This is a genomic window from Marinobacter sp. MIT932201 (assembly GCF_047123295.1).
In the GTDB taxonomy this organism is placed as follows: domain Bacteria; phylum Pseudomonadota; class Gammaproteobacteria; order Pseudomonadales; family Oleiphilaceae; genus Marinobacter; species Marinobacter salsuginis.
Genome location: NZ_CP138917.1, coordinates 980418 through 1036611 on the forward strand (window position 1 = coordinate 980418; position 56194 = coordinate 1036611).

Genomic DNA, 56194 nt, shown 5'->3' on the forward strand with positions numbered 1-56194 from the left:
GTCGACAAGGCTCCCGAGCAAATCATTCAGAAGTCTGTCAAAGGCATGCTTCCGAAAGGCCCGCTCGGTCGCGCCATGTTCAAGAAGCTGAAAATCTATGCCGGCGCTGAGCATCCTCACGCAGCCCAGCAGCCCAAAGAACTCGACATTTAACGGAAGGCGGATATGTCTGTAGCACAAAATTACGGTACTGGTCGCCGCAAGACATCCACGGCTCGGGTTTTTATCAAGCCGGGAAGCGGTAACATCTCTATCAATGGTCGCTCAATCGAAGATTTCTTCGGTCGTGACACCCTGCGCATGATCGTTCGTCAGCCGCTGGTTGTTGCCGAGTCTACCGATCGTTTTGATATCCAAATCACCGTGAAGGGTGGTGGTATCAGTGGTCAGGCCGGCGCAATTCGCCACGGTCTGACTCGCGCCCTGATGGATTACGACGAAACTCTGCGTCCGGCGCTGCGTAAAGCGGGTTATGTTACCCGTGACGCGCGTGAGGTCGAGCGTAAGAAAGTGGGTCTGCGCAAGGCGCGTAAGCGTCCTCAGTACTCCAAGCGTTAATTTCGCTGGAACAGATCCAGGAAAACCCGGCCCTTTTCGGTCGGGTTTTTTTATGTTCGGACGATTTGGCAGCAAATTGATCTGGAACAGTGATGAGGCGCCAGCGCCGGCTTTCCGACTTGTAAGGCCAAGGTAATTTCATTACCATTTGGGCGCTTATATTTTTGGGTTGTGAAGTCCTTTAAGATGCACATCGCCGGCGGTTTTGCGGGCTGTGACATCGCCTGATGGGAGAAAACCATAATGAGTAATGGCGACGTGAGCCAAGGCCGGCGCCGGTTTCTGATCGGTGCCACGTCTGTGGTGGGTGGAGTCGGCGTCGTCGGTGCGGCCGTTCCTTTCGTGGCATCCTGGAATCCCAGTGCCAAAGCGGAAGCAGCGGGTGCACCGGTAACCGTCAATGTCAGCAAGATTGAACCGGGTCAGCAGATTACGGTCGAGTGGCGAGGTAAGCCGGTCTGGATCATTCGCCGTACCGAAGAGATGCAGGCGAATATCGAGAAGCTCAACGACCGAGTGAAAGATCCTCAGTCAGAAGCGCCTCAGCAGCCACCGTATATTGATGGCATCCTGCGTTCCCTGAAGCCGGAGTTTGCCGTGCTTGTAGGGTTGTGTACCCATCTTGGCTGTGTTCCGTCCTACCGTCCGGAAGTTGCTCCGGCGGATCTCGGTGATGAGTGGCTGGGTGGTCTTTTCTGCCCGTGTCACGGTTCCCGATATGACATGGCCGGAAGGGTCTATGAGGCGCAGCCTGCTCCCCTGAACCTTGAGGTGCCGCCTTATCGTTTTGACGACGATTCGACCCTCACGATTGGTCTTGATCCGGAGGCAGCGTAATGCAAAAGCTGATTAACTGGGTAGACGAGCGTCTGCCAATCGTAGATGCCTGGAACAAGCATCTTGGAAAGTATTACGCGCCGAAGAACTTCAACGTGTGGTACTTCTTTGGTTCCCTTGCCATGCTGGTCCTCGTGAACCAGCTGGTTACCGGGATCTGGCTGACCATGAGCTACAACCCGTCCGGCGAAGGCGCGTTTGCGTCTGTCGAGTACATCATGCGTGATGTCGAGTGGGGCTGGTTGCTCCGTTATCTGCATTCTACCGGTGCTTCGGCATTCTTCGTTGTGGTCTATCTCCACATGTTCCGGGGGCTGATGTATGGCTCCTATCAGAAGCCGCGTGAACTCATCTGGATCTTCGGTATGTTGATCTACCTGATCCTGATGGCTGAGGCGTTCATGGGTTATCTGCTGCCCTGGGGCCAGATGTCCTACTGGGGTGCCCAGGTTATTGTAAACCTCTTCGGTGCTATTCCGGTCATCGGTGAAGATCTGTCACTGTGGATCCGTGGCGATTACCTGATTTCCGGCATTACCCTGAACCGCTTCTTTGCGTTGCATGTGGTAGCCCTGCCGATCGTTCTCCTTGGTCTGGTTGTGCTTCACATTCTGGCACTGCACGAAGTGGGCTCAAACAACCCTGACGGTATCGATATCAAGAAGAACAAGGACGAAAACGGTATTCCGAAAGATGGTATCCCGTTCCACCCTTATTACACTGTGCATGACCTTCTGGGCGTCGGTGTATTCTTCTTTATCTTCTTCATCGTCGTGTTCTTCTTCCCGGAAGGCGGCGGGCTGTTCATTGAAAAGCCGAACTTCGAGCCAGCTAACCCGCTCAAGACGCCCGATCACATCGCGCCGGTCTGGTACTTCACGCCTTTCTACGCAATGTTGCGTGCGGTAACGATTGACCTGTTCGGTCTGGATGCCAAGTTCTGGGGTGTTGTCGTGATGGGCGCAGCGATCGCCATTCTGTTTGTGCTGCCATGGCTCGACAAGAGCCCCGTACGCTCAATGCGGTACAAGGGCTGGCTGAGTCGCATTGCCCTGGCCATTTTCGCAGTCAGTTTCGTGGTGCTTGGCTATCTCGGCCTGGTACCGGCGACTGAAGGCCGCACCATGGTTGCCCAGGTTCTGACGGTGCTGTACTTCCTCTACTTCATCCTTATGCCGTTCTATACGCGTATGGAGAAAACCAAGCCAGTTCCAGAGAGGGTGACAGGATAATGAGAAAGCTGATTTTTGGTCTTTTCATCGCGGTCCTGCCGGCACTCGGGCTGGCAGCGGGTTCAACCGTGCCGCTGGACAGCTTCGAGTCAGATCACTCTGACAAAGCCTCTCTGCAGCGTGGTGCAGCTCTGTTTACCAACTACTGCATGGGTTGCCATTCCATGGAGTATGCCCGATACAAGCGCGTGGCTGATGATCTGGAGATTCCCGATGAGCTGTACGAGGAAAACCTGATCTTCACTGGCGCCAAGATTGGCGAGTTGATGAAGAACTCCATGAGCAAGGACATGGCTGCCGATTGGTTTGGTGCGCCGCCACCGGACCTCACGCTGGAAACGCGTTTGCGGGGCGAAGCGTGGGTGTATTCCTACCTGCGTGGCTTCTACAAGGATGAGTCCCGACCGCTGGGCGTGAACAACGTGGTGTTCCCGGCCGTGGGTATGCCTCACGTTCTGGTGGGGATGCAGGGGCTGTGTGCCGTTGAGCCCAACATCGGGACTCCGGCCAGCGTTGAGCCCTTGAGTGGCAACATCAACAACGCCGACGTATGCCCGGAGTACGCCATCGAAGGCAGCATGTCTGGACCGGAATTCGACCAGGCCATGTACGATCTGACCAACTTCATGTCTTACATGGGTGATCCGGTCAAGCTTGAGCGTGAGCGTCTGGGGATCTTTGTCCTGATCTTCGTGGCCATCTTCTTCGTGTTCGCCTACATGCTCAATCGTGAGTACTGGAAGGACGTACACTGAGAAATAGGGTATAATCCCATCCCCTGAGTTCCAGCGGGCATAACCGGCCCGCTGGATTTTTGCGTTTTTCAGGATCATTTCGGTTTGTTTACTCGTGAGGTAGTTCTATGGGCGTTGTGACCAAGCGGTCATCAATGACGTTTTTCTCGGATCCGGCCAGCCATTACAGTCACAGGGTGCGCATTGTTCTGGCAGAGAAGGGTGTTACCGTCGATATCGTTGATGTGGATCCGGACAATCCGCCGGCTGAGCTGGCCGACCTGAACCCGTACAACGCCCTGCCGACACTGGTGGATCGTGATCTGGTTCTTTATGAGCCCAACATCATGATGGAGTACCTGGACGAGCGGTTCCCGCACCCGCCCTTGTTGCCGGTGTATCCGGTTGCCCGTGCCAATAGCCGCCTGATGATTCATCGGATTCAGAAGGACTGGTGTGGCCTGGTGGACCAGATCCTGGCGCAGCCGAACGCCAAAGCGTCTGAAACGGCGCGCAAAGAGCTGAAAGAAAGCCTGTTGGCGACGGCGCCGCTGTTCGGGGAGATGCCGTTCTTCCTGTCTGAAGAGTTCACCATCGTGGACTGCTGTATTGCTCCGATCCTGTGGCGTCTTCCGGCCCTCGGTATCGAGCTGAACGAAAAGCAGGCCAAGCCACTGCAGAAGTACATGGAGAGCATCTTCAGCCGGGAAGGGTTCAAGGCAAGCCTGTCCGACCTGGAAGAAGACATTCGCAGCTGATTTGGTAACGTTCCGCTGGCCGGAGCAGGAGAGTGGCAGTGGCTGAGAGTAAAAACACTATGACGTCCAGCCGCCCGTACCTGGTACGAGCATTCAATGAATGGATTCTGGACAATGACTGCACTCCATACATCGTGGTGGATGCAGGCATTCAGGGTGTACAGGTGCCGACCGAGCATGTCGCCAATGGACAGATTGTTCTGAATATCAGTCCGGGAGCGGTCCGTGGTCTGGTTATCGGTAACGGTGCACTCGAGTTCAGTGCCCGTTTCGGTGGCGTCCCCATGCAGGTTTTCATTCCGCTGCAGGCGGTTATGGCAATCTACGCCAAGGAGAACGGTGAGGGCATGGTGTTCGGCAGTGAGCCAGGCTCTCCGGATCCGGATGGCACTTCCCGTGAGCGTGAGGGCGAGCAGTCTGCATCCGGGCAGGAGGATCGCCCTTCGGGCAGGCCAACCCTCAAAGTGGTGAAATAAACCGCACCCCGTAGTCTTGAAAAAGCCAGCTTATGCTGGCTTTTTTTATCCGCCAAAAATCTTGGCGTCGATCAGCCCGCAGAGGGCATTGATGATGAGGAGAAGTAACGGCGTTGCCTCTGTGGGGCTGAGGTTATTCAGCGCAATTTCGTGATCTTCCGGATGCAGGAGCGATGTTATGTCGGATTTCTCCCTGGCGCTAAGGACCACAACGCTCATCTCTCGGTCATGGGCGACCTGGATCGCCTGGATCAGGTTTGCCTTGTGGCCATCGTCCACGATTACGAAAAGAAGATCTCCGGGTTTGCCAATGGCCCTGACCTGGCGGGAAAAAGTGTCGTTGAAGCGATTATCCCGGCAGATCGCGGAATAGGTTGTCGCATCGGCGCCAAGATTGATGGCCGGTAGTGCAGGGCGGTCCTGGTCGAACCGGTTAAGAAGGGCGGTGCAGAAGTACTGGGCCAGAATATTGGCATTGCCGTTGGCGCAGGTAATGATTTTCCCATCCTGGAGCAGCGTTCCCACAAAGGCATTGGCAGCCTCTTCAATGTCGGGGCCAACGGTGCTGGCGGTCTGTGCGGTATGCTCCATATGGCTGGCGAACCACTGATTGATCTGGTGTTCGGTATCGGTCATTTTCAGTATCACTATCCTGCCAGAATTGCGTTCCTGATCCATTGTACCCGGTATTTTTTAACGGTACCCGGGCTGATGGCAACCACATCAATCCGCGAGACGCTGTTCCAGAGCCCATGGCGGTGCAAATAAAAGGAAACGGCACGGATCAGGCGTTTCTGTTTGGGGTAATTGATCGAACTTGCAGGGTCAACAAGACTGCCCGTCCCCCGATAACGGACCTCAAAGAACACGAGGGTCTCGCCATCCTGGCCGACGATGTCGATTTCGCCGCCGCGATTGTAGACATTGCGCTCTAGAATCCGGACGCCTCGACTAGCGAGGTATCGGGCTGCGACGCCTTCAAAATGGTTGCCCGTGGTTTTGGTGCCATCCATGGCAGCTGGTCTGCTCCTGTCGTGTTACTCGCTAATGGGGGCCGTTTCCTGGTTCGTGACTTCTGGCTCGCTCTCTTCGGTCACCGGGTCGGGGATGAGCTCAGGAACCCCATTGCGGAACTGCGCCCAGAGCTGTTCCCGGTGAATGCTGCCTTCGGCTGTCATGGTCAGGATTCCGGTCTGCCCGGAGATCGAGGCGCTTTCAACCTGTCTCAACAGGGGCAGGCGTTTGCTCAGGTGCCACGCATCGGCGCCCATGGCGAACAGGCGCCCGGGTTGGCCACGGGTACCGGAAAGGTTCTCTGTAGCCCGGGTTCGAAGTTCGTTGTCGTCTCCCAGCACCCAGGGAATGTCGGTGAAAATAACCCCGTTCAGGTCACGGTCCCGGGAGGGTGCGGGTGTGCCCTCGTAGATGATGGATGGCGAATAAACGGGCAGGTCACCACCGAAATAAAAGGCGAACAGAGGCTTGAACTGCCGCGCAACGGTGGGCTCTGCCACCATGACGATGGCGTCGGCGTCCTGCCGGCGCCTCGGCTCGAACTCGACATCCATGCCGATGGTCCGCTCAACCTGAATGGCCCTGTCCCGGGAAACGGTGATGCCCAGAAGGTCGGCCGTTACCGCCCGAAGATTGTCCTCCCGGTAGAAGCGCTCGATATCCAGTGCAACCCCTTCGTTGGAGGCCATTCGCTTCAATAACGCGGCCTCAACCCGATCGCCCCATTCGCCACCGGGGATAAGAACCAGAACCTGGCGCAGTTGTTCTGCGGCAAGTCGGTCGGCAATCTGTCGGGCCTCATCTTCGGCGGAAAGCCCGAATTGATACAGCCCGTCAGCAGGCCGGGTATCGGCTGGCAGATAGTTTAGCCCGAGCGCAGGCACCGGCAGCGTATTCATTGAGCCAAGCCCCGCAAGCGCTTCCTTTTCGAGGGGGCCGACAATCAGGTCGATATCCTGTTCGGACAGCTGCTTGTAAAGATCGGCGAACGCTGTGCCGGCGGTGTTGAAAATGCGAATGTCTGTTTCGCCCCGGTCGGCAGAGTCATCAAGGTAGTAGGCCGCCAGAAAGCCGTCCCGGATTGCCTTGCCTGCCGTTGCCAGCGGCCCCTCGAGGGGAAGGGCAAGTGCGATTTTTTCGGGGCGACTTTCGGCCAGCGTCGCGATCAGTCGCAATTCCGCAGGCAGAACCTGAGCGGCCGGATGACCCGGCCAATTGTTTTGCCAGTTGCGGATGATTCGTCCCTGCTCGTCAATGCCGGCGTCCGGTGTTCTGACAAGGCTGGCCAATTCCAGCCAGCCCTGGGCTTCATAGCCGATGGCCTCGGCAGACGCCGAGCTCAGGTCGCTCTCAGAGACCTGTTCCAACATGGACCAGATCCGGTTGTGAATCTGTTGCGCATCCGCCGTGTTATCCGTTTGCGCCAGCAGAATCAGGGTCATTGCCGCGGGTATGGGCTCGCCGGCGAGGCTGTATGTGTCCGTCTGCAGGTTGGCCGCCCGGGTGATCAGGTCAGCCGGGTAGTCGATAAAGGTAGAAGGAGCGAGTTCGCCGGCGATTGCTTTTGCCCAGGACTCATCCCCAAGGGCTGTGGCGCTCGCCATGGCCAGCAGCAGTTTTTGATTGCCAAGCCCGGAGGCGGGTTGCGCGAGCTGCCGACTTTGCAGTAGCGTTCTGGCCGCTTCGTGATTGCCCTGATCCTGGAACCTGCTGGCGATCCGAAGAAGATAGGCCTGTGCGGTTTCGGTGTTGTCCTCGTTGCTCGCCAGTTCCAGGGCCTGGTCGGCAGTTTGTGCAACGTGGGTTTCGAGGTTCACGGTGGCGCAACCAGCCGACAAAAGGGCGGCAGTAAATACGCTGGCCAGGGCTCGTTGATGAATGCGGATCTTTATCATGGCAGGCTCGACATACTCCGGATGATTGGGCTTGTAGCGCCAGATTAACGGTGGCAAGTTTAACAGCTCCGGGGTTAATTCACATGACGTAACTGTCACGGTCCCGGGCTCCCCATGAGAGAGGCAGAAGCTTTGAAAGATGAAGTTAGCGATTTCACATCGTCAGACAGCCGCAAGGGTGAATTGAAAGGAACGCTCTATGTTGTTGCCACACCCATCGGCAATCTCGACGATCTGTCTCCGCGGGCGGCCCGGACACTGGCCAGTGTGGATGTGGTGGCAGCAGAGGATACGCGCCACAGCGGGCGGTTGTTGAGCCATTTGGGTGTCCAGAAGCGCATGGTCGCGTTGCACGATCATAATGAAAAGGATCGCACCGCCGGGATCCTGACTGAGCTGCAGGCCGGACGTGATGTGGCTCTGATCTCCGATGCGGGTACGCCGCTGATTTCAGATCCCGGTTATGTGTTGGTGCGCGAGGCCCGGGCTGCAGGCCATCGAGTCAGCCCGATCCCCGGGCCCTGTGCTCTGGTGGCGGCATTGAGTGTCGCCGGTCTGCCGACGGATCGATTCCTGTACGTGGGATTTTTACCTGCAAAGCGCTCTGGCCGCAGGGCCAGTCTCGAGGTGCTGAGCAGTGAAGTGGCGACTCTGGTCTTCTATGAGTCGCCCCATCGGATTATGGAATCGGTACGCGATATTGCCGACGTGCTGGGGTCGGATCGTGAGATTGTGCTGGGTCGTGAAATAACCAAGACCTTCGAAACCTTCTACTCTGGCTCGGTGGCCGACGTTCTGGCTGAGTTGGAGCGGGACCCTCATGGAAACCGCGGTGAGTTCGTAGTGATGGTTCGCGGCGCAGCGGCTCAGGCCGGTAGTGAAGAGGCCGCTACCATGGATGTAGACCGTATGCTTCGTGTTTTGCTGGCGGAGCTGCCGGTCAAAAAGGTCGCCAAAATGGCTTCAGAGCTGACCGGGCTATCGAAAAACGAGCTTTATCAAAGGGCCTTGGCATTAAAGGATGGTTGAATTCAGGGGCAGTTTCTCTTGCAAGGCCATAGGTGCAGGAGTATTGTCTCGCCCGAGCTCGCCAGACAGTCGCCGCCGGTTTTCCGGGGGAGGAAAGTCCGGGCTCCACAGGGCAAGGTGCCAGGTAACGCCTGGGCGGCGCGAGCCGACGGAAAGTGCAACAGAAAGTATACCGCCTAAGTGCCTTCGGGCGCCGGTAAGGGTGAAATGGTGCGGTAAGAGCGCACCGCGTGGCTGGCAACAGTCCACGGCGATGGTAAACCCCACCTGGAGCAAGACCAAATAGGAATCCAATAGCGTGGCCCGCGCTGGATTCGGGTAGGTTGCTTGAGGCCTGTGGTGACGCAGGCCCTAGATGAATGACTGTCCAAGACAGAACCCGGCTTATCGGCGAGCTCGTTTTTTCCCTTCGTGTGACGTCTGTCATTCTCAGCAGGCGTTCTTTATAGCCAAAAAATCTTAAACCTCACTTGCAGTCTTCAGACTTTTTTGCAGGTATTTGATTTTACTTCTTTTCTTTTCCGTAATCTCACGATTTCATCGAATCCAGCCCTGTAACCTCTTGTCGTTAAAGGAAGTTTTCCAAGAGTGGCGCTGTTTGCGGCGCTTGCATTGTGTATTGCGTGTTTCTATAGTGTGCAGAAGTGGGAAAAAGTGGATTCTAGTGGTTTTTTGTGGATATCAGGCACCCAGAGACAGCGTAAATGAGCAATTTTCTTGGCAGTCATGCCATCAATATGGATGCGAAGGGTCGCCTGGCGATCCCCGCCAAGGTGCGCGAAGAGCTCGCGCAGGCCTGTGGTGGGCGCATTGTATTGACGGCAAACGCTGACGAGGAGCGGTGCCTGTTGCTTTATCCCGAGCCCGAATGGGAGGTTTTACGGCCCAAAATCGAGGCGCTTCCGAACATGAACAAAGCGGCCCGGCGTCTCCAGCGCCTGATCCTGGGTAACGCTGCGCCCATGGAGCTGGACTCTGCCGGCCGCATACTGATTCCGCCAACGCTGAGAAGCTATGCCCATCTGGAGAAGAAGCTGATGTTGATCGGGCAAGGCAAGAAACTTGAGCTCTGGAGCGAGGAGCGCTGGTTCGCCTGGCTGGATGAGTCCTCTGATGACGAAGAGATGCCGCCGGAGATGGAGGCGCTGTCCTTATGACCTCCGATCGCAATCAGGAGGCCGGGGCGGTGTACTCGCATCGCTCGGTACTCCTGGATTCGGCGGTCGACTATCTGGTTAACGACCCCGATGGCTATTACGTGGATGGCACCTTCGGACGGGGTGGCCACAGTCGCCTGATTCTGGGCCGTCTCGGAGAGTCGGGTCAGCTGCTTGGCATTGATAAGGATCCGGAAGCAATTCGCGCGGCGCGGGAGCTGGAAGCCCAGGATAGCCGCTTCCACTGTTTTCATGGTTCCTTTGCAGAGCTTGGCGCCGCGCTGGCCGGTCAGGGTTGGCAGACAGTCAATGGCGTTTTGCTGGATTTGGGCGTGTCATCGCCGCAGCTTGATGATGCCTCACGTGGCTTCAGTTTCATGCGGGATGGTCCGCTGGATATGCGCATGAACACCGAGCAATCGCCCAGTGCGGCGGAGTGGCTGGCAACGGCGGAAGAATCGGATATAGCGAATGTGATCTTCCGCTATGGCGAGGAACGGTTCTCCAGGCGCATTGCGCGGCTGCTGGTCGAGCGTCGGCAAGAGGCGCCGGTCGAGACTACTCGTCAGTTGGCGGAGCTGGTCAGCGAGGCTGTGCCCAAGAAAGAAAAGCACAAGCATCCGGCCACTCGGACGTTTCAGGCCATCCGGATTTTTATCAACCGGGAACTGGAGGATCTGGAAATCGGCCTTCAGTCTGCTGTTGACCACCTGGCACCCGGCGGGCGCCTGGTGGTGATCAGTTTTCATTCGCTGGAAGACCGGCTGGTCAAGCGATTCATGAGGGATCTGGCCCGGGGGCCGCAGCTGCCCAAGGGTGTTCCGGTAACCGCGGAACAGGAAGCGTCGGACTTCCGGCTTGTTGGCAAGGCCAGCAAGGCTGGCGCTGACGAAGTAAGTGACAACGTACGTGCCCGCAGCGCAGTCATGCGGGTTCTGGAACGCACAGATACCAGAAAAAACTCGCAGGGGAGCGCGTGACATGGGCGCGGTAGCCATTGAAGAGCCGGTAAAAACGGCAAAGCTGAACAAACAGATGGTCCGGGACGGCGTTGCAACTGCAGTCCGGATTTCAAGGCAGGTGTTTGCTGCGACGAAGCAAGGCAGAGTGCTGGTCTCGCTCGGGCTGGTTGCCGTGTTGCTGGCCTCCTCCATCGGCGTGGTGGTCAGTGCTCACGAGAACCGGGAGCTCTTTAATACCCTGTCCCAGCTTCAGTCCGAGCGCGATCGCTACCAGAGCGAGTGGAGCCAGTTGCTGCTGGAGCAAAGCGCACTGAGCGCCCACGGGCGAGTGGAGAAACTGGCGGCCGAGCGTTTCGGCATGGTGGTGCCGGGGCGTCAGGACATTGTTCTGGTACCGCTGATGTCGCCGGTTGCTGACCGATAGTCAACGAAAACAACAACGATTCAGGGTGATCGACGTGTCCGATCAGGGAAAGAAGACAACATGGGGGCAGCGTCTGGCGTCCGGGCTGGCAGCCTGGCGTTTTGGCTCCGTCGTGGGCGTCTTTCTCCTGGTCGTAGGTGTGCTTGGCTGGCGCCTGGTTGACCTTCATGTAGTCGACAACGAGTTTCTGCGCAAGCAGGGAGATGTCCGGACCATCCGGGTTGAGAGTATTGATGCCCATCGTGGTGTGATCACTGATCGTTACGACGAGCCGCTGGCCGTCAGCACTCCGGTGCAGACCATCTGGGCCAATCCTTCGGAGGCCGATCCCGCCGAGGCGCGACTGACTAACCTCGCGCGGCTTCTGGATATCAATGAGGCTTCCCTCCGGCAGCGTCTGGAAGAGTACTCCGGACGGGAGTTTATCTACCTGCGCCGAAAGGTTCAGCCGGATCTGGCCAGAAAGGTCCTGGATCTGGAGATTGATGGTGTCTACGCCCGCCAGGAGTACCGCCGATATTACCCTGCGGGCGAAGTGACCGCTCACGTTGTGGGCTTCACAGATATTGATGAGCGTGGCCAGGAAGGGATCGAACTTGCCTACAACCAGTGGTTGTCCGGCGAAACCGGCCGCAAGCGTGTTCTGAAAGACAACCGGGGTCGAGTCATCAAGGATCTGACCCTGATTCGCGATGCCAGTCCGGGCCAGAATCTCGCGCTCAGCATTGATCTGCGCCTCCAGTACCTGGCTTACCGGGAACTCAAGGCGGTGGTGGCGGCTCATAATGCCAGAGGGGGCACGCTGGTCATGCTCGACGTGGATACCGGTGAGGTCCTGGCAATGGTCAACCAGGGGTCCTACAACCCCAACGATCGCAGCCAGCTTGCCGCCGAGAATCTCCGGAACAAGGCCATTACCGATCTGTTCGAGCCCGGCTCAACCATGAAGCCGATTACCATGGCGGCCGCCCTGGAGTCCGGCACTTACTCGGTTAACAGCACCATTGATACCAATCCGGGCTTTCGCCGGTTTGGTCGTTTTACCATTCGGGACCACCGCAACTATGGCGTGATGGATATGGCCGAGATCATCGTCAAATCCAGCAACGTTGGAATCAGCCAGATTGCCACCGATCTTGGTGGTGATGTGATTCGCGATCTTTACGCCAGGCTTGGGCTTGGCCAGCCAACGGGTATCGGTTTTCCGGGCGAAGCGGTGGGGGTCTTGCCATCGCCGCCCAAGTGGCGTCCAGTGGAAGAAGCAACGCTGTCTTATGGTTATGGCATGAGTGTGAATGCTCTTCAGCTGGCCCAGGCCTATATGGTGATTGCCAACGGTGGTGTGCGGTATCCACTGAGCCTGGTTCGGCAGGATAAAAAGCCGGAGGGGCAACGGGTGCTGTCGGAGCAGGTAACCCATCAGGTTCGCGCTATGTTGCGCGAGGCAGTGTCGAGGGGAACGGGTAAACGTGCACAGCCGGGATTCTACTCGGCCGGCGGCAAGACCGGGACGGTTCATCTTGTTGGTGCCCAGGGATACGAAGACAGCCAGTACAAGGCGATTTTTGCCGGTATGGCGCCCATTGATAATCCAAGACTGGTTACGGTTGTGGCCGTTGATGCGCCGCAGTCCGGAGAGTACTACGGTGGCGAAGTGGCGGCGCCGGTATTCTCACGGGTAATGAGTGACGCACTGCGACTGTTGAATGTGAAGCCTGAACTGGAAGTGGGAGAGGCCGAAATCGGTCCTTCTGCTACCGGAGAGCGAGGGTAAGCCTATGTGCATCACATCTCTCAGCACGTTATTGCAAGGTATTGTGGCGGTTCCATCGGTCTTCGACGTGACCATTCACGGTCTGAAAACCGACAGCCGGGAAGTCGCCTCCGGCGATGCGTTTATAGCCCTTTCGGGTGCCAAAACGCCCGCTGATTTTTACGTGGACAAGGCGATCACCGCTGGCGCGACGGTCATCCTTTTGGAAACCGAACAGGCCGGCGAGTGCGCAGAGCACCACGGCGCCCTGATAGTGCCTGTTGCCGGCCTGCGCGGTTTGGTGGGTCGAATTGCAGATCGGTTCTTTGAGCACCCCTCCCAACGTCTTCGCCTGATCGGTGTAACCGGAACCAATGGCAAGACGTCGGTCTGCCAGTATGTGGCGCAGTTGCTCAGGGAAACTGGTACCCCGTGCGGCATCCTCGGCACTCTGGGCTACGGCATGCCTGGTTCGCTTCAACCAGCAACTCACACCACGCCGGATGCGGTTCAGGTCAATCGTGTCCTGTCCCGGATCGTGAAGCAGGAGGGTCGCGCTGCCGTGATGGAGGTGTCCTCCCACGCGCTGGATCAGGGTCGGGTGGACAACATCTCCATGACCGGGGCCGTGTTTACCAATCTCACCCGGGATCATCTCGACTATCACGGCTCCATGGAAGCCTATGGTGCGGCCAAGGCACGCCTCTTCGAACGAGAGGAGCTGCACTTTTCGGTGATCAACTTTGACGATCCTTTCGGTCGGCAGCTGTTTGAACAGCTTGAAGGCAAATGTGACCGGGTGCGCTATAGCCTCCACGAGGCCCAGACAGAGCTATGGTTGCGCGAGTTCCGGCCAACCGACGACGGTTTTGAAGCGGAAGTGGATGGCGAGTGGGGGCGGTTTGTTATCGCGGTTCCCCTGATGGGCAGCTTCAACGCAAGTAATGTCCTGGCGGCGATGGCGACAGTCCTCACGCTCGGGGTTCCGGTCGATCGTGTACAGCAGGCCGTCGGCCGACTCGCGCCGCCCCCTGGCAGGCTTGAGAGATTCGATGGTGCCAATGGGGTCAGAGTGGTGGTTGATTACGCCCACACTGCCGATGCCTTGGCCAATGCCCTGGCTGCACTGCGACCTCATGTGGACGGCGAACTGATTTGTGTTTTCGGTTGCGGCGGTGACCGTGATACCGGCAAACGTCCGGACATGGCCCGGGAAGCCGAGAAGCTGGCGGACCGTGTAGTGGTAACTGACGACAATCCCCGTAGTGAACATCCTGAAGCAATTGCGCGGGATATCCTTGCCGGATTCTCGGATTCAGCAAAGGTGACGGTCATTCATGACCGGGCCGAGGCCATCCAGTCGGCGATCCGTTCTGCTACTCCGAACGACCTCGTTTTGATCGCAGGAAAAGGGCATGAGGCCTACCAGGAAATCGCCGGCCAGAAATACCCATTCAGCGATGCTGAGCAGGTTCGCCACAACTTGAAACTCAACGGGGGTGTGGCATGATGCGCGCCTTTTCGCTGGCCGAAGCCAAGGGTTGGCTCGACGCCGAATGCGCCTCGGGCGACCTCGAGTCAGTGGCGTTCACTGGGGTTTCTACCGACACCCGTACCCTGGAACAAGGGCAGCTGTTCGTGGCGCTTTGCGGCGAAAACTTTGATGGCCACCGGTTCCTGCAACAGGCGTTGGCCAAGGGCGCGGTTGGGCTGGTAGTCGATACGCCTGACAACAGTGTCGACCTGCCCCAGTTAGTGGTAGACGACACGTTGGATGCCCTGGCCAGGCTTGCTTTGGGCAACCGCGGAGAAAGCAAAGCCAGCATTCTTGCCATCACCGGTAGCAGCGGCAAGACCACGGTCAAGGAGATGTGTGCCGCCATTCTCTCGCAGATGGGCAAGACGCTTTCCACAAAAGGCAACCTGAATAATCACATCGGTGTTCCGCTTACCCTGTTTGGTCTTTCGCCAGAGCATCAGTATGGCGTGATCGAGCTGGGTGCCAGCGGGCTGGGTGAAATTGCCCATACGGTTGCCCTTGCGAAGCCCCGCGTTGCCATCCTCACCAATGCGGGCGAGGCCCATCTGGAAGGGTTTGGCAGCTACGAGAATATTGTGCTGGCCAAGGGTGAAATCATTGATGGCGTGGCGGCAGACGGGCTGATGGTGCTGAACCGCGACGATCCGGCTTTCGAGCAGTGGCGAACGCGTGCTGGAGCCCGTCGTGTTGCCGGAGTGAGCCGTCTCGGTTCCGAAGCCGACTATCACGCGGTCCTCGTGAGCCAGGACGCTGGAACCAGAATCCTTCAGGTGAGCGGTCCGGACGGCTGGCAGTGCCGGGTCACCCTGGGACTTGAGGGTGACCACAACATTACCAATATGCTGCTTGCCATCGCAGCCACCCGCGAGCTGGGCGCCAGTGATCGGGCGATTGTCGAAGGGCTGGCCAGTGTTGCGCCGGTAAAGGGGCGGCTCCAGGTTCTGATGCTGTCACCGGAGCTGACGCTGATTGACGACAGTTACAACGCCAACCCGTCCTCCATGAAGGCCGCGCTTGGAGTTCTGGCCGGGCGCGAGGGTCGGAAAGTGGCTGTGCTTGGTGCCATGGCAGAGCTTGGCGCCGAGGCCAGGACCCTGCACCGTGAGGTTGGGGAATGCGCCCGGGAGCGCGGTATTGATCGACTGATTACCGTGGGGCCGGGTTGCGAGGGTTATGCCGACGGGTTTGGAGAGTCCACGGAACTTGGGCTGAGCCACGAGCAGGCTGTCGAATCGGCCATTGGGGACAAAAACACACCATTGACAGTGCTGGTCAAGGGTTCTCGCAGTTCCGCCATGGAGCGTGTGGTGGAGGGGATTAAAGAAAAGGTGAATAACTCATGCTGCTCTGGCTGACAGAGGTTCTATCACAGTATTTCTCGGCACTGACGGTGTTTCAGTATCTGACCCTGCGGGGAATTCTGGGCACACTCACGGCGCTGCTGATTTCGCTGATCATCGGCCCGGTGATGATCCGCAAGCTGAGCCAGTACCAGATTGGCCAGGCGGTGAGGGATGACGGTCCCCAGACCCACCTCAGCAAAGCCGGCACGCCGACCATGGGGGGCGCGCTGATCCTGGTGGCCATTGGCATCAGCACGCTGCTTTGGGCCGATCTTGGTAATCGCTATGTCTGGGTTACGCTCCTGGTGACGCTTCTGTTCGGCGCCATCGGCTGGGTTGATGACTATCGCAAGGTGGTGGAGCGCAATCCGAGAGGTCTGCCGGGTCGCTGGAAATACTTCTGGCAGTCGGTCATTGGTGCCACGGCGGCCGTGGTTCTGTTCTTCAGCTCGGCGTTGCCGCAGGAGACCTCTCTGTACGTGCCGTTCGTCAAACAGGTGTCCCTCACTCTTGGTCCGGTATTGTTCATCCTGCTGAGCTACTTCGTCATTGTCGGCAGCAGCAACGCGGTCAACCTGACTGACGGTCTGGACGGGCTGGCCATTATGCCAACGGTCATGGTCGCAGGCGCTCTCGGCATCTTCGCCTACCTGTCCGGGCACGCCCAGTTCGCCAACTACCTGCTGATCCCGCACCTTCCGGGCACCGGTGAGCTTATCGTTTTCTGTGGCGCCCTGGTCGGAGCCGGGCTTGGTTTCCTCTGGTTCAACACCTATCCGGCCCAGGTATTCATGGGTGATGTGGGCGCTCTCGCGCTTGGGGCAGCCCTGGGTGTGGTTGCGGTTATTGTTCGCCAGGAAATCGTCCTGTTCATCATGGGCGGTGTGTTCGTGATGGAGACCATATCGGTGATCCTGCAGGTTGCATCCTTCCGACTGACCGGTCGGCGGATCTTCCGCATGGCGCCGCTGCATCATCACTTCGAATTGAAAGGCTGGCCGGAGCCGAGGGTGATCGTCCGGTTCTGGGTGATCACCGTTGTTCTGGTCCTGATTGGCATTGCCAGTCTGAAACTGAGATAGGAAAGCACAGCAACTATGAGTGTCATTGTTTCGGATCGTCGCACACTGGTCGTAGGGCTCGGTAAAACCGGGCTTTCCTGCGTGCGCTATCTGTCCGAACAGGGACGGGACGTCACTGTGGCCGACAGCCGTGAGGCCCCTCCCGGTCTTGAGCAGCTGAGAGCAGGCTGGCCGGATGTTCCTGTGCACCTGGGGACCTTTGACAAAGAACTGTTTGCCGGCTTCAACGAGCTGGTGGTAAGCCCGGGCATCGCCATTTCGGAGCCTGCCATTGCCGCTGCTGCGGGCCAGGGCGCCAGAATCCGCGGCGACATTGATCTGTTTGCCGAGGCTGCCGATGCGCCCATTGTGGCCATTACCGGTTCCAATGGTAAAACCACCGTCACCACCCTGGTGGGTGAAATGGCAAAGGCCGCCGGCCGGAAGGTCGCTGTCGGCGGCAATATCGGCACCCCCGCGCTGGATCTACTGGGGCAGGGCGCCGATCTGTACGTACTCGAGCTGTCGAGTTTCCAGCTCGAGACTACGGACGAACTGAACGCCCTGGCGGCGACGGTACTGAACGTCAGCGACGATCACATGGATCGTTACCCGAACAAGATGGCTTATTTTCAGGCCAAACAGCGGATTTTCCGGGGCTGCAAGAACGCCGTTGTCAATCTGGACGATGCGCTGAGCACACCCATGGCGAGGGACAACCTCAGGTTCCTGTGTTTCGGCTTCCACCGGGTGAATCCCGAGACCTTCAGTACCCGGGACGATGACCAGGGTACCTGGATTACTTTTGGTTTCGACAACCTTGTGTTGGCCAGTGAACTGAAACTGATGGGGCATCACAATATAAGCAACGTGATGGCTGCGCTGGCACTGGGTCATGCCGCTGGTCTGCCCATGGATGTCATGCTGAAGGTTGCCCGGGAATTCCCGGGCCTGCCGCATCGATGCGAGTTTGTGCGCCGTGTGAACGATGTGGATTTCATCAACGATTCCAAGGGCACCAATGTCGGCGCCACGGTAGCCGCCATTGAAAGCCTTGCACCCGCCAATGGCAAAGTCGTGCTGATTGCCGGTGGTGATGGCAAAGGGGCCGATTTCACTGCGCTGGAAGCCCCCATTGCGCTCTATTGTCGGGCGGTGCTGGTGATTGGTCGTGATGCATCGGCGATCGCCGATGTGCTGGGAAGCGGCATTCCGGTTCATCGGATGGACAGCCTCGCCGAGGCGGTCTCTCGCTCCGCGGAGCTGGCGGTGCCCGGGGATCGGGTCCTGCTTTCGCCGGCCTGCGCGAGCTTTGATATGTTCCGTGATTATCTTGATCGCGGTGACCAGTTCCGATCTCTGGTGGAGGGCCTGTGATGCACGCAGATCTTTCCCTGCAGAACCGGAATCAATGGCTGGGCGAGGTCCAACCGCTGCCGATGCTGGTGATCAGTTCGGTCGCCTTGCTGGTGCTCGGGGTTGTCATGATTTCCTCGGCGTCCATGGATATGGCCGCTGAGACCATGGGCAACAGTTACCACTATGTGATTCGCCAGCTGATGTTTGCCGGTCTTGGCTGCCTGCTGGCGCTGGTCGCCGTGAACGTTCCGGTGGCATGGTGGGAGCGCAGTGGCTGGTTGCTCCTGGGCATCGGTCTGCTGGCCCTTGTTCTGGTGCTTACGCCGCTGGGGCGTACCGTTAACGGCTCCACTCGCTGGATTCCGTTTGGGCTGTTTAATGTCCAGGTTTCGGAAGTGGCGAAGCTCTGCCTGATTGCCTATCTGGCCGGCTACGTGGTCCGTCGCCGGGATGAATTGCTCAATACCTGGCCTGGCTTCCTCAAACCGCTGGTAGTTCTTGGTCTGGCATCGGTGCTGCTGGTTATTCAGCCGGATTTCGGTGCCACGGTGGTGCTGGTGACGGCCGCGGCGGGCATGATTTTCCTGAGCGGTGTGCGGCTTAGCCGGTTTGTACCTTTGATCGGTACGCTGGTGGTTTTGGGTGCCATTCTGATCGTTACCCAGCCCTATCGGCTGAAACGGGTTGTCAGTTACCTCGACCCCTGGAAAGACCAGTTCGACAGCGGATACCAGTTGACCCAGTCGCTGATTGCCTTCGGTCGGGGAGACTGGGGCGGTGTCGGCCTGGGCAATTCCATCCAGAAGCTGTTCTACCTGCCAGAGGCACACACCGACTTCATCTTTGCCATTATCGCGGAAGAGTTCGGACTCCTCGGATCGCTGCTGGTACTCAGCCTGTTCACCCTGCTGGTAGTGACCGGTTTTGTCATTGCCCGCCGGGCAGAGAAAGCGGATATGCCGTTCGGCGCCTGTTTTGCCTATGGTCTGACCCTGCTGATCGGCCTGCAGGCGGGCATCAATATGGCGGTCAGTACCGGCCTGTTGCCGACCAAGGGGCTGACCCTGCCGTTGGTCAGTTACGGCGGGTCCAGCCTGATGATCACCTGTATCTGCATTGGCATTCTGGCCCGGGTGGAAATGGAGCGTCTTGATCAGGAAAAACTGGCCCGGGAAAAGGCCGGTCCGAAGGCGCGGGGAGGTGCGGTGTATGACTGAGCAGCGCCGCTTCCTGATGATGGCCGGCGGCACCGGAGGCCATGTGTTCCCGGCCCTCGCAACGGCGAGGGCGCTTGAAGCCCGTGGTCACCAGGTGTACTGGCTCGGTGCCAGTGGTGGCATGGAACAGAGGCTGATCGGCGAAACCGATATTCCGCTGTCACTGATTCACATTTCCGGTTTGCGCGGCAAGGGCAAACTGGCCCTGGTGCTGGCCCCGTTCCGCCTGATGCGCGCACTCGGTGAGGCGTTCACCATCCTGCGCCGGATTCGCCCGGACTGTGTCGTCGGTATGGGAGGGTTTGTCACCGGGCCAGGTGGTGTGGCCGCCTGGTTGAACCGCACACCCCTGGTGATTCATGAACAGAACGCCATTGCAGGCATGACCAACCGGATTCTGGTGCGATTTGCAGAAACCGTACTGGAAGCGTTTCCCGGCAGCTTTGGGCCAAAAGTCGTTACCCGCTGTACCGGCAATCCGGTCCGGGAGGATCTCGCGAACCTGCCGGTACCCGAGCAGCGGATGGCAGGGCGGGAAGGTGCCCTCAGGTTGCTGGTGGTTGGTGGCAGCCTGGGCGCCCAGGTGTTCAACGAACAACTGCCCGAAGCCCTGGCCATGTTGCCGGAGGCCGATCGGCCGGTGGTTCGTCACCAATGTGGTGAGCGCCATGCAGATGCAGCCCGGCAGGCCTATGAGCAACACGGGGTTGAAGCCAGCGTGGAGCCGTTTATCAAGGATATGGCAGAGGCCTATCAATGGGCCGACCTGGTACTTTGCCGGGCCGGCGCACTCACGGTTTCCGAACTGTGTGCGGCCGGTATCGGCGCAGTACTGGTGCCATTTCCCCACGCGGTGGATGACCACCAGACGAAAAATGGCCAACAGATGGTGGCGGCGAAAGCAGCCATCCTCATCCCCCAATCAAAGATGACCCCGGCGGTGCTGGCGGAAACTCTGGGCGATCTGGCCCGGGATCGCAGCCGGGCAACAGATATGGCAAAGGCCGCTCGAACGCTGGCCCGCCCCGATGCAACGGAGAGAGTCGTGAATTACTGTCTGGAGGCCGCCAATGGCTGATGCAACCAATCCGCCCCTGGTCTATCAGGTGCCTGAAATGCGCCGGATCCGTCACATCCACTTCGTGGGGATTGGTGGTGCAGGGATGAGCGGCATCGCCGAGGTTCTCAAGAACCAGGGCTACGACGTTTCCGGCTCGGATCTGAAAGAAGGTGCGGTGACCGATCGCCTGAAAGCCATGGGCGTGGAAGTCCAGATCGGCCACCGGGAGGAAAACAGCGCCAGTGCCGATGTGGTTGTGGTTTCTTCGGCGGTATCCGCGGAAAACCCGGAAGTTGTGGCCGCACGCAGTCGTCGGGTGCCGATCGTACCCAGGGCAGAAATGCTGGCGGAAATCATGCGCTACCGTCATGGCATTGCCGTGGCTGGAACCCACGGCAAGACCACCACCACAAGCCTGATTGCATCCATTCTAGGCGAGGCGGGTCTGGACCCCACGTTTGTCATTGGCGGCAAGTTGAACAGCGCCGGTACCAACGCCCAGCTGGGCGGATCCCGTTATCTGGTGGCGGAAGCCGATGAGAGCGATGCCTCCTTCCTGCATTTGACGCCGGTGATTTCGGTGGTGACCAACATCGAAGCCGACCACATGGATACCTATGGCGGCGATGTTGAAAAACTGAAGCAGACCTTTGTGGATTTCCTGCACAACCTTCCTTTCTATGGCATCGCGGTGATGTGCGTAGACGATGGGTACGTTCAGGAAATCATTCCCCGGATTTCCCGGGCGATCATTACTTACGGCATTGACAACCCGGACGCGGACTACCGTGCCGAAGGCATCCACTCTGACGGTCTGCGCACCCACTTTGTGGTGAAGCGTCCGGCCGGGAGAAGTGATCTGACCGTCGAGCTGAAAATGCCGGGCCGACACAACGTACTGAACGCGCTGGCGGCCATTGCCGTGGCCACGGACGAAGGCGTTGACGATGACGCCATCTGCCGCGGGCTGGCTGGTTTTGCCGGTGTCGGGCGCCGGTTCCAGGTTTACGGCGATTACAAGACACCCAAGGGTACAGTAACGCTGGTAGACGATTACGGTCATCACCCCACGGAAGTGGAGGCAGTAATCCGCGCGGCACACGATGCCTGGCCGGACCGTCGCCTGGTCATGCTTTACCAGCCGCATCGGTTTACCCGGACACGAGACCTTTACGAAGACTTCGTTCGGGTCCTCTCCGAAGTGGACGCGTTGCTGTTGATGGACGTGTATTCCGCCGGCGAACCGGCGATTCCGGGTGCCGATGGTCGGGCCCTGTGTCGCAGTATTCGCCAGCGTGGGCAGGTGGAGCCGGTCTTCGTCGAGGATAACCGGGAGATCGAAGCCCTGTTGGCCAATGTTCTGAAGGATGGTGACCTGCTGATAACCCAGGGAGCAGGCGATATTGGCGGTGTGGCTTCGCGGCTGGCGGCCGCGGGAGTGATTGCGGGTGAGTGATATGCATCATAACGAAACGCAGGCCTATCAGGCAGATCCCGAGCTCGTAAGGGCCCTCGGACGAGTCGCTGTCTTCATGGGCGGCGATTCCGCAGAGCGGGAAGTGTCCCTGAAAAGCGGCAAGGCGGTACTGGCAGCACTGGTATCTGCGGGCGTGGATGCCTACGCGGAGGACGTTCAAGGCTGTCTTCTGAAAACGGTCGATAATCCGCAATTTGATCGTGTCTTTATTGCCCTGCATGGCAGGGGCGGCGAGGACGGTACCTTGCAGGCCATCCTTTCGCAGGCCGGGATTCCGTATACCGGCAGTGAGGTTCTGGCCTCCGCCCTGGCCATGGACAAGCTCAGAACGAAGTACGTCTTCGAAGGTTGCGGCCTGCCGACGCCGAAGTTCCGGACCATGACCAGCGTCGACCAGGCGGACCAGATTATCGGTGAATTGCGCGCGCCACTGAGCGTGAAGCCTTCCCGGGAAGGTTCCAGTATCGGTATCCGGAAGGTGCATACCGCCGCCGAGCTGGCAGATGCGTACGAAGCTGCGGCCGCGCTGGACAGCCTTGTGCTGGTGGAGGAATGGATCGAGGGGCCCGAGTTCACCGTCAGTCTGTTGCAGGATCAGGCGCTTCCGGCCATCGGTCTGAGTGCCAGCACTGAGCACGTTTTTTACGATTATGACGCCAAGTACCTGGCGGACGACACCCGATACCAGATTCCCTGTGGATTGGCACCCGAGGACGAAGTTCGCCTCCAGCACCTGGCTCTGGATGCGTTTCGGGTTGTTGGCTGCCGGACCTGGGGGCGGGTTGACATCATGCAGGACAGCGACGGTCAGTTCTGGCTGTTGGAAGTCAACACGGTGCCCGGAATGACCGACCACAGCCTGGTGCCCATGGCAGCGAAGGCGGCAGGCATCAGTTTCGAAGAGCTGGTGGTCCGGATACTGAAGGACACCCTGGAGGGCGCCGATGCTTGAAACACTGCTGATCCGGAGCCGGGCGACACCGTCCGAGCCCCCGCGACGCCGGGGGGCAACGTCCCTTGGTCCTGAGCGGGACCGGTTTGGAGTGTTGAAAGGTGTGCTGGCGGCCGTGCCCTGGCTTCAGGTGGGCATGGGCGCCGTGATCGTATTGTTGGCCGCGCTGGTGCCCTGGGGCACCGGAAAGGTGCTGGGGGCCATGGATCAGCAGATCCTGGCGGTGGATGTAAAAGGGGATTTCGTGGGCGACAGCCGGGTGGCTATTGAACGTGCGGCTGGCGACTGGATCGGCAAGAGCTATTTCGCCACGGACCTCTCAGAAATCAAGGAAAGCCTGGAGCGCCGGCCCTGGGTTGAGTCCGCTGCCTTGCGCCGGGTCTGGCCGGATCGGCTGGTGATCGATATCCGGGAAAAAAAAGCCCCTGGCTTACTGGACCGACGGGCGCCTGGTCAGCCGGACTGGAGAATTGTTCGCGCCGTCCAACCCGGAAGTGGCGGGGCGGTTACCGAGACTCGCGGGGCCGGATGAAAGGGTGCGGGATGTGATCAATATGGCGCGGACCATGAGTGACAAGCTGGTCGCCCGGGGACTGGGATTTTCTGGCCTGGCCCTGGAGCACCGGGGCGCCTGGACCCTGCAGCTGGCCAATGGCATCGAAGTGGTGCTTGGCCGGGATCAGGTGGAGCAGCGATTCGAGCGGTTTATCACGGTTTATGAAAACCGGCTGGCAGCACGGTCGGACGAAGTCAGTCGGGTGGATGCCCGTTACACCAATGGTGTGGCGGTCAAATGGAAAGCTGTCGAGACAGCCTCCAGCCCAAAATCATAGCAACGGTTAATTCAGACCTACGGTTTGGTGGAACACATGTCATCGGTTGAAACGGAAAACATGATTGTCGGCCTCGATATCGGAACCTCCAAGGTGGTTGCGATTGTCGGCAAGCGCAAGATGGACGGCACCATCGAAGTGGTGGGCATTGGCTCTCACCCTTCCCGGGGCCTCAAGCGTGGAGTGGTGGTGAACATCGAAACCACCGTCCAGGCCATTCAGCGCGCTGTGGAAGAGGCAGAGTTGATGGCCGGTTGCCGCATTCACTCGGTGTATGCGGGCATTGCGGGCAGCCATATCAAGAGCCTGAACTCCCACGGGATCGTTGCCATCCGTGACCGTGAAGTCACCCAGGCCGACATTGACCGGGTGATTGATGCCGCCCAGGCGGTCGCGATTCCGGCAGACCAGAAGATCCTTCACATTCTGCCCCAGGAGTTCGTGATCGACAGCCAGGAAGGCATCAAGGAACCCATGGGGATGTCCGGTGTACGCCTGGAGGCAAAGGTTCACCTGGTGACCTGCGCGGTGAATGCCGCCCAGAACATCGAGAAATGCGTCAAGCGCTGTGGCCTGGAGGTCGACGACATAATCTTGGAGCAGCTGGCTTCCAGTCACGCCATCCTCACCGAAGACGAAAAGGAACTTGGGGTCTGCGTCGTCGATATCGGTGGCGGCACCACCGACATTGCCGTGTTTACCGGCGGTGCGATTCGACACACGGCGGTAATTCCGATCGCCGGCGACCAGGTCACCAACGACATTGCCATGGCACTGCGCACACCCACGCAGAACGCCGAAGAAATCAAGATCAAGTATGCCTGCGCCCTGACCCAGTTGGCCGGCGCGGATGAAACCATCAAGGTGCCCAGTGTGGGCGATCGCGCACCGCGGGATCTTTCCAGGCAGGCCCTGGCTGAGGTGGTGGAGCCACGTTATGAGGAGCTGTTCACCCTGGTGCAGTCGGAATTGCGCCGGTCCGGGTTCGAGGATCTTATTCCGGCAGGCATCGTGATAACCGGCGGTTCGTCCACCATGGAAGGGGTGGTGGAACTGGCCGAAGAGATCTTCCACATGCCGGTAAGGCTGGCCTGTCCGCAGGCAGTTTCCGGCATGACGGAGGTAGTCAATAACCCCATCTACGCCACTGGCGTCGGGTTGTTGATTCATGGTTTCCGCCAGATGGACCTGGGGCGGGCACCGGTGCTCAAGGGTGAAGATGCACCCTCGCTGTTTGAGCGCATGAAAGCCTGGTTTACCGGTCATTTCTGACGGAACCGGGTGGGTAGTACACGAAGGTATCTCGAAAACACAATCTCGAACAAACAGCCCGGAACAAGGGCTGAAAACAGCACGAAGGAGTAGGGGAAATGTTTGAACTCGTCGATAATGTCCAGCAAAACGCTGTCATTAAAGTCGTCGGTGTAGGCGGTGGTGGCGGTAACGCCGTTCGCCATATGCTTAACAGCGACATCGAAGGTGTGGAATTTATCTGTGCCAACACAGATGCGCAGGCGCTGACCGATATGGACGCGCGCCAGATCATTCAGCTCGGTGGCAACATCACCAAGGGGCTGGGTGCCGGCGCCAATCCGGAGGTTGGTCGTCAGTCCGCCCTGGAAGATCGTGATCGCATTGCCGAGGCCATCAAGGGCGCGGACATGGTTTTCATCACCGCAGGTATGGGCGGTGGCACCGGTACCGGCGCTGCGCCGATCGTGGCGGAAGTGGCCCGTGAGCTCGGCATTCTGACCGTTGCCGTGGTCACCAAGCCGTTCATGTTCGAAGGTGGCAAGCGCATGAGCGTTGCCGAATCCGGTCTGAAAGAGCTGGAAGAAAGCGTCGACTCCCTGATCACCATCCCCAACGAGAAGTTGCTGGCCGTGATGGGCAAGAAAACCAGCCTGCTGGACGCCTTTGCCGCCGCCAATGACGTGCTTCTGGGTGCGGTTCAGGGCATCGCCGACCTGATTACCCGCAACGGTATGATCAACGTCGACTTTGCCGACGTGAAGACCGTCATGTCCGAAATGGGTATGGCGATGATGGGCACAGCTCGCGCGACTGGCGAAAACCGTGCGCGGGAAGCCGCCGAAGCGGCCGTTCGCAGCCCGCTGCTGGAAGACATCAACCTGCAGGGTGCCAAAGGTATTCTGGTCAACATCACCGCCGGTATGGACCTCAACCTGGGCGAATTCTCCGAGGTTGGCGACATTGTGCGCGAGTTTGCGTCTGATTCTGTCACGGTGGTTGTTGGTACCGTCATCGATCCGGAGATGACCGACGAACTCAAGGTAACGGTTGTTGCGACCGGTCTGGGCGGTGATCGCGAGAAGCCGACCAAGGTGGTGGACAACACCCGCACCCTGGACGGCAAAACCGATTACAACCAGCTGGATCGTCCTGCTGTTCTGCGTCGCCGGGCCGTTTCCCACGGGAACGTAGCTATCGACCAGAGCAAGGACAGCGAGGAGCAGGGTGTCGACTATCTCGATATTCCCGCATTCCTCCGTCGTCAGGCTGACTGATAATCTGGTGCAATTGTGATCCGGTTCCGGTTTGTCATCGAAATATGGAACCCGAAAACCGGTGAATACGTGCACCGATTGCCAATAGTTGCGCGCTGAATGAACATTCGGCAACAACGGATTGGTTAAATGGTATTCAGTCTTATTTTCTGATATTCTCCGGGCAGATTTTTGCCTAGAATATCGCCTTTTTGTGACGGAATTATGTACCGATGATCAGACAACGGACACTTAAAAACACCATCCGTGCCACCGGTGTTGGCTTGCACTCGGGTGAGAAGGTCTATCTGACCCTCAAGCCCGCTCCGGTGGACTCCGGTATCATCTTCCGCCGTACCGATCTGGACCCGATGGTTGAGATTCGTGCTTCTGCGGAAAATGTGGGTGAGACCATGCTGTCCACGACGCTGGTAAAAGACGGTGTCCGTGTGGCGACTGTTGAGCATTTGCTCTCGGCCATGGCTGGTCTCGGGATTGATAACTGTTTCGTCGAGCTTAGCGCCGCGGAAGTGCCCATCATGGACGGCTCTGCCGGTCCGTTTGTGTTTCTTCTGCAATCCGCCGGTATTGCCGAGCAGGATGCGGCCAAGCGTTTTATCCGCATCAAGCGTGAGGTTACGGTTGAGGAAGGCGACAAGAAAGCGACCCTGCTGCCTTTCGAGGGCTTCAAGGTCAGCTTCGGAATCGACTTTGATCACCCGGTGTTCAAAGGCCGCGCCCAGACCGCAACCGTTGATTTTTCCAGCACTTCCTTTGTCAAGGAAGTGAGCCGAGCACGGACCTTCGGGTTCATGCGTGACATCGAAAAATTGCGTGCCATGAACCTCGCCCTTGGTGGCAGTGTGGATAACGCTATCGTTGTGGATGACTACAAGATCCTCAACGAAGACGGTCTGCGCTATGACGATGAATTCGTGAAGCACAAGCTGCTTGATGCCATCGGTGACCTTTACCAGTTGGGTAACAGCCTGATTGGTGAGTTCCGCGGTATCAAATCCGGTCACGATCTGAACAACAAGCTGTTGCGCAAGCTCAGGGCAGAAGAGGATGCCTGGGAAGTGGTTACCTTTGATGATGAGGCCACTGCCCCGATTTCCTACATGAAGCCTGTGCTGGCGGCGGGTTAAAGCCGGACGCTTTAATCCCGGACGTGGCTAGCGAGTTTTTCGAGAACCTCGCGTAATGCTTTATCCTTCGTGTGCCCGGCTTCCTCTTTGAGGAGCCGGGCATTTTCTTTACTCAAGGGCTCCTTCTTGAACACCGGTTTTTCCCGGAATCGTGGCGGCGCAACCTTGACCCTCAGTTTCCAGACGAACCGGAAGAGTTCGTTCTCTCTAAGCTTTTCCATGATCTCGTGCTGGCGGAACCGGATCTGACTGGCCTTCCCGGCGGTTTCGGCTGTCAGAGCCAGTTCGCCGTCTTTGCAGCTGACAAAGCGTGTGCCCTTAACCAGATCCTGCGGTAGGGCTGCGAGAACTTCTGCCTCTGCCTGTCGGTGAAGTTCGGCCTTTGCCACTAGATCCTTGAGTACCGGGGTCTTGCCCAGCTTGTCGAAGGTCATTTTTTGCTCGCTTTTGCGTTTCATGGCGGCGTTTTTACTCGACGGCTCCGTTTACGATTGGTTACACTTCGGCACGGTTTATGCGTAGTGCCTGTATTACACTCGTTTTACATTGTGATAAATGAGTATGTCTACCGGGCGCTGCAATTTTTTCAGTATGTAGCTGTTGCCAAAGGATGGCAGACCCCCTTCGGATTTTTCCGGGGCGCAACACTACAGGATGCGGTTGCGGCTCAACGATGAAACCTGATGATGATATGAACATTATTTTCGTTGGCAAACACCACGGAAAATCCCGGGTGTTGTCTATCAACAGTACGCTTGCTGTTGCGCTGGTGTTTCTGGTGCTTTCCCTGCTGGTTGCCGCGGGTTGGGCCGGTTACCAGACGGCGATTGAGCAGGTAGAGGCCAGGGAGCCCACCAACGCCGAACTGGTGGCCGAGTGGCAGCTGAAGCTGGCAGAGCAGAAGGCGGAGTTGGCCAACATCGAAGAGAACGTCCAGCAACAGGTAGATGCATTGACTCTGCGCCTGGGCGAGATTCAGGGCCGGTTATTGCGCCTGGATGCCCTGGGCCAGCGTTTTGTGGAATCCGGCCTGGTGGCCAGCGATGAATTCAACTTCGATCAGCCTGCTGCGGTGGGTGGCCCGGAGGATGCCTTGTCCGGCGATTCCTTCTCCGCGCCCGAGCTGACCCGCATGATCGAGGAGATGGAATGGCGAATCGAAGACCGTGAACAGCAACTTCGTTTGCTCGACCAGTTGGCATCCAGCAAACGGCTTGAGGACGAACTGTACCTTGAAGGTCGCCCGATAACCTGGGGTTGGCTGTCCTCCAAGTACGGCTACCGTTCCGATCCGTTTACCGGCAAGCGTACCTGGCATGCCGGGGTTGATCTGGCCGGTAAGGATGGCAGCGATATTATCTCGGTTGCGGGCGGTGTGGTGACCTATGCCGGCGAGCGCTATGGCTACGGTAACCTTGTTGAAGTCGATCATGGCGATGGTCTGATCACCCGCTATGCTCATTGCAAGACGATCAAAGTGGAAGTGGGTGATGTTGTTCAGAAGGGCCAGGTAGTCGCGCTGATGGGCAGTACCGGGCGTTCCACCGGTCCTCATGTGCATTTTGAAGTCATTCGGAATGGCAAGTCTGAAAACCCGGAAACCTACATCAAGCGTGCCAGCCGCTGATCCGGTCCCGGCGCCACAGCTTTCACAATCTCTCCGTCAACCGGCTCCGGGCCGGTTTTTATCTGTGAATCCGGTGCCTCACCGGCGACTTCTTGCGCCTGTGTGAGGCCTGCCTTTTGTCCTGTTACAAAATAAGGTTAGAATGCCGGCTTCCTCCGTTTAATCAAAGAAGCAGTGGTCTATGTTCACAAAGCTTGCAACTAAGATGTTCGGCAGTAAAAACGCCAGAGAAATCAAGAGAATGCGTAAATCTGTCATGCGCATCAATGAGCTTGAAGAGCAGTATGGCAATCTGTCCGACTCCGAGTTGCAAGGTAAGACCGCGGAGTTCCGTCGCCGGCTTGATGAAGGCGAATCCCTCGACGCCCTGCTGCCTGAAGCCTTCGCGACCGTGCGTGAAGCAGGCCGTCGCGTTATGGGAATGCGCCATTACGACGTCCAGCTGATTGGTGGTATCACCCTGCACGAAGGCCGTATCGCGGAAATGAAAACCGGTGAGGGTAAAACTCTGGTTGCCACTGCTGCGGTGTATCTGAACGCGCTGCCCGGCAAAGGCGTCCACGTGGTTACCGTGAACGATTACCTGGCCCGCCGTGATGCCGAGTGGATGGGTAAGCTCTACCGGTTCCTGGGCATGCAGGTGGGTGTAGTGGCCTCGGGCCAGCCGGCGGAAGAAAAGCGCGCGGCGTATCAGGCGGATATTACCTACGGTACCAACAACGAATTTGGCTTCGACTATCTGCGTGACAACATGGCGTTCAGTACCGAGGACAAGGTCCAGCGCGGGCTGAACTACGCGATCGTGGACGAAGTGGACTCGATCCTGATCGATGAGGCCAGAACGCCGCTGATCATCTCGGGTGCGGCTGAGGACAGTTCAAAACTGTACCAGGCCATCAATGAGCTGATTCCGGGCCTGGAAAAAGGTGAGGTGCCTGAAGAGGGTGAGCCTACCGGCGACTTCACCATCGACGAAAAATCCCGCCAGGTGGAATTGACCGAGGGCGGTCACGAGAAAGTTGAAGAATTGCTGCTTGAGCGTGGCCTTCTGAAGGAAGGAGAGAGCCTGTATTCAGCGGCCAACCTCAGCCTGCTGCACCACGTGCACTCGGCACTGCGGGCCCACCATCTGTTCCAGAAAGACGTGGATTACATTGTTCAGGGCGGCCAGGTGGTCATCGTGGACGAGCATACCGGCCGTACCATGCCGGGGCGCCGCTGGAGCGAAGGCCTGCATCAGGCGGTTGAGGCCAAAGAAGGCGTCAAGATCCAGGCCGAAAGTCAGACTCTCGCGTCCACGACGTTCCAGAATTATTTCCGGCTCTACGACAAGCTGGCCGGCATGACCGGTACCGCAGACACCGAAGCTTTCGAATTCCGTCAGATCTACGGCCTCGACGTGGTGGTCATTCCGCCCAACAAGCCGATTCAGCGGACTGACTACAACGATCTGGTGTATCTGACTCAGGAAGAGAAATTCCACGCGATCATTGATGAGATCAAGGATGTCACCGCCGAAGGGCGCCCGATCCTCGTGGGTACCGCGTCTATCGAGGCTTCCGAGCTTCTTTCTGTGCTGCTCAAGAAGGCGCGGATCGAACACAAGATCCTGAACGCCAAGCAGCACGAATCCGAAGCCCATATCATTGCCCAGGCGGGCCGGCCGGGCGCAGTCACCATCGCCACCAACATGGCCGGTCGTGGTACCGATATCGTACTCGGCGGTAACTGGGAGCACGAAGTCGCCGCCATGGAGAATCCCTCGGAAGAGGAGGTTGCCCGGGTCAAGGCGGAATGGACCGAGCGCCACAATCAGGTTCTTGAGGCCGGTGGCCTGCACATCATTGGTACCGAGCGTCACGAATCCCGCCGGATTGATAACCAGCTTCGTGGCCGTGCCGGTCGCCAGGGCGATCCCGGTTCCTCACGGTTCTTCCTGTCCCTGGAAGACAACCTCATGCGTATCTTCGCACCTGACCGGGTCAAGAGCCTGATGCAGGCAATGGGCATGAAAAAGGGTGAGGCCATTGAACACCGTATGGTGACCAATGCGATCGAGAAATCCCAGCGCAAGGTCGAAGGCCGCAACTTCGATATGCGGAAGACGCTGCTGGAATACGACGACGTGGCCAACGATCAGCGGACGGTCATCTACGACCAGCGTAATGAGGTCATGTCCTCAAACGATATCTCGGACATGGTCAAGACCATCCGGGAGGACGTTGTCGATTCGCTGATCAGTGAATACATCCCGCCCCAGAGCATGCCCGAACAGTGGGACATCACTGGTCTGGAAGCACAGCTCCAGTCCGAGATGGCCATTGATCTTCCAGTACAGAAGTGGCTGGAAGAAGATAACAAGCTGTATGAGGAAAACCTGCGCCAGAAGATTCTGGACGAGATTGTCGCCGCCTACGAAGCCAAGGAAGAAATCGCCGGCTCAGAGGCCATGCGCAAGTTCGAAAAGCAGGTCTTCCTGCAGGTGTTGGATACCCTCTGGAAAGAGCATCTTTCCAACATGGACCATCTGCGCCGGGGCATCCATCTGCGGGGTTATGCCCAGAAGAACCCCAAGCAGGAGTACAAGCGCGAGGCGTTCAACCTGTTTGAAACCATGCTTGATACCATGAAACGGGACGTCACCCGCGTACTCTGCCATGTTCGTGTCCAGAGCCGTGAAGAAATGGAAGAAGTCGAGCGCCGTCGCAAGCAGGAACTGGAAGAAGAGCTTGCCAAGGCTCGCCTGCGCCACGATGAGACCAGCGCCACGGCCCAGAGTCAGGGCGAGGGCAACGCTGACGATTCCCGCCAGTCGACCCCCGAAACCTTCGTTCGACAGGAGCGCAAGGTGGGTCGAAATGAACCCTGCCCCTGCGGGTCCGGCAAGAAGTACAAGCAGTGTCATGGCAAGGTCAGCTAATACAGACTACTGACTGCACCATCGGAACCCGCAATCTGCCAGCCACGACTGGTGGACTGCGGGTTTTTTCGTTTCCAGCGGGTTGTGCGGTACTTCGAGCGCAACCCCAGACAAGAGGAGTGGCAGAATGGCGGTAGGTCCGGGAACCTTACCTGAGTTTCACCCGGTGGCGGGGGTTAAGATCGGTATAGCCAGTGCAGGCATCAAGAAGCCGGGACGGAAGGACGTGGTTGTATTTGAGCTGGCCCCGGAAAGCCGGGTTGCCGGGATTTTCACGAAAAACCAGTTCTGCGCGGCACCGGTTACTCTCAGCCGCCGACATCTGGCCGAGACCTCGCCCCGGTATCTGCTGATCAATACCGGTAACGCCAATGCCGGCACCGGTGAGCAGGGCATGCGGGATGCCGTGGCCTGCTGCCAGGCTCTGGCAAGCCAGGCGGGCGTTGCCGAAGCCGAGATCCTGCCGTTTTCCACGGGCGTGATTGGCGAGCCGCTGCCGGTGCAGAAGATTGTCGGCGCCCTTCCGGACGCCCTGGCGAACACCGCCGAGAACCGCTGGGCAGAGGCCGCCAGCGGCATCATGACCACGGACACCCGCCCAAAAGGCGCCTCCTGTCAGGTGGAGCTGGACGGTCACATGGTCACCATCTCTGGCATCAGCAAGGGTGCGGGGATGATTCGCCCGAACATGGCGACCATGCTCGGGTTTATTGCCACCGATGCCCGGATTGCGCCAGAGCTGCTGCAGACTCTGGCCTCCGAGCTGGGAGAGAAATCCTTCAACCGGATTACCATTGATGGCGATACCTCCACCAATGATGCCTGCATGCTGATGGCCAGTGGCCAGTATTCCGGCCCCGAGATTACCGCCTCCAGTTCGACGCTGCCAAAGCTGCGGGAGGCGCTGCACAAGGTCTACCTGGAACTGGCTCACGCCATCGTCCGTGACGGTGAAGGCGCTACCAAGTTTGTCACCATTGATGTGAGCGGCGCTGCCAGCCAGCAGGAAGCGCTGGATGTGGCATACACCGTGGCACATTCGCCGCTGGTCAAGACGGCGCTGTTCGCCTCGGACCCGAACTGGGGAAGGATCCTCGCGGCAGTCGGGCGCGCCGGTGTCGACGGACTGGACCTTGAGGCCCTGGAAATCTACCTGGGGGATGTCTGCCTGGTTCGCAACGGTGGTCGCGCTGACGACTATTCCGAGGCCCGTGGCCAGGCCGTGATGGATCGGGAAGAGATCACCATTGCCATTGACCTCAAGCGGGGAGAGGTAAGGGAGACGGTGTGGACCTGCGACTTCTCCCATGATTACGTCACCATCAACGCCGAGTACCGTACCTGACCATGTCTGACTCTGAGTCTGCGTCGGAAGCCGGGGTGAAAGAAGTTCACGTTGCCGTTGCGGTTATTGTCCGGGATGGACGGGTGCTGATTGCGCGGCGGCCAGACCATGTCCACCAGGGCGGTTTGCTGGAGTTTCCCGGTGGCAAGGTTGAGCCGGGGGAGAGTGTCCAGGCTGCACTGGTGCGTGAGATTGCCGAAGAAACCGGTCTTCGTGTGCCTGAGGATTCCCTGGAGCCTGTCATCGGAATTCGCCACGACTACGGTGACAAGCGAGTTTTTCTGGACGTCTGGGAAACCGGGGCGGCGGAAGGCGAAGCAACAGGGTGCGAGGGGCAACCCGTTGAATGGCTCGCCCCGGATCAGCTACGGGACGAGGATTTCCCGGCCGCCAACCGGCCAATCATTCGTGCTCTGCGGTTACCCCGGCAGCTTGCGATCACTGGCGAAACCGGTGACCTGAAGCCGACGGTTAAACGCCTTGAGATGGGGCTTGAACTCGCGAGGCCGCCCCTGGTGGTGCTCCGGGCCCCGGCCTTGAGCGAGCGGGCGTACCGGCAGCTGGCTGAGGAAGCGGTGTCAGTTTGTGACCGGGCCGGAGTCGCGCTCATGGTTCACGGTGGTCCCGAGATATTCCGTGCGACCCCCGGTGCCCGGGGGCTGCATTTGCCCTGGCGCGAGGCTGCGGCGCTCTCGGCCCGGCCGGTTCCGCAAGAAGTGTGGTTGGGAGTTTCCTGTCATAGCCGGCAGGAAATCGATCATGCAGAGGCTATTGGCGCGGACTACGTGACATTGGGGCCTGTTCAGCCCACGGAAAGTCACCCGGGTGCGCCCACCCTCGGTTGGCCGGCCTTTGCCGAGCTGGTGTCGGAAGCTGCGCTGCCGGTCTTTGCGCTTGGCGGGCTGTCGTCCGGCGATATTCATGCAGCCCGTCAATGTGGCGGCCAGGGAATAGCCGGCATCGGCTTCTGGTGGCCCCGGAACTGACGCTTGTCAGCGACGCCGGGCCCATCTCTGTTATGCTGTCGTTCCTGCATTTTTCACTATCTTGCACAACCGATTCCGGGGGATTCCGTGAGCAAACTGACCCATCTCGATGACAAGGGCGAAGCCCGCATGGTGGATGTAACCGACAAGGCGGCCACTGAGCGGGAGGCGCGCGCTGAAGCCACCATCCGCATGGCGCCGGAAACCCTGAATATGATTATTGAGGGTGAGCACCCCAAGGGTGATGTGCTGGCCGTTGCCCGAATTGCCGGCATCATGGCGGCCAAGAAAACCCATGACCTGATTCCCCTGTGTCACGCACTGAACCTGACCTCCGTGAAAGTCGAACTGAACCCGGGCAGCGATGGGGCATCTGTACATATTCTCACCCGCTGCAAACTGTCCGGTCAGACCGGTGTGGAAATGGAGGCGCTGACAGCAGCAAGTGTTGCAGCACTGACGCTTTACGACATGTGCAAGGCCGTAGACCGTGGCATGGAGATCGGTTCGGTGCGTCTGTTGGAGAAGAAAGGCGGCCGGAGTGGCCACTGGGTCGCCGATAACGCCTGATCTGGCGAACCGCTGCGCTCGTACAAGCTGGTTACCAGAACCACTCCGGAGGAGCGACAGTGCCGAGACTACGCCAAGCGGGCGGGCCCGTGCTAGAATGCGCGGCCCGATTGACTGAACCACGAGGAAACACTGTGGCTGTTCGTTACATCCAGACCTGCCGGTTGCCTACCCCGTTCGGGGTGTTTGATATGCACGGCTTTGAAGAACCGGACACCGGAAAGGAACACGTTGCCCTGACTCTGGGCGACCTGGACAGTGACGAACCCATGCTTGCCCGCACCCATTCCGAGTGTCTGACTGGCGACGCCCTTTACAGCATGCGTTGTGATTGCGGTTATCAGCTCGAAGAGGCGCTGAGAAGCATTGCCCGGGAAGGCCGGGGTATTCTGATGTATCTGCGTCAGGAAGGGCGGGGCATCGGGTTGCTGAACAAGATCCGCGCCTACCACCTCCAGGATCAGGGTGCAGATACGGTTGAAGCCAATGAACGTCTTGGGTTCGCTGCTGATCTGCGTGACTACAGCATGTGCAAGGATATGCTGGAGCACCTGGGTATCAAGAGCCTGCGGCTGATGACCAACAATCCCCGCAAGGTGAAGGCGTTGTCTTCCTACGGTATTGCTATTGCCGAGAGAGTGCCTCTGCATGTGGGCCGTAACCCCCACAATGAACACTATCTCGATACCAAACAGAGCAAGTTGGGGCACTGGTTGGAGACACACCAGGACGATGATCCCGAGGTGTGACTCGACCCGCTACTGATCTGCTGACGAAAAAGCCCGCGAGTTTCGCGGGCTTTTTGCGTTTTTAGGGCAACGTGCTCGTTTATTTGACGACTTTCAGGCTCTGGTGGCGGAGGGTTTCCATCCGCGTGCGAATGGAAGATTCAATGCCGGTTGCATCCAGACCGCATTCGGCCAGCAGTTCTCCATGCTTGCCATGGTCCATAAAGGTGTCCGGCAGGCCCAGTTGAAGAATCGGCATGGACACCAGCCGGCTGTTCAGAAACTCGGTTACAGCGCTGCCCGCGCCACCGGCAATGGCGTTCTCTTCCAGCGTCACCAGCAGTTCATGCTGCTCGGCCAGTTCCAGAACCAGTTCTTCATCGAGGGGCTTTACGAAGCGCATGTCGGCAACTGTTGCACCAATTGCCTCCGCCGCCTCCAGCGCCGGGGCCAGCAGGGTGCCAAAGTTCAGGATGGCAACTCCTCTGCCGCTGCGAAGCTTGCGGCCCTTGCCAATCTCCAGAGGGGTCAATTCCTGCTGTATTTCGGCGCCGGGCCCGGTACCGCGGGGATAGCGCACTGACGCCGGCCCCTCATACAGCATGCCGGTCTGGAGCATCTGGCGGGTTTCGTTTTCATCTGACGGTGTCATCACCACCATGTTGGGCACGCAGCGCAGGTAGCTGATATCAAAGGCGCCGGCATGGGTCGGGCCGTCTTCTCCGACCAGCCCTGCCCGATCTATAGCGAACAGGACATCGAGGTTCTGTATGGCGACATCGTGGATCAACTGGTCGTAAGCCCGCTGCAGGAACGTCGAGTAAATGGCGACAACCGGCTTGGCGCCATCGCAGGCCAGGCCCGCGGCTAAAGTGACGGCGTGCTGCTCGGCAATGGCGACATCGAAATAGCGTTCCGGGAAGCGCTGTGAGAATGCCAGCAGATCCGACCCTTCGCACATGGCAGGGGTGATGCCGACCACGCGCTCATCCTGCTCGGCGGAGTCGCAGAGCCACTGGCCGAACACGTTGGCATACTTGGGCTTCTTCGGTGTCGGCTTGACCGGTTCGGGCTTGCTCGGTGGCACCGGTTCAATCTTGTTGATGGCGTGGTAGCCAATCGGGTCGGCCTCGGCAGGCGCAAAGCCTTTGCCCTTGGTGGTTACCACGTGGAGGAACTGCGGACCTTCAAGTTCGCGGATGTTCTCCAGGGTATCCACCAGCAGGGGCAGATCATGACCGTCGATAGGGCCGATGTAGTTGAACCCCAGTTCCTCGAACAGCGTTCCCGGGGCAATCATGCCCTTGAAGTGCTCCTCGGTCTTCTTGGCCAGCGCCATCAGGTGTGGCGCTCCCTGCAAAACTTTCTTGCTGCTGTCGCGGACCTGGTTGTAGGTGCGACTGGACAACAGTTTGGCAAAGTAATTGGACAGGCCGCCCACATTGCGGGAGATCGACATGTCGTTGTCGTTGAGAATAACCAGCATGTCGGCGTGCAGGTGACCGGCGTGATTCAGGGCCTCGAACGCCATACCTGCGGTCATGGCGCCGTCACCAATAACGGCAATACTCTTGCGGCCGGACTTTTGCAGACGCGCGGCGATGGCCATGCCCAGTGCTGCGCTGATGGAAGTGCTCGAGTGGCCAACGCCAAAGGTGTCGTATTCGCTTTCGGCCCGTTTCGGGAAGCCGGCCAGCCCGCCCTTGCGCCGGATGCTGCCCATTGATTCCTTCCGGCCTGTCAGAATCTTGTGGGGATAGGCCTGATGGCCGACGTCCCAGACCAGGCGGTCGCTGGGCGTATCAAAGACGTAGTGAAGGGCAACGGTAAGCTCAAGCACGCCGAGGCCCGCGCCGAAATGGCCGCCGGTCTGGCCCACTGACCATAACAGAAATGCCCTGAGCTCCCGGGCGAGCAGGGTCAACTGCTCCGGGGCCAGCTCTCTCAGCTGGGCCGGTTCATCAATCCGGTCCAACAGAGGCGTGTTGGGCCGCTGCGACGGGATTTCCTTGAAAATATAAGTGTCCTGCATCTGCTCGGGTCTTTTCCGGTACGTTCAGTAACTGACTGGCATTATAAGGGAACAGGGGAAGCTGTTTCACACAAAGCGGGCCAGTTGTTACGAAAATATTTACGGCCAGTGTGCGCCTTCGGGGCGCCGGGGTTCAATGGGTTCTTGCCACCACGTAATCGGCCATGGCCCTGAGGGGGTCGGCTTCGGCGCCGAAATCCTTCAGGCTTTGCTGGGCCTGTTCAAGCAGATCTGCCAGATGCTCCCGGGTGCCGGCCACGCCCAATAGAGCGGGGTAGGTGGGCTTGGCTCGGGCCGCGTCCGAACCCTGGGGCTTGCCAATGACCGTTGTGTCGCCTTCTATGTCCAGCAGGTCGTCCTGAACCTGGAAGGCCAGGCCCAATGCCTTGGCATACTCTGTCAAGGAGGCCAGAGCCTGCTCGCTGACAGAGGGTGCGGTCAGGGCGCCAATCCGCACGCTGGTCTCGATCAGGGCGCCAGTCTTGTGCCGGTGCATGGTTTCGAGCTGGGCCAGTGCCAGGGTCTTGCCAACGGATTCAAGATCGATGGCCTGGCCACCAACCATTCCACCGTGGCCGCTGGCCCGGGCCAATTCCCGCACCATAATCAGGCGCACGGGTTCTGGCAGTCCCGGAGCTTCGGCCAGCCAGCCGAATGCCAGCGCCTGCAGGGCATCTCCGGCCAGGATGGCTGTGGCTTCGTCGAAGGCTATGTGGGTGGTGGGCCGTCCGCGGCGCAATTCGTCATCATCCATGGCCGGCAGGTCATCGTGGATCAGTGAATAGGCATGGATCAGTTCCACCGCGCAGGCCGGGATCAGGGCCTCGTCGCCGGTCTGTCCCAGTGCCTTTGCCGCAGCAAGGCAAAGGGCTGGCCGGATCCGCTTGCCGCCGCCCAGTACGCTGTAGCGCATGGCTTCCTGCAATCGGCCGGAGGCGGAATCACGGGTGATGCAACGGTCCAGTTCCGCATCGACGCGGGCCCGGCAGGTTTCCAGAAAATCAGAGGCAAGCGGGTTTGGTCCGGGCATCAGTCAGCATCATCCGGAGAAAACGGGCGGGTTTCGAGGGTGCCGTCGCTGTTCTGGACCAGCTGTTCAACCCGTTGCTCGGCGCTCTTTAGCGCCTGCTGGCATTCACGGGTCAGCTTTACACCTCGCTCAAACGCCGTGAGGGACTGTTCCAGAGACAGCTCGCCCTGTTCCAGATCGCGAACCAGCCTTTCCAGCTCATCCAGAGATTTCTCAAAATCGGCTATCGATGTGGCGCCTTGTTCACCGGCCATCAGGGGCCCTCCGATCGGGTGGCAGAATTTCGCGGATTATACCAGAGCCTGATCGCTATCGCTGCCAATGGAAGTGACGTCGTTCACCGGGTTCGGCGTCCGGGCCCCAGCTCTGTTCGGTCACCTGGATTTCGCCCCCTGCAGAGACGGTCACCACGGTGGTTGCCCGGGTGCCATAATCGGTCCCGACGATAAAGGGCGATGACAGGAAACGCTCGGTCTCCAGTCCAACGCCGGTGTCGGGCAGCAGATGGTCCGGTGCCGGCGTGCTGTCCTGAAGCAGGGGAATCAGGTCGTTGTGCAGCTTTTCGGCGTTCTGGCCGGCGGCGCCAATGATCTCGCCTGCAGATTCGCGCAGACGCAGAAGCTTGGGCCAGGGTGTCTGCAGGAGGTGGTTGCTCAGGCCATAGACCCCACGGTGGACATGCCGACCGGGGTGTGCATCCCGATTACTGAAATACCAGCCGCTTTCAGTAGACAGGCGCACTAGGTTGAAGCCGGAAAACTGGTCGGTCTTATCGAGCAGATAGCCCTCAAGCTGCTCCCGCGACTCGGTCAGAGCCCGCAAAGGCAGTTCGCCCCGGCTGATTCGACCGGTTTCCGGTGTGCCTTCGCGAACGTTGGTCACAGCACTGACCTCGCCTTTGGCATTCACCGCAAGCCAGGTGCCCCCGGAAAGCAGGTCGCGGCCGGCAAGTACCCGGGTGCCGGAGTCCGTGGTCCACCAGTCCATGGCGGCCGTCGGGCGACGGAAGAATTCATCCCGATTGGCCGCGACTACCAGCGGAAAATGAGGGTTCTGGCCAAGGGCAAAGGCGATCAGGCACATGGTGGCGGATGGCGTTCCCAGAGTTAATGAAGTTGACTCTTGCGCTGTGTATCATACCAGCCTTGGTTTTCTCGGGTGTGCCTCAAACTATGACCCTGTTTTATGTAATCGCATCGTATCTTGCCCTTGGAGCCCTGGCGGGCACCGTAGCGGGCCTGTTCGGCATTGGTGGCGGGCTGATCATCGTGCCTGTGCTGATGTTCAGTTTTGGTCTGCAGGGAATCAATCCGGACATTATTCCCCATCTGGCCGTTGGTACCTCGCTGGCAACCATCGTTTTCACTTCGGTCAGCTCTATCCGATCCCATAACAAGCACGGGGCCGTGCGCTGGGATCTGTTCCGACCCATGACCGTGGGAATCGTGGCCGGGGCTCTGGTTGGCGCCTGGACAGCATCCCTGTTGAGCGGGCGCGCCCTGGAACTGGTGATCGGTATTTTCGTGATCCTGGTGGGTCTCAAGATGTTTTTCCAGGTCGACCCCAAACCCGGTCGCGATGTCCCCGGCGTCGCCGGTCTGGGCGTCGCCGGCGGCGGCATCGGCTGGGCCTCCGCGATTTTCGGAATCGGTGGTGGAACCCTTACGGTTCCCTATCTGAGCTGGTGCAACGTGCGGATGCAGCAGGCGGTGGGCACATCGGCGGCCTGTGGCCTGCCGATTGCCATCGCCGGTGCCCTGGGTAACATCTGGACTGGATGGAGCAACCCCGCATTGCCGGAGCTGAGTGCCGGATTCATTTATCTGCCGGCCCTGATCGGTATCATTCTCACCAGCGTTTTCTTTGCCCGGGTGGGTGCTAACCTGGCCCATCGGCTGAATGCCCGGATTCTAAAGCGCACTTTCTCCATCATGCTCCTGCTGGTGGGGCTTCGTTTTCTCCTGAGCTGAGAGGTAGTTGATGCTGCAGCATCCCCAGATTGATCCGGTGGCCATTGCTATCGGTCCCTTCAAGATCCACTGGTATGGTCTGACCTATCTGTTTGGCTTCGTGGCCGGCTGGTGGCTTGGGCGGCTCCGCACCCGCAAACCCTGGTCGCCCATCAACGAAGAGCAGATGGGTGATCTGCTGTTTTACTTGGCCCTGGGGGTGATCCTGGGCGGGCGATTCGGCTATGTCCTGTTCTACAACTTTGATGCCTTCCTGGCCGACCCGCTCTGGCTACTCCGTGTCTGGGAAGGCGGCATGTCCTTCCACGGTGGTCTGCTGGGCGTGATGCTTGCCATGTGGTGGTATGGCCGCAAGGTGGGTAGTGGTTTCTGGCGCATGGCCGATTTTGTAGCGCCGCTGGTACCCCTGGGCCTTGGCGCAGGCCGGATCGGAAACTTCATCAACGGCGAGCTGTGGGGCAAGCCTACGGATTTTGCCTGGGGCATGGTATTTCGCACGGCGCCGGACTCGCTCGCCCGGCACCCCTCGCAGCTGTACCAGTTTGCCTTGGAGGGAGTCGCCCTGTTCGTGATTCTTTGGTGGTTCTCATCCCGGCAGCGGCCGACCATGGCGGTTTCCGGTCTGTTCCTGGTCTGCTACGGCGTATTCCGTTTCCTGGTGGAATTCGTGCGCCAGCCGGATCCGCAACTGGGCTACCTTGCTTTTGACTGGCTCACCATGGGGCAGGTACTGTCCTTCCCGATGATCGTTGCCGGCGCCGCCCTGATGTTTATTGCCTACCGGAGACAAGCCCGATGAAAGCCTATCTGGACCTGATGCAAGACGTTGTTGATAACGGATTCGACAAGGGAGACCGTACCGGTGTCGGCACCCGGTCGGTGTTCGGCCGCCAGATCCGTTTCAACCTGCAGGAAGGCTTTCCCCTGGTGACCACCAAGAAGGTCCACCTGCGCAGCATTATTTATGAATTGCTCTGGTTTCTCCGGGGCTCTACTGACAATACGTGGCTGCGGGAGCGGAAGGTCTCCATCTGGAACGAGTGGGCGCTGGAGAATGGTGACCTGGGGCCCATCTACGGCAAGCAGTGGCGTAGCTGGCAGTGCCCGAATGGTGAGGTGGTCGACCAGATCCGCGAAGTGATCGAACAGATCCGCACCAAGCCCAATTCCCGCCGCCTGATTGTCTCCGCCTGGAACCCGGCGGAACTGCCGGACGAATCCATTGGTCCCCAGGACAACGTTCGCGAGGGCCGCATGGCCCTGGCGCCCTGTCACTGCCTGTTCCAGTTCTACGTGGCCGAAGGCAGGCTTTCCTGCCAGCTCTACCAGCGCAGTGCCGACCTGTTCCTGGGGGTGCCGTTCAATATTGCCTCCTACGCTCTGCTCACGCACATGATTGCCCAGCAGTGCGACCTGGAGGTTGGTGAGTTCGTGCATACCTTTGGCGACTGTCACCTGTACCAGAACCATCTGACCGATGACATCGTCTTCGAGCAGTTGAAGCGGGAGCCCCGTGCCCTGCCGACGCTGGTGATCAAACGCAAGCCCGAGAGCATCTTCGAGTACGAGCTGGAGGACTTCGAGTTTGAGGGGTATGACCCGCATCCGGGCATCAAGGCGCCGATTGCCATCTGATCCAATTCCAAACAGGCGAATCCATGAGAAAAGCACTGATCGTCGCCATGTCCCGCAACCGGGTCATCGGCCGGAACAACAAACTGCCCTGGTATTTGCCCGGAGACCTGCGTTATTTCAAACAGGCCACCATGGGCAAGCCCATAATCATGGGTCGGAAAACCTGGGATTCCATCGGTCGACCACTGCCGGGCAGGATGAACGTGGTGATTTCCAGGAACGAAACCTGGGAAGCACCAACCGGAACGGTTGCTGCCAAGTCATTGCCCGAGGCGCTGGTGAAAGCCGAAGCCCAGGCCGAGCTTGAGGGTGGCGACGAGGTGATGATTATCGGTGGCGGGCAGATCTACGCCGAGGCGCTGCCGATGGTGGATCGCATGTACATCACCCAGGTGCACGCTGAGGTGGACGGCGATGCGTTTTTTCCGGAAGTGAACTGGGATGAGTGGGAGGAAATCGGACGGGAGGATTTCTCCGCGTCCGATAACAACCCTTACGACTACAGCTTCGTGGTCTATCAGCGCCAGGCTTAAGCCTGGCGAGGTGGGCGCTTGCCAGCGGGCTTGCCGCCCTTACCGGGAGACTTGCCTTTGGGCCCCGGGCCGCCGCGTCCCTTCGGTCCTTTCTTGAATCCGCCTTTCGGGCCTTTGCGGTTATCGCCCGGGCGGCCACCCTTGCGGTCGCGACGCGGCGGAGGCGTGGCGGAGACCACCGGCAGTGCCTCGGGCTGCTCCAGAGGCAGGGAACCGGGTTGGGCCGCTTCCATCCAGCAGGCCAGGGCACCCGCCACCATGGCCATATCCATCTCGTTGCGCTCGGCGATCTCGTCCAGCAGGGCCATGGTCTTGGCCAGCTTCTTGTCTTCAGCGAACGCCAGCAGCTGGGTTTCAAACTGCTGCTCGCGCATTTTCTTCAGTTCAACCGGTGACGGCAGCTCATAGGCCTGCATAGGGGAGTTGGTGGCACGTTCCAGCGTGCGCAGCCAGCTCCGCTCCCGAGGCGTGACCAGCAGAATGGCCTTGCCTTCCCGACCGGCGCGGCCGGTACGGCCAACACGGTGGATGTAGGCTTCGGTGTCGTAGGGCACATCGTAGTTGATCACGTGGGTAATGCGCGGCACGTCCAGACCGCGGGCTGCCACGTCGGTCGCCACGATAATGTCTTTCTTGCTGCGCTTGAGATCTTCAACGGTCTGCTCGCGCTGGCGCTGGTTCAAATCGCCGTTCAGTGGTGCCACCGCGTGCCCGCGTGCCGACAGTTTCTCGGCCAGCAGTGTGGTTTCCGCCTTGGTGCGCACGAAGATGATGGAGGCGTCGAACGGCTCCACTTCGAGAATCCGTGTCAGGGCGTCGAGTTTACGCTCGGCGTAGACCGGCAAAACAAACTGGGAGATGCGCTCGACCGTGCGGGTTTCGCTTTCAATGCGAACTTCCGTGGCGTTGCGCAGGTAAGTCTGGGCCACTTTCTTGATTTGCGGCGGCATGGTGGCTGAAAACAGGGCGCGTTGGCAGTTCTCCGGTGTTTTCGCCAGGATCGCTTCCACGTCGTCGATAAAGCCCATGCGCAGCATTTCATCGGCTTCATCCAGAACCAGCGCCTTCAGGCCGTCCAGTTTCAGAGTGCCTTTGCGCAGGTGGTCGAGCATGCGGCCCGGGGTGCCCACGACGACCTGGGCACCGCGGCGGAGGCCCTTGATCTGGGGGTAAAAATCCTGGCCGCCGTAGATGGGCAGCACATGGAAATTCCGGAACTTGCTGGCATAGGTGGTAAAGGCTTCAGCCACCTGGATGGCCAGTTCCCGTGTTGGTGCCAGCACCAGAATCTGGGGTTCGGTAACAGAGGCGTCAATCCGGCTCAGCAGGGGCAGTGCAAATGCCGCGGTTTTACCGGTACCTGTCTGGGCAACACCCAACAGATGGTTGCCGGCAAGCAGCGCGGGAATAGACTGGGCCTGGATGGGAGACGGGGTTTCGTAGCCAACGGCGGACACAGCTTCAAGTACGGCTGGATCCAGCCCCAGTTCGGCAAAGGACAATTCAGACATTGATTCACTCGGAATTCGGGAGGTAGAGCATTGCCGGGCAATGCATGATGTGCGGGCATTATAGCGGTTTTGTTGATGTTTTAATACGCAAAACCCCGGAGCCGCTGTAGGTACTTGCCGGGGACCGGTTATTGCGTTGCCGTCCGATCTTGGGCAGGCTTCGTATTATCCCGATAGGTTGCTAACAGGAACTTGAGATGACCTTTGACGAATTATTGCGGGCGGCCCGTGGCAGCGAAGAACTGATCATGCCCGGCAGCTGGTCCCAGGGAAGAGCTACATTCGGTGGTCTTACGGCTGCATTGATGTTCGAGAGAATGGAGATGCTTGTTGCCGAGGGCCGCGCCATGCGGTCATTGCAGGTCTCGTTCGTGGGACCGGTGGAGCCCGAAGTGCCGGCCAGATTCGAGGCCGAGATTCTGCGTGAGGGAAAAGCAGTCAGTCAGGTGCAGGGGCGCATTGTCCAGAAAGGAGAAACCCGGCTGGTCTGTCTGGCCAGCTTTGGCGGCGACCGGGAGTCGGAGGTACAGGTGGACGCGCTTCCTGCGCCCGAGGCGCCTCCGATCGATCAATGTCACGGGCTCGACTATATCGAGGGTGTGACACCGGAATTCATCCAGCAGATTGAGATGCGATGGGCGTTCGGAAACCTGCCGTTCAGTGGCAAAGGCGGTCGGGAACTGGGCGGTTGGATGCAGTTCCGGAAAACTCCGGAGTCGTTCTCTGACGCCCATATCGTTGCCCTCATTGATGCCTGGCCCCCGGCAGTACTGCCGTATGTGAAACAGCGGGTACGAACCAGTTCCCTGAGCTGGGCTTTGGACATCGTCCATCCCAGGCCGGCCATGGAACCGGGAGACTGGCTGTTGTACAAGGTCTCTATCGATCAGGCGGGTGCCGGTTACGGTCATACCCAGGCCGGTATATGGACTGCCAAAGGCGAGCTTGTGGCTTTGAGCCGCCAGACGGTGACCGTGTTCGGGTGATGGAAATGGCGGCTCAGGCCGCCATTTCCGATTTCAGGGCATCGATGATAATGCGGGCGAAGTCTTCCGGTGAATCTTCCTGCAGGAAGTGCCCTCCCCGGAGCGTGATGTGGGGTTGGCCATGGGCACCGGGAATCCGACGCTGCATATGCCTGTCGCCGCCCCGGGTAATGGGGTCGCCACTGCTGAAACAGGTGATAAACGGTTTTTTCCAACGTTCAAGCACCTGCCAGGCGGCCTTGTTTGCATCGCTGTCCGGTGTGCCAGGCTCAGTTGGCACCAGCTTCGGAAACGCCCTGGCTCCGGCCTTGAACTCCGCCGATGGAAAAGGAGCCTCGTAGGCGGCCAGTTCAGCCTTGCTCAGCGTGCGATCGGTTCCCAGCTGCACAATGCGCCCAACCGGAAACCAGGGACTGTGTGTGGCAAAGGCCTTCCAGACTGAGAATACCGCAGGCACAGGCGCCTCCCCGGTTGGCAGCATGCCATTGCCCACGATGATGCGGCTGAAGCGCTGTCGGTGTTCGGCTGCCAGACGAAGGCCCAGCAGCGATCCCCAGTTCTGGCAAACCAGGGTGATGTTAGTAAGGTCCAGCTGTTCCAGCCAACTGGTCAGCCATGCCAGGTGGCGGCCATAACTGTAGTCGGTCACCGAGGCCGGCTTGTCGGATTTGCCAAAGCCGATCAGATCCGGAGCCAGTACCCGATGTCCGGCGCTTGCCACGAGGGGAATCATGTGCCGGTAAAGGTAGGACCAGGATGGTTCGCCGTGGAGCATGAGTACCGGCGACGCGCCTCGCGGGCCCTCGTCAACGTAGTGCATCCGGAGCCCGGGTTCTACGTCGAGATGGTTTGGAGTAAAAGGGTAATCCGGAAGACCTGCGAAGCGGGCTTCATCGGTTCTCAGAATACGCATGCCATCGACTGTCCTGACTGATTGGTTGCGTGATTGCCGGGCGGCATCCGGTGATCAGAATGCCCTACTACAATCGTCGAATATCAGGATAAAGCAGATGGAAAATTTGTGTGTTTGAGTTGCGTAACAGAGCGTTGCCGCTTTGAATCAGGACGCGATGCCGAACAGACGTTCGGGGTTGTCAACGCGGGCCAGAGCCTCGTCGCAGCAATTGACTGCACCGCAATCGTCAGCTGAACAAAGGCCAATGGTGCGGCATTCCATGTCCTGCTGGTGGTCACCCTGATTGTTGAAAATCCGGGCCCTGGAGAGAATCGAATGGCAGTGGCCGCACAGCAGGGTAGGAACCGCGCTGCCCTCAGCCAGAAGTGCCGTGTAATGCTGTGTTTGAGTCATAAATATCCTCCTGATACTGCCCAACATATGGGCCAAGTATGACATTTCAAAGTCGGGTTGCCGGATTTATACGGCTTAACTGTCTGGATCGACCAGTGGCCGACGGTTGGATCGCTTGTCATCCCAGTCAAGCTCCTTCGGGTCATACCAGCCAATCGCCTCCAGAACTCTTTCCCGTGTCTGTGGCGACAGTGTGGGCCAGAGCTCCTGGAAGTCCTCCAGGCCAAGGTCCCGCTGCTTCTGTTGCTTGCTCTGAAGTCGGTTGATGATACGTGGCAACTGCAGGGCTTCGCCGAGCTGACCGGGCACCACGACTTCCTGGCCCATCACCTTGCGCCGGTGCGTTCTGGCGGCCAGTACCTTGCGCAGCTCGGTGGCCGCGTCCAGGGCTGTTTCGACAGTGAAGGTTTCCAGTTCCAACAACATGACCTGTCTATTAGTTGAACAACAACCGTCCACTATAACCCGAAGAGAGCTACAGTGGCCACGCCAGCGTGGTAGGGTAGAATGCATCCGATAACATGCAGAACCACATCAGGGAACCGCAAAAATTATGTACGCAAAACTTGAAACACGGACTTTTCTGGCGTTGCTGGTCGGCGTTTCCCTTGCCTTTGTATTTCTGATGAAGCCCTTCTTCGGGCCCATATTCTGGGCGGTCGCCATCGCCCTGATTTTTCACCCGGTGCAGCAACTGCTCGTACGTAAACTGGGTGACCGGCCAAACATCAACGCGCTGATTACCCTGTGCATCTGCATGTTTATTGTGGTTATCCCGGTTCTGGTTCTGGTGACATCTCTGGTTGCCGAGGGCGTCGCGCTCTACCAGCAGATCCAGAGTGGCGCCATTCGCCCCGGGGAATACATTGATCGGGTCAATCAGTCTTTTCCGGCTATTCAGGCGTTCCTGGCACAGTTTGACATCAGCTTTGCCGAGTTGAGGGACCGGGCGGTGAGTATTTTTGTCGGCGGCAGTCAGTTCCTTGGCAAGCAGGCCCTGGGCGTTGGCCAGAACACCTTCCAGTTTTTCCTCGGCCTGGCCTTGATGGTGTATCTGGCGTTCTTCCTGCTGCGGGATGGCAGTGCACTGGTAGAGCTGATCATCCGGGCGCTGCCACTGGGCGACGAACGTGAGCGGTTGCTGTTCGCCAAGTTTGCAGAGGTAACCCGGGCGACCGTCAAGGGGAACCTGCTGATTGCAATCATCCAGGGGGCCCTGGGCGGGCTGATTTTCTGGGTTCTGGGGATCTCCGGGGCCCTGCTCTGGGGTGTGGTCATGGCGATCGTATCGCTGTTGCCGGCGGTGGGTGCCGCTTTGGTCTGGGTGCCCGCTGCCATCTACCTCGCGGCGGTTGGAGACGTGATCGAAGCGGTGGTTCTGACGGCCTTCGGAGTCGTGGTCATAGGGCTGGCGGACAACCTGTTGCGCCCGGTACTGGTTGGTCGCGATACCAAACTGCCGGATTACATTGTCCTGCTGTCGACTCTTGGCGGCATCGTCATGTTCGGCATCAACGGGTTCGTGATGGGGCCGTTGGTGGCAGCCCTGTTCATGGCGTTCTGGGGGATTTTCATCCGCGAGTTCAGCGAAGAGGCCCACCGCCAACCGGCCACTGTGGAAGATGAAGCGCATGAGTCTGACAGGTCAACGGGACATGATGTCCGGTAAGGCGACATACGACAAAAGTATGGTAGGCTTTTAACCGTTTGCCCCAGCCTGTGGAGATAGGCACCACATAACAAGAAAGAAACGGATATCGAAGAGATATCAGGAGTTAGCAGGTGAGTACCATGAAAAAAGCAACTTCCCGACTGGGACGCCTGACCGCCGCGGCCGGACTGGCGGTCACACTGGGCTTTGCCCCTGCAGCCTTCGCTGATGAGATCGTTGCACTCAAGAATGCACTTTACGGAGCCGGGTACGATATTACCAATGTCAGCCCGCAGATGGACGACTCTACCCGGTCTGCGTTGACCCGGTTCCAGCAGGATAACGGTCTCCAGGCCACCGGTATTTTGGACGATCCGACCAAGGAAGCCCTGGGCATGATTTCGGTTCAGGTGGCCGCGTCGGCGCCAGCACAGTCTACCGGAACCAGTAGCGCTCCGGCTCAGGAATCAGCGTCTTCCGCAGCGGCGGAGACTTCGGCCCCGGAGCCTGAGCAGGACGACGCCATCGAAGAAGATGACGACGGCGGCTGGTCGCTCTGGTAACCGGAATCTTCTGAACAGAAAAAGCCCGCCGGGTTTACCCGCCGGGCTTTTTTGCTGGCCAGCGTTCAGGATTTTCAGTCGAGCTTTTCCAGATCCCGAACGGCACCCTTGTCGGCACTTGTGGCCAGTAGCGCATAGGCTTTCAGGGCTGCAGATACCTTGCGGTCCCGCGGCAGTTCCGGTTTCCAGCCCTTGGCATCCCGGGCTTCCCGACGACGATCGAGCTCGCGCTGGTCGACTTCAACGTTGATGCTACGGTTCGGAATGTCGATGCGGATCGTATCGCCATTCTCGATCAGGCCAATGGCTCCACCGGCGGCTGCCTCCGGCGACGCGTGGCCGATGGACAGGCCCGAGGTGCCGCCTGAGAAACGTCCGTCTGTCAGCAGTGCGCAATCCTTCCCGAGGCCCTTGGATTTCAGATAGCTGGTCGGATAGAGCATTTCCTGCATGCCCGGGCCACCACGGGGGCCTTCATAGCGGATGATCACAACCTCACCCGGCTTGACCTCGTCTGCGAGAATGCCGGCAACGGCAGAATCCTGGCTCTCGAATACCCGGGCCTTGCCTTCGAATACATAGATGCTTTCGTCCACCCCCGCGGTTTTGACCACGCAGCCGTCAAGGGCAATATTGCCGTAAAGCACTGCCAGGCCGCCCTCGGAGCTGTAGGCGTGCTCAACCGAGCGTATGCAGCCGGTTTCCCGGTCGCCATCGAGTGTTGGCCAACGGGTGCTCTGGGAGAAGGCCGTCTGGGTGGGAATGCCGGCCGGCCCGGCTTTGTAGAACTCGACCACTTCGGTGGTCGGCGACCTCATGATGTCCCAGGTCTCCAACGCTTCTTTCATGGTTTTGCTGTGCACCGTCGGAAGATCGGTGTTGATCAATCCGCCTCGTTCCAATTCGCCGAGAATACCCATGATGCCACCTGCACGGTGCACGTCTTCCATATGGTATTTGGGCGAGTTGGGCGCGACTTTGCACAGCTGCGGAACTTTGCGCGACAGCTGGTCGATTTCGTTCAGGGTGAACGGAACGCCACCTTCCTGGGCGGCCGCCAGCAAGTGAAGGATGGTGTTTGTCGAGCCGCCCATGGCGATGTCCATAACCATGGCATTCTCAAAGGCTGCCATTGAGGCAATGCTCAGAGGCAGTACGCTGGCGTCGTCTTCCTCGTAATAGCGCCGTGCATTCTCCACAATCTGTCGACCGGCCTTCAGGAACAGTTGCTCCCGATCGGCGTGCGTTGCCAGGAGTGAACCGTTGCCGGGCAGTGCCAGACCGATGGCTTCGGTGAGGCAGTTCATGGAGTTGGCGGTGAACATGCCGGAACAGGAGCCGCAGGTGGGACAGGCGCTGCGCTCATACTCTTCCACCTGTTCGTCGGAGGCGTTGGGGTCTGCAGCAATGACCATGGCGTCCACCAGATCGAGCTTGTGCTCGGACAGTTTGGTCTTGCCTGCTTCCATGGGGCCGCCGGAGACGAAAATCGTGGGGATGTTCAGGCGCATGGCGGCCATCAGCATGCCCGGGGTGATCTTGTCGCAGTTGGAAATACATACGAGAGCGTCGGCGCAGTGGGCGTTCACCATGTACTCTACCGAATCCGCAATGATTTCCCGGGAGGGCAGGGAGTACAGCATGCCGTCGTGGCCCATGGCGATGCCGTCGTCGACCGCGATGGTGTTGAATTCCTTGGCAACCCCCCCGGCTGCCTCGATTTCGCGGCACACCAGCTGACCAAGGTCTTTGAGGTGCACATGGCCCGGCACAAACTGGGTGAAAGAGTTGGCAACCGCGATAATGGGTTTGCCGAAATCTCCGTCTTTCATACCGGTAGCGCGCCAAAGGGCACGGGCGCCGGCCATGTTGCGACCTGCGGTGGATGTCCGCGAACGATACTGAGGCATGGTGTTCTGTTCTCTCTGTTGTTACCTGATGACGGTGATCAAAAAAACAGAGGATACCAGATTAGACTCGAGGCGCATGGTTGTTTTCAGAGTCGCTGTTTACAATAGTTAACACAATTGCCAACTTATTTTCCGGTTTGAACCGACAAGGAGTATGCCTATGGCCGGCCAGGAAAGCCTGCCGCTTCGTCGCCTGAAAGAGTTTCAGCCGTTGAACCGGCTGACCGATGATCAACTGGTCCTGCTTGCCAGCCGCGCCGAGCGACGGACTCATGGGCCCGGACAAAGGGTTCTGGAGCGGGGTGTCCGGGATGGTCTGGACTTTTTCCTGGTAGCGGGAAAGATCGAACTTGAATCTGTGGATGGCCGGAAAACAATCATCGAAGCCGAAACCGAGAAGGCCCAGAACCCCATTGCCCGGCTCCAACCCAGGATGTATGACGTTACGGCTGTCAAACCCTCTGAATTCCTGGTTGTCGAACAGGACATCCTTAACCAGTTGCTGCGTTCGGCGCCTGTCGAACAGGTTGAGATGGATTCAGGTGAAGGTAATGGAGGGCTGGAGAGCGAGGAGCATCACCTGCTGATGGAGTTCCTGTCGGAGTTGCGGTCGAACCAGGTCAAGCTGCCCAGTGTGCCGGATGTGGCGTGGAAAGTGCGGCGAGCGGTCGATCGAGAGGAATCAACGGCGGATCAGGTAGCGCTGGCGGTGTCAGCGGACCCGGCTATGGCGGCCAAACTGGTCCGCGCCTGCAACAGCCCTCTGTACAGAGGGTTCAGTGACGTCCGGAACGTCCGGGAAGCCGTGGTTCGCCTTGGCATGCGTACCACCCGGCAACTGGTGACGGTGTTTTCCATGCGGGAGGTATTCAAGACCCGCCAGGCGTCACTTCAGAAAGAGATGGAAAAGCTCTGGCGGCATTCCCGGGAGGTGGCAGCCCTGTGCTGGGTGCTGGCGGATCACGCCACGAAACTGAACCCGGAGGAGGCGTTGCTGGCGGGCTTGCTCCACGATATTGGCGTGGTGCCGATACTCGTCCAGGCTGAACACCATGTGAACCTCTTTGCCGATGAGGCCAACCTGAGTCATGCGATCAGGGAACTCAGGGCAGACGTCGGAACGGCGGTACTCGAGAATTGGTCCTTCCCGCCGGCCTTTGTGGAAGCGGTCCGCCATGCCGAAGACTGGGGTTATGAATGCCGCGAGACGACGCCCCAGCTCGTGGATGTCGTTATCGTGGCGCAATTGCATTCGATGATAGGTTCCAGCCAGAATGCCGAGCTGCCCCCGTTCGATCAGGTGCCGGCGTATCGGCGTCTGGGTGAACTTGAACTCAATGCCTCCCGCAGTTTGCAGCTTCTGACGGAGGCCAGGGCCCGGGTCGACGAAGTACAGCAATTGTTAGCCATCCGATGATCCGGGCCGTGTAAACTGTGGAGTCTGCTTTCCGGTGACTGTTGCGCTTATGAATGTACCTTTGTTCCCCCTGAATTCCATCGTCCTGCCCAGGGGGAGGATTCCATTGCAGCTGTTCGAGCCGCGCTACATCGACATGCTGACGCGTTGTCTCAAGGAGGATCGCGGGTTCGTTGTGGTGCTGTTGCAGGAAGGCGGAGAGACCGGGCGCACCGCAGCCTTTTACGACATTGGCACCTATGTGCGAATTATCGATTTCCAACAGCTTGATAACGGCCTTCTGGGGATTACTGTTGAGGGCGAATCCAAGGTGTCGGTGGTCCGGAGCTGGCAACAGGAAGACGGGCTGAATGTTGGCGACGTGGAGTGCCTGCTGGAAGAGGCAGAGAGTGAGGTGCCGGCGCGCTATAGCGAACTGCCCTCCGTGCTCAAGGCGCTGTTCCGGCATCCGGTCATCCGCGATCTGAACATGGACATTGATTATGGCGATGCCCGGGATGTTGGCTGGCGGCTTACGGAGCTATTGCCTCTGGACAAACAGGAAAAGCAGAAACTGGTAGAGTTGCAGGACCCGCTGGAACGGCTCAGCCGACTTCAGGAGCTTCTGGAAGCGCTCGAGGAGGGCTAGGTTCTAGCCGATCGGACGGAAATTCAGTACGGCTTCGTCCCATGACAGCACGATATACCCGCAAGCAAATACCGCCCATACAACTGCTGCAGCCACGATGGTTATATCCGGTGCCAAAGGGACCTTGTCGTACCGGCTGTAGCTCGCCCGTACGGCTCCGGTGACAGCCAGCGCCAGTAGCAACCCGCCAATCACGTCAGTGAACCAGTGAACCCCCAGGTAAAGCCGGCTTAGAGCCACAGGAACCAATGGGAGAGACAGCAGGACATAGTAGTGCCAGCGCTTTCGGTGCCGGCTTTCACCGGCAACGAAGCTTGCCAGCAGGGTAACCAGCAAGGTAATACCTGCCGTATGGCCGCTCGGGAAGGCGCCGGAATTCGGTGGCCCCATGACTTCTTCCGGCCGGGGAACGCCGAGCAGAGATTTCAGGGCCCAGACCAGAACCACCGTTAAAACGACGGCCACCACAATATGGACAGCTGCGGCGTAGTAGCCTCGGAACATCAGTGCCGCGCATGCCAGGGCACCGGCAGCCACAAGTACCGGGGCGTCACCAAGCAGCGTGATGGCAATGAAGGGACCGTCCAGCAGCGGCTGGCGGAGTTGCTCGAACCAGAGAAGAGTCGCCCGGTCGAACCCATCAAGCAGGTGAGTCGCTGTGGCCAGTTGTCCCCAGAGTAACAGCAGGGCGGAACCGCCCAGTGCGAGCATGAATGAGGCCAGCGGAAATTCACCTTCCCGGGCCGGGCGCTGATTGGTATACAGGCGCCAGAATCGGTGAGTGGCGTCGTACTGTGCCATCCACTGTTTCAGCCATTGGTAGAAGCGGCTGCTTTCGCCAAGCCCCAGCTGGAACCGCAATAGCACGAAATAGACCACGGTCAGGGCCGCGAGGCTGATGCCGATCACCGCATAGAAGTGCGCAGGCGGCCTGATCTCGCTAGCCAGGGCACTGCCCACGAGAAATCCCGGGAAGATATAAACCGGTGCCCAGGCGATGGCCGAGCCGATGTTGAAGGCCAGAAAGCGACGCCAGGACATCATCAGGGCCCCGGCCACGAGAGGAATAACCGGTCGTACCGGCCCGACAAAGCGGCCGATGATCACGCTTTTGCCACCGTGACGGTTAAAGAAACGCTCGCCGGTGCTAATGATTTTGGGATAACGGCTCAGCGGCCAGGACGTTGTGAGGCGACCCTGCAGCAATCGCCCGAGACCGAAGCTTGCCGTATCGCCTGCAATGGCGCCCAGTCCCGCCCAGAGCAGTGCTTCTGGCAAGGGCATCCCGGTTTCACCGGCCAGCACAGCGACGGCAAACAGGATGGCAACACCCGGGACAATAATGCCGGCGATGGCAAGGGATTCGATAAAGGCGGTTGTAAACAGCGCCGTAGCAAGCCAGCCGGGATGCAGGCTCAGCCATGCCGACAGGTCATTCAGCCAGGCACTGCTCATGTTTCGATGGTTTCTCCCGGGCTGAACCAGACCGAATCCGTGCCGCGTCTGCGAGCTTCCTCCATGGCCTGGTGGGCCCGATTGCGGAGTGTGTCGGTTCGGGTGTCGCCGCTGCCCCGGGTGGTGCAGCCCAGGCTGACAGTAGCTTTGCCTACCACAGGCCAATGGTGTTCAGCGATGGTCCGGCGAATCCGCTCGGCTATCACCCTCACCCCTTCCTCCGGCGTAAATGGCAGGATCAGGAAAAACTCGAAGTCCTTCAGGGTATACAGGGTGTCACCGGCACGAATCACGCCAAAGAGGTGTTCGGTCATATCCCGGAACAGGCCCTGGACCTGATCTCTGCCGTGGAGGTCGGCCACCTCATCCGCGTAATCGATGCTCAGGTCGATCACTGAGAGGCAATGGCCGGTGGCTATGGCCCGGCTGATTTCTTTCTGCAGGGTTTCATCGAGGAAGCGCGCGTTGTGGGCGCCGGTCACCGGATCGGTGATGGCCAGATCCTCGGCCGACTGTGCCATATGATCGTAGTGCCAGATGTTTAGGGCGGCGACCGCCAGAAGAATAAACAGCCCCCCGGTAATGGCAATGGCGTCAGCCGGCGCCTGTTCCAGGAACAGGAGGATCGTCATGGGCACCAACAGCAAAAGGGAGAGTCCCACACCCTGTCGCAACGGCAGGATCAGCAGGTTCAGTACGAGCAGGGGCATTGCCCAGTGGCTGATGCCGGGTGCATCCATGGTCAGCAGTGCTGCCAGCATACCGCTGTTCAGGCCGGAGAGAATGATAAGGTGCCCTGGCGCTGACAGTTGGTGCCGGCGACAGATAATGGTGTAAATGGCGCCAGCCAGGGTCAGGACCGCCATCCCGGAGGCCAGATAGAAAAGCTCGTAGAAGCCGTAACGCAGGTTCTGCATGGCCAGGGTGAAAATGAACAGGCAGGCGATGCCATAGCCGAAGGCGTGGGTCCAGGTTCTGAGTCGGGTCTCTGTCATGATGCCGGTCCCTGTGCCTGAGGTTGGCCCGGTTGCGCCGGCTGCGACCATGAACTGTAGGCCTGGCTCCGGTTGCCACCCTGCTGCTGGGCCCGGCGCAGGGCATTCGCTGCGCTTTGCTGAAGGCTGTTGGCATCGTCACCGATGTTCAGGCCGGCAATCCCGGTGCTGATAGTGAGGTTCATGCCGTGGGACTCGAGAAGTGTTGCCAGGCCCTTGCGGATCGTCTCGGCACGGGTGATGGCGTCGCTGGTGGAGATGCCTGGCAGGATTACCAGAAACTGAAGATCGGCCACCCGGTAATAGGTGTCGAAATCACGGATCTGGGAGTGCAGGTAGCGACCAATGCGAGGAAGTATCGAGCGTATGTCTTCGTCGGGATCATTGTCGCTGAGGTGGGTGTCCAGTCCGATCATGATAACGGACATGTCCGTACCTTCCCGCTCGCTGCGCTGGATTTCCTTGTGCAGATCAGCGGAAAGATATTCCCGGCTGGCAGCCTGGGTCAGTTCATCGGTCCGACGCAACGGGGCCAGTTGCCGGGCTTTGTAGTCACGAAGGAAGACCAGCAGCGCCGAGAGCAGCATGGTGAGCAGAAAAGCGCTGATCATTTGGTGGCGGTCGGCAAGGCCAACGGCCCATTGTGTCGCGATCATCGCCAGAGCAGCGATCAGCAGCGTCACCACTACAGCGGCCGCGGGCGGAACCAGTGCGAAAGCGGCCAGTGGAAGTGCGTAGAGCCAGTGGCTAAGCACCCAGGGGCCGGTCCAGAAGCCGGCCAGAAGAATCAGCAGAAGAATGGCAAAAAAAGCCTGCTGGACTCGGGGCCAGGGCTGATTCACCCGGCTGGGGTGGAAGGTTTTGCCAGAGATTACAATGCCTGAGGCCGCAGCTGCGGCTGCTGCAACCATGGGCTCTCCCAGCAAGGCACAAAGCGTCGCAATGGCGATCAGGGCCGCGAAACCTGCCCGTGACAATTTGCTTAACAGGAATTTTTCGGCCATCTGGGCCATGGTGTCCTTCCTTTTCCTGAGCTCCCTGAAAAAACGTCCCCGGGGAGTTGTTCA

General features: G+C 59.0%; 54 protein-coding genes, 1 other RNA gene and 1 pseudogene (1 of these 56 running past the window's edge). 40 read left to right on the forward strand and 16 right to left on the reverse strand.

Going from position 1 to position 56194, the window contains the following annotated elements; genetic code table 11:
• From rplM to SIC15_RS04470, 7 genes are all read left to right on the forward strand, one after another.
• Positions 1–153: the 3' end of a 50S ribosomal protein L13 gene (gene rplM / locus SIC15_RS04440; RefSeq protein ID WP_008176556.1), read on the forward strand. The gene continues 276 nt to the left of window position 1, outside the view; 153 of the gene's 429 nt are visible here — the last part of the coding sequence; its start codon lies beyond the left edge, outside the window; the stop codon is at positions 151–153.
• A gap of 12 nt (positions 154–165) precedes the next feature.
• Entirely contained in the window at positions 166–558 is a 393-nt protein-coding gene (gene rpsI, locus SIC15_RS04445; protein ID WP_069184011.1) for a 30S ribosomal protein S9, read from the forward strand.
• A 243-nt stretch (positions 559–801) separates the two neighbouring features.
• Entirely contained in the window at positions 802–1395 is a 594-nt protein-coding gene (gene petA / locus SIC15_RS04450; RefSeq protein ID WP_069184010.1) for a ubiquinol-cytochrome c reductase iron-sulfur subunit, read from the forward strand.
• The gene (locus tag SIC15_RS04455) at positions 1395–2627 is read left to right on the forward strand and encodes a cytochrome b (protein ID WP_069184009.1); all 1233 of its coding nucleotides are present in this window, start codon (positions 1395–1397) and stop codon (positions 2625–2627) included. The genes petA and SIC15_RS04455 overlap by 1 nt, the downstream gene beginning before the upstream one ends.
• Positions 2627–3382, forward strand: coding sequence for a cytochrome c1 (locus SIC15_RS04460; protein WP_136630355.1), 756 nt, complete (start codon positions 2627–2629; stop codon positions 3380–3382). Before SIC15_RS04455 ends, SIC15_RS04460 begins: the two co-directional genes overlap by 1 nt.
• 107 nt (positions 3383–3489) lie before the next feature.
• On the forward strand, positions 3490–4119 hold the full coding sequence (locus tag SIC15_RS04465; protein WP_069184007.1) for a glutathione S-transferase N-terminal domain-containing protein: 630 nt from the start codon (positions 3490–3492) through the stop codon (positions 4117–4119).
• 59 nt (positions 4120–4178) lie between these two features.
• Positions 4179–4595 (forward strand): ClpXP protease specificity-enhancing factor, encoded by a 417-nt coding sequence (locus tag SIC15_RS04470; protein WP_174805052.1) that lies wholly within the window; start codon positions 4179–4181, stop codon positions 4593–4595.
• A gap of 45 nt (positions 4596–4640) precedes the next feature.
• Here SIC15_RS04470 and SIC15_RS04475 read toward each other — a convergent pair whose 3' ends face one another.
• The 3 genes from SIC15_RS04475 to SIC15_RS04485 are packed head-to-tail and all read right to left on the reverse strand — an operon-like array spanning position 4641 to position 7561.
• Complete coding sequence (locus SIC15_RS04475; protein WP_069184005.1) at positions 4641–5231, reverse strand: SIS domain-containing protein; 591 nt, start codon at positions 5229–5231, stop codon at positions 4641–4643.
• A gap of 11 nt (positions 5232–5242) precedes the next feature.
• Positions 5243–5608, reverse strand: coding sequence for a YraN family protein (locus tag SIC15_RS04480; protein WP_136630356.1), 366 nt, complete (start codon positions 5606–5608; stop codon positions 5243–5245).
• Positions 5609–5632: 24 nt separating this feature from the next.
• Positions 5633–7561 (reverse strand): penicillin-binding protein activator, encoded by a 1929-nt coding sequence (locus SIC15_RS04485; RefSeq protein ID WP_227514540.1) that lies wholly within the window; start codon positions 7559–7561, stop codon positions 5633–5635.
• Between the two features lie 57 nt (positions 7562–7618).
• Between SIC15_RS04485 and rsmI the strand changes: the two genes are divergently transcribed.
• The 18 genes and pseudogenes from rsmI to lpxC all read left to right on the forward strand — a co-directional run bounded on the left by rsmI (position 7619) and on the right by lpxC (position 27326).
• Positions 7619–8533: a 16S rRNA (cytidine(1402)-2'-O)-methyltransferase gene (gene rsmI / locus SIC15_RS04490; RefSeq protein WP_412537145.1), complete on the forward strand. Its 915-nt coding sequence runs from the start codon at positions 7619–7621 to the stop codon at positions 8531–8533.
• A 53-nt stretch (positions 8534–8586) separates the two neighbouring features.
• Positions 8587–8936, forward strand: an RNA gene (rnpB, locus tag SIC15_RS04495) — RNase P RNA component class A.
• Positions 8937–9237: 301 nt separating this feature from the next.
• Complete coding sequence (gene mraZ, locus SIC15_RS04500; protein ID WP_064227001.1) at positions 9238–9690, forward strand: division/cell wall cluster transcriptional repressor MraZ; 453 nt, start codon at positions 9238–9240, stop codon at positions 9688–9690.
• Positions 9687–10670 (forward strand): 16S rRNA (cytosine(1402)-N(4))-methyltransferase RsmH, encoded by a 984-nt coding sequence (gene rsmH / locus SIC15_RS04505; RefSeq protein ID WP_136631474.1) that lies wholly within the window; start codon positions 9687–9689, stop codon positions 10668–10670. The genes mraZ and rsmH overlap by 4 nt, the downstream gene beginning before the upstream one ends.
• 1 nt (position 10671) lies before the next feature.
• Complete coding sequence (gene ftsL, locus SIC15_RS04510) at positions 10672–11076, forward strand: cell division protein FtsL (RefSeq protein WP_069184001.1); 405 nt, start codon at positions 10672–10674, stop codon at positions 11074–11076.
• 34 nt (positions 11077–11110) lie between these two features.
• Positions 11111–12850: a peptidoglycan D,D-transpeptidase FtsI family protein gene (locus SIC15_RS04515; protein WP_412537146.1), complete on the forward strand. Its 1740-nt coding sequence runs from the start codon at positions 11111–11113 to the stop codon at positions 12848–12850.
• A 4-nt stretch (positions 12851–12854) separates the two neighbouring features.
• Positions 12855–14339 carry a UDP-N-acetylmuramoyl-L-alanyl-D-glutamate--2,6-diaminopimelate ligase gene (locus tag SIC15_RS04520; RefSeq protein WP_136631475.1) on the forward strand — a complete coding sequence of 495 codons (1485 nt, stop codon included), beginning with the start codon at positions 12855–12857 and terminating at the stop codon, positions 14337–14339.
• Complete coding sequence (locus tag SIC15_RS04525; RefSeq protein ID WP_412537147.1) at positions 14336–15724, forward strand: UDP-N-acetylmuramoyl-tripeptide--D-alanyl-D-alanine ligase; 1389 nt, start codon at positions 14336–14338, stop codon at positions 15722–15724. The genes SIC15_RS04520 and SIC15_RS04525 overlap by 4 nt, the downstream gene beginning before the upstream one ends.
• On the forward strand, positions 15709–16794 hold the full coding sequence (mraY, locus tag SIC15_RS04530) for a phospho-N-acetylmuramoyl-pentapeptide-transferase (protein ID WP_064227007.1): 1086 nt from the start codon (positions 15709–15711) through the stop codon (positions 16792–16794). Before SIC15_RS04525 ends, mraY begins: the two co-directional genes overlap by 16 nt.
• Positions 16795–16809: 15 nt before the next feature.
• Positions 16810–18150 carry a UDP-N-acetylmuramoyl-L-alanine--D-glutamate ligase gene (murD, locus tag SIC15_RS04535; RefSeq protein WP_412537148.1) on the forward strand — a complete coding sequence of 447 codons (1341 nt, stop codon included), beginning with the start codon at positions 16810–16812 and terminating at the stop codon, positions 18148–18150.
• On the forward strand, positions 18150–19349 hold the full coding sequence (gene ftsW / locus SIC15_RS04540) for a putative lipid II flippase FtsW (protein ID WP_209398888.1): 1200 nt from the start codon (positions 18150–18152) through the stop codon (positions 19347–19349). The genes murD and ftsW overlap by 1 nt, the downstream gene beginning before the upstream one ends.
• Entirely contained in the window at positions 19342–20427 is a 1086-nt protein-coding gene (gene murG / locus SIC15_RS04545) for an undecaprenyldiphospho-muramoylpentapeptide beta-N-acetylglucosaminyltransferase (RefSeq protein ID WP_136631478.1), read from the forward strand. The genes ftsW and murG overlap by 8 nt, the downstream gene beginning before the upstream one ends.
• On the forward strand, positions 20420–21865 hold the full coding sequence (murC, locus tag SIC15_RS04550; RefSeq protein ID WP_136631479.1) for a UDP-N-acetylmuramate--L-alanine ligase: 1446 nt from the start codon (positions 20420–20422) through the stop codon (positions 21863–21865). The genes murG and murC overlap by 8 nt, the downstream gene beginning before the upstream one ends.
• 1 nt (position 21866) lies before the next feature.
• The gene (locus tag SIC15_RS04555) at positions 21867–22838 is read left to right on the forward strand and encodes a D-alanine--D-alanine ligase (protein WP_069183994.1); all 972 of its coding nucleotides are present in this window, start codon (positions 21867–21869) and stop codon (positions 22836–22838) included.
• Positions 22831–23671: pseudogene (locus tag SIC15_RS04560) on the forward strand (cell division protein FtsQ/DivIB). The gene SIC15_RS04555 and the pseudogene SIC15_RS04560 overlap by 8 nt, the downstream one beginning before the upstream one ends.
• Positions 23672–23707: 36 nt before the next feature.
• Positions 23708–24943, forward strand: coding sequence for a cell division protein FtsA (gene ftsA / locus SIC15_RS04565; protein ID WP_008176504.1), 1236 nt, complete (start codon positions 23708–23710; stop codon positions 24941–24943).
• Between the two features lie 98 nt (positions 24944–25041).
• The gene (ftsZ, locus tag SIC15_RS04570) at positions 25042–26199 is read left to right on the forward strand and encodes a cell division protein FtsZ (RefSeq protein ID WP_412537149.1); all 1158 of its coding nucleotides are present in this window, start codon (positions 25042–25044) and stop codon (positions 26197–26199) included.
• Positions 26200–26411: 212 nt separating this feature from the next.
• Positions 26412–27326 (forward strand): UDP-3-O-acyl-N-acetylglucosamine deacetylase, encoded by a 915-nt coding sequence (lpxC, locus tag SIC15_RS04575; protein WP_136631481.1) that lies wholly within the window; start codon positions 26412–26414, stop codon positions 27324–27326.
• Between the two features lie 11 nt (positions 27327–27337).
• Here the strand turns inward: lpxC and SIC15_RS04580 are convergent, their stop codons facing one another.
• Positions 27338–27784 carry a DciA family protein gene (locus SIC15_RS04580; RefSeq protein ID WP_069183992.1) on the reverse strand — a complete coding sequence of 149 codons (447 nt, stop codon included), beginning with the start codon at positions 27782–27784 and terminating at the stop codon, positions 27338–27340.
• 215 nt (positions 27785–27999) lie between these two features.
• On the opposite strand from SIC15_RS04580, the gene SIC15_RS04585 reads away from it, so the two are divergent.
• The 6 genes from SIC15_RS04585 to ribA all read left to right on the forward strand — a co-directional run bounded on the left by SIC15_RS04585 (position 28000) and on the right by ribA (position 35523).
• Positions 28000–28953, forward strand: a complete 954-nt coding sequence (locus SIC15_RS04585; RefSeq protein ID WP_153634603.1) for a M23 family metallopeptidase — start codon at positions 28000–28002, stop codon at positions 28951–28953.
• Between the two features lie 181 nt (positions 28954–29134).
• Positions 29135–31873 carry a preprotein translocase subunit SecA gene (gene secA / locus SIC15_RS04590; RefSeq protein WP_412537150.1) on the forward strand — a complete coding sequence of 913 codons (2739 nt, stop codon included), beginning with the start codon at positions 29135–29137 and terminating at the stop codon, positions 31871–31873.
• A 127-nt stretch (positions 31874–32000) separates the two neighbouring features.
• The gene (argJ, locus tag SIC15_RS04595) at positions 32001–33218 is read left to right on the forward strand and encodes a bifunctional glutamate N-acetyltransferase/amino-acid acetyltransferase ArgJ (RefSeq protein ID WP_412537151.1); all 1218 of its coding nucleotides are present in this window, start codon (positions 32001–32003) and stop codon (positions 33216–33218) included.
• A 2-nt stretch (positions 33219–33220) separates the two neighbouring features.
• A complete protein-coding gene (locus SIC15_RS04600; protein ID WP_412537152.1) occupies positions 33221–34204 on the forward strand; it encodes a Nudix family hydrolase in 984 nt (327 codons plus the stop codon).
• A 129-nt stretch (positions 34205–34333) separates the two neighbouring features.
• Positions 34334–34774 (forward strand): cyclic pyranopterin monophosphate synthase MoaC, encoded by a 441-nt coding sequence (gene moaC, locus SIC15_RS04605; protein WP_412537587.1) that lies wholly within the window; start codon positions 34334–34336, stop codon positions 34772–34774.
• A 191-nt stretch (positions 34775–34965) separates the two neighbouring features.
• Positions 34966–35523 (forward strand): GTP cyclohydrolase II, encoded by a 558-nt coding sequence (gene ribA / locus SIC15_RS04610; RefSeq protein ID WP_412537588.1) that lies wholly within the window; start codon positions 34966–34968, stop codon positions 35521–35523.
• Between the two features lie 79 nt (positions 35524–35602).
• Here the strand turns inward: ribA and dxs are convergent, their stop codons facing one another.
• The 4 genes from dxs to SIC15_RS04630 all read right to left on the reverse strand — a co-directional run bounded on the left by dxs (position 35603) and on the right by SIC15_RS04630 (position 39647).
• On the reverse strand, positions 35603–37534 hold the full coding sequence (gene dxs, locus SIC15_RS04615; RefSeq protein WP_222466200.1) for a 1-deoxy-D-xylulose-5-phosphate synthase: 1932 nt from the start codon (positions 37532–37534) through the stop codon (positions 35603–35605).
• A 133-nt stretch (positions 37535–37667) separates the two neighbouring features.
• Positions 37668–38564 carry a polyprenyl synthetase family protein gene (locus SIC15_RS04620; RefSeq protein WP_412537153.1) on the reverse strand — a complete coding sequence of 299 codons (897 nt, stop codon included), beginning with the start codon at positions 38562–38564 and terminating at the stop codon, positions 37668–37670.
• Positions 38564–38818: an exodeoxyribonuclease VII small subunit gene (locus SIC15_RS04625; RefSeq protein ID WP_069183983.1), complete on the reverse strand. Its 255-nt coding sequence runs from the start codon at positions 38816–38818 to the stop codon at positions 38564–38566. Before SIC15_RS04625 ends, SIC15_RS04620 begins: the two co-directional genes overlap by 1 nt.
• A 55-nt stretch (positions 38819–38873) precedes the next feature.
• Entirely contained in the window at positions 38874–39647 is a 774-nt protein-coding gene (locus tag SIC15_RS04630) for an NRDE family protein (RefSeq protein ID WP_412537154.1), read from the reverse strand.
• Positions 39648–39736: 89 nt separating this feature from the next.
• Between SIC15_RS04630 and SIC15_RS04635 the strand changes: the two genes are divergently transcribed.
• Genes SIC15_RS04635 through SIC15_RS04650 form a run of 4 tightly spaced genes read left to right on the forward strand, consistent with a single transcriptional unit; the run spans position 39737 to position 42702 of the window.
• Positions 39737–40534: a sulfite exporter TauE/SafE family protein gene (locus SIC15_RS04635; protein ID WP_069183981.1), complete on the forward strand. Its 798-nt coding sequence runs from the start codon at positions 39737–39739 to the stop codon at positions 40532–40534.
• 10 nt (positions 40535–40544) lie between these two features.
• Positions 40545–41333 carry a prolipoprotein diacylglyceryl transferase gene (gene lgt / locus SIC15_RS04640; protein ID WP_412537155.1) on the forward strand — a complete coding sequence of 263 codons (789 nt, stop codon included), beginning with the start codon at positions 40545–40547 and terminating at the stop codon, positions 41331–41333.
• Positions 41330–42169: a thymidylate synthase gene (locus SIC15_RS04645; RefSeq protein WP_412537156.1), complete on the forward strand. Its 840-nt coding sequence runs from the start codon at positions 41330–41332 to the stop codon at positions 42167–42169. Before lgt ends, SIC15_RS04645 begins: the two co-directional genes overlap by 4 nt.
• Positions 42170–42192: 23 nt before the next feature.
• Positions 42193–42702: a dihydrofolate reductase gene (locus tag SIC15_RS04650; protein ID WP_069183978.1), complete on the forward strand. Its 510-nt coding sequence runs from the start codon at positions 42193–42195 to the stop codon at positions 42700–42702.
• On the opposite strand, the gene SIC15_RS04655 is transcribed toward SIC15_RS04650, so the two are convergent.
• Complete coding sequence (locus tag SIC15_RS04655; RefSeq protein WP_069183977.1) at positions 42699–44213, reverse strand: DEAD/DEAH box helicase; 1515 nt, start codon at positions 44211–44213, stop codon at positions 42699–42701. The two genes, SIC15_RS04650 and SIC15_RS04655, sit on opposite strands and share 4 nt — an antisense overlap.
• A 197-nt stretch (positions 44214–44410) precedes the next feature.
• Here SIC15_RS04655 and SIC15_RS04660 point away from each other — a divergent pair, with 197 nt between their 5' ends.
• On the forward strand, positions 44411–45199 hold the full coding sequence (locus SIC15_RS04660; RefSeq protein WP_412537157.1) for an acyl-CoA thioesterase: 789 nt from the start codon (positions 44411–44413) through the stop codon (positions 45197–45199).
• Between the two features lie 13 nt (positions 45200–45212).
• Here the strand turns inward: SIC15_RS04660 and SIC15_RS04665 are convergent, their stop codons facing one another.
• From SIC15_RS04665 to SIC15_RS04675, 3 genes are all read right to left on the reverse strand, one after another.
• Positions 45213–46112 carry a haloalkane dehalogenase gene (locus tag SIC15_RS04665; protein ID WP_136629755.1) on the reverse strand — a complete coding sequence of 300 codons (900 nt, stop codon included), beginning with the start codon at positions 46110–46112 and terminating at the stop codon, positions 45213–45215.
• Between the two features lie 147 nt (positions 46113–46259).
• Entirely contained in the window at positions 46260–46508 is a 249-nt protein-coding gene (locus tag SIC15_RS04670) for a hypothetical protein (RefSeq protein ID WP_069183974.1), read from the reverse strand.
• Between the two features lie 75 nt (positions 46509–46583).
• Positions 46584–46934: a hypothetical protein gene (locus SIC15_RS04675; RefSeq protein ID WP_069183973.1), complete on the reverse strand. Its 351-nt coding sequence runs from the start codon at positions 46932–46934 to the stop codon at positions 46584–46586.
• A gap of 127 nt (positions 46935–47061) precedes the next feature.
• On the opposite strand from SIC15_RS04675, the gene SIC15_RS04680 reads away from it, so the two are divergent.
• Both SIC15_RS04680 and SIC15_RS04685 read left to right on the forward strand, forming a co-directional pair.
• The gene (locus tag SIC15_RS04680; RefSeq protein ID WP_136629756.1) at positions 47062–48177 is read left to right on the forward strand and encodes an AI-2E family transporter; all 1116 of its coding nucleotides are present in this window, start codon (positions 47062–47064) and stop codon (positions 48175–48177) included.
• 122 nt (positions 48178–48299) lie between these two features.
• Positions 48300–48722: a peptidoglycan-binding domain-containing protein gene (locus tag SIC15_RS04685; protein ID WP_153634590.1), complete on the forward strand. Its 423-nt coding sequence runs from the start codon at positions 48300–48302 to the stop codon at positions 48720–48722.
• A gap of 74 nt (positions 48723–48796) precedes the next feature.
• Here the strand turns inward: SIC15_RS04685 and ilvD are convergent, their stop codons facing one another.
• Entirely contained in the window at positions 48797–50632 is a 1836-nt protein-coding gene (gene ilvD / locus SIC15_RS04690; protein WP_209398863.1) for a dihydroxy-acid dehydratase, read from the reverse strand.
• A gap of 160 nt (positions 50633–50792) precedes the next feature.
• Between ilvD and SIC15_RS04695 the strand changes: the two genes are divergently transcribed.
• Both SIC15_RS04695 and SIC15_RS04700 read left to right on the forward strand, forming a co-directional pair.
• Positions 50793–52049, forward strand: a complete 1257-nt coding sequence (locus tag SIC15_RS04695; RefSeq protein ID WP_153634588.1) for an HDOD domain-containing protein — start codon at positions 50793–50795, stop codon at positions 52047–52049.
• A 49-nt stretch (positions 52050–52098) separates the two neighbouring features.
• On the forward strand, positions 52099–52677 hold the full coding sequence (locus SIC15_RS04700; protein WP_136629760.1) for an LON peptidase substrate-binding domain-containing protein: 579 nt from the start codon (positions 52099–52101) through the stop codon (positions 52675–52677).
• 3 nt (positions 52678–52680) lie between these two features.
• Here SIC15_RS04700 and SIC15_RS04705 read toward each other — a convergent pair whose 3' ends face one another.
• The 3 genes from SIC15_RS04705 to SIC15_RS04715 are packed head-to-tail and all read right to left on the reverse strand — an operon-like array spanning position 52681 to position 56140.
• On the reverse strand, positions 52681–54132 hold the full coding sequence (locus SIC15_RS04705; protein ID WP_412537158.1) for a bifunctional DedA family/phosphatase PAP2 family protein: 1452 nt from the start codon (positions 54130–54132) through the stop codon (positions 52681–52683).
• Positions 54129–55127, reverse strand: a complete 999-nt coding sequence (locus SIC15_RS04710; protein WP_412537159.1) for a GGDEF domain-containing protein — start codon at positions 55125–55127, stop codon at positions 54129–54131. Before SIC15_RS04710 ends, SIC15_RS04705 begins: the two co-directional genes overlap by 4 nt.
• Positions 55124–56140 (reverse strand): GGDEF domain-containing protein, encoded by a 1017-nt coding sequence (locus SIC15_RS04715; protein ID WP_412537160.1) that lies wholly within the window; start codon positions 56138–56140, stop codon positions 55124–55126. The genes SIC15_RS04710 and SIC15_RS04715 overlap by 4 nt, the downstream gene beginning before the upstream one ends.
• Between the last annotated feature and the right edge of the window lie 54 nt (positions 56141–56194).

Coding starts and splice junctions, on each gene's coding strand:
- SIC15_RS04660 (WP_412537157.1), top strand. CDS start 44,411: ATGACCTTTGACGAATTATTGCGGGCGGCCCGTGGCAGCGAAGAACTG.
- murG (WP_136631478.1), top strand. CDS start 19,342: ATGACTGAGCAGCGCCGCTTCCTGATGATGGCCGGCGGCACCGGAGGC.
- petA (WP_069184010.1), top strand. CDS start 802: ATGAGTAATGGCGACGTGAGCCAAGGCCGGCGCCGGTTTCTGATCGGT.
- rpsI (WP_069184011.1), top strand. CDS start 166: ATGTCTGTAGCACAAAATTACGGTACTGGTCGCCGCAAGACATCCACG.
- SIC15_RS04480 (WP_136630356.1), bottom strand. CDS start 5,608: ATGGATGGCACCAAAACCACGGGCAACCATTTTGAAGGCGTCGCAGCC.
- SIC15_RS04585 (WP_153634603.1), top strand. CDS start 28,000: ATGAAACCTGATGATGATATGAACATTATTTTCGTTGGCAAACACCAC.
- mraZ (WP_064227001.1), top strand. CDS start 9,238: ATGAGCAATTTTCTTGGCAGTCATGCCATCAATATGGATGCGAAGGGT.
- SIC15_RS04465 (WP_069184007.1), top strand. CDS start 3,490: ATGGGCGTTGTGACCAAGCGGTCATCAATGACGTTTTTCTCGGATCCG.
- SIC15_RS04715 (WP_412537160.1), bottom strand. CDS start 56,140: ATGGCCCAGATGGCCGAAAAATTCCTGTTAAGCAAATTGTCACGGGCA.
- ilvD (WP_209398863.1), bottom strand. CDS start 50,632: ATGCCTCAGTATCGTTCGCGGACATCCACCGCAGGTCGCAACATGGCC.
- SIC15_RS04600 (WP_412537152.1), top strand. CDS start 33,221: ATGTCTGACTCTGAGTCTGCGTCGGAAGCCGGGGTGAAAGAAGTTCAC.
- SIC15_RS04705 (WP_412537158.1), bottom strand. CDS start 54,132: ATGAGCAGTGCCTGGCTGAATGACCTGTCGGCATGGCTGAGCCTGCAT.
- SIC15_RS04525 (WP_412537147.1), top strand. CDS start 14,336: ATGATGCGCGCCTTTTCGCTGGCCGAAGCCAAGGGTTGGCTCGACGCC.
- rsmI (WP_412537145.1), top strand. CDS start 7,619: ATGAGAGAGGCAGAAGCTTTGAAAGATGAAGTTAGCGATTTCACATCG.
- moaC (WP_412537587.1), top strand. CDS start 34,334: ATGGTGGATGTAACCGACAAGGCGGCCACTGAGCGGGAGGCGCGCGCT.
- SIC15_RS04685 (WP_153634590.1), top strand. CDS start 48,300: ATGAAAAAAGCAACTTCCCGACTGGGACGCCTGACCGCCGCGGCCGGA.
- ribA (WP_412537588.1), top strand. CDS start 34,966: ATGCACGGCTTTGAAGAACCGGACACCGGAAAGGAACACGTTGCCCTG.
- SIC15_RS04630 (WP_412537154.1), bottom strand. CDS start 39,647: ATGTGCCTGATCGCCTTTGCCCTTGGCCAGAACCCTCATTTTCCGCTG.
- SIC15_RS04700 (WP_136629760.1), top strand. CDS start 52,099: ATGAATGTACCTTTGTTCCCCCTGAATTCCATCGTCCTGCCCAGGGGG.
- SIC15_RS04655 (WP_069183977.1), bottom strand. CDS start 44,213: ATGTCTGAATTGTCCTTTGCCGAACTGGGGCTGGATCCAGCCGTACTT.
- SIC15_RS04635 (WP_069183981.1), top strand. CDS start 39,737: ATGACCCTGTTTTATGTAATCGCATCGTATCTTGCCCTTGGAGCCCTG.
- lpxC (WP_136631481.1), top strand. CDS start 26,412: ATGATCAGACAACGGACACTTAAAAACACCATCCGTGCCACCGGTGTT.
- dxs (WP_222466200.1), bottom strand. CDS start 37,534: ATGCAGGACACTTATATTTTCAAGGAAATCCCGTCGCAGCGGCCCAAC.
- SIC15_RS04695 (WP_153634588.1), top strand. CDS start 50,793: ATGGCCGGCCAGGAAAGCCTGCCGCTTCGTCGCCTGAAAGAGTTTCAG.
- murD (WP_412537148.1), top strand. CDS start 16,810: ATGAGTGTCATTGTTTCGGATCGTCGCACACTGGTCGTAGGGCTCGGT.
- lgt (WP_412537155.1), top strand. CDS start 40,545: ATGCTGCAGCATCCCCAGATTGATCCGGTGGCCATTGCTATCGGTCCC.
- SIC15_RS04470 (WP_174805052.1), top strand. CDS start 4,179: ATGACGTCCAGCCGCCCGTACCTGGTACGAGCATTCAATGAATGGATT.
- secA (WP_412537150.1), top strand. CDS start 29,135: ATGTTCACAAAGCTTGCAACTAAGATGTTCGGCAGTAAAAACGCCAGA.
- SIC15_RS04580 (WP_069183992.1), bottom strand. CDS start 27,784: ATGAAACGCAAAAGCGAGCAAAAAATGACCTTCGACAAGCTGGGCAAG.
- SIC15_RS04645 (WP_412537156.1), top strand. CDS start 41,330: ATGAAAGCCTATCTGGACCTGATGCAAGACGTTGTTGATAACGGATTC.
- ftsZ (WP_412537149.1), top strand. CDS start 25,042: ATGTTTGAACTCGTCGATAATGTCCAGCAAAACGCTGTCATTAAAGTC.
- SIC15_RS04620 (WP_412537153.1), bottom strand. CDS start 38,564: ATGCCCGGACCAAACCCGCTTGCCTCTGATTTTCTGGAAACCTGCCGG.
- SIC15_RS04475 (WP_069184005.1), bottom strand. CDS start 5,231: ATGACCGATACCGAACACCAGATCAATCAGTGGTTCGCCAGCCATATG.
- SIC15_RS04670 (WP_069183974.1), bottom strand. CDS start 46,508: ATGACTCAAACACAGCATTACACGGCACTTCTGGCTGAGGGCAGCGCG.
- SIC15_RS04520 (WP_136631475.1), top strand. CDS start 12,855: ATGTGCATCACATCTCTCAGCACGTTATTGCAAGGTATTGTGGCGGTT.
- argJ (WP_412537151.1), top strand. CDS start 32,001: ATGGCGGTAGGTCCGGGAACCTTACCTGAGTTTCACCCGGTGGCGGGG.
- SIC15_RS04665 (WP_136629755.1), bottom strand. CDS start 46,112: ATGCGTATTCTGAGAACCGATGAAGCCCGCTTCGCAGGTCTTCCGGAT.
- SIC15_RS04710 (WP_412537159.1), bottom strand. CDS start 55,127: ATGACAGAGACCCGACTCAGAACCTGGACCCACGCCTTCGGCTATGGC.
- murC (WP_136631479.1), top strand. CDS start 20,420: ATGGCTGATGCAACCAATCCGCCCCTGGTCTATCAGGTGCCTGAAATG.
- ftsL (WP_069184001.1), top strand. CDS start 10,672: ATGGGCGCGGTAGCCATTGAAGAGCCGGTAAAAACGGCAAAGCTGAAC.
- mraY (WP_064227007.1), top strand. CDS start 15,709: ATGCTGCTCTGGCTGACAGAGGTTCTATCACAGTATTTCTCGGCACTG.
- SIC15_RS04625 (WP_069183983.1), bottom strand. CDS start 38,818: ATGGCCGGTGAACAAGGCGCCACATCGATAGCCGATTTTGAGAAATCT.
- ftsW (WP_209398888.1), top strand. CDS start 18,150: ATGCACGCAGATCTTTCCCTGCAGAACCGGAATCAATGGCTGGGCGAG.
- SIC15_RS04650 (WP_069183978.1), top strand. CDS start 42,193: ATGAGAAAAGCACTGATCGTCGCCATGTCCCGCAACCGGGTCATCGGC.
- rsmH (WP_136631474.1), top strand. CDS start 9,687: ATGACCTCCGATCGCAATCAGGAGGCCGGGGCGGTGTACTCGCATCGC.
- SIC15_RS04680 (WP_136629756.1), top strand. CDS start 47,062: ATGTACGCAAAACTTGAAACACGGACTTTTCTGGCGTTGCTGGTCGGC.
- SIC15_RS04460 (WP_136630355.1), top strand. CDS start 2,627: ATGAGAAAGCTGATTTTTGGTCTTTTCATCGCGGTCCTGCCGGCACTC.
- SIC15_RS04455 (WP_069184009.1), top strand. CDS start 1,395: ATGCAAAAGCTGATTAACTGGGTAGACGAGCGTCTGCCAATCGTAGAT.
- ftsA (WP_008176504.1), top strand. CDS start 23,708: ATGTCATCGGTTGAAACGGAAAACATGATTGTCGGCCTCGATATCGGA.
- SIC15_RS04555 (WP_069183994.1), top strand. CDS start 21,867: ATGCATCATAACGAAACGCAGGCCTATCAGGCAGATCCCGAGCTCGTA.
- SIC15_RS04675 (WP_069183973.1), bottom strand. CDS start 46,934: ATGTTGTTGGAACTGGAAACCTTCACTGTCGAAACAGCCCTGGACGCG.